Here is a 55,169-nt window from a genome sequence, read left to right on the forward strand (position 1 = left end):
GACGTCCCAGCCCCAGCCGCCGACGTCCCAGCCGCCGCCGACGACGCCCCAACCGCCGACACCGACACCGACACCGACGCCGCCAACGCCGACAGCGCCGACGCGAAGGCCGACGACGGGGCAGTCACGGTCGCGGCGGGCGCCACCGCCACCGACCTGACGGCGACCAAGGTGGACGGTGTCGCAGTGGTGCCGCCGCCGGAGCGCGGCCGCCGGCGGCGGGTGCCGTTCGCGCACGCCGTACGGGTGCCACCGCCACGTCAGGCCGCGGTGACCGCCGCCCGGGCGACCCGCGCCTGGGCCCGCCGGCCCAGCGGTCGACTCACGGTCCCGGGGGTCTTCCTGCTGGTCCTGGTGGCCGCGACCGCCGCGGCGGGGGCGTTGCTCGTCCCGGCCACGATCCGTGGGTCCCGACCGGTGGCGGTCGACGTCACTGCCGCGCCGACCGTGGCCGTGCCGCCGGCGGTGCCGCTCGACCCGCGGCCCACCGGCCCTCTGCCCACCGGGCCGATGCCGACCGCGCCGCTGCCCACCGGAGCGTTCCCGAGCGGCGGCATGCCGACCGGGCCGGCCGTCGGTCCGACGACCGGCGGCCGTCCGTCGGACTCCCTGGCCGCCTGGGCGCAGCAGGTCGGGGCCAAGGTCAACATTCCCGCGACCGCGATGCAGGCGTACGGGTACGCCGAGCTGATGCTCGCCCAGACCAACCGCAGCTGCGCGTTGAGCTGGACGACGTTGGCCGCGATCGGCCAGGTCGAGTCCGGCCACGGCTCGGCCAACGGCGCGCGGTTGGGGACGGACGGCAAGGCGCTGCCCCAGATCATCGGGCTGCCGCTGGACGGGAACGGCGGCCGGATGCGGATCATCGACACCGACCGTGGGTTGCTCGACAAGGACAGCACCTACGACCGGGCGATCGGGCCGATGCAGTTCATCCCGACCACGTGGCAGGAGATCGGCGCGGACGCCGACGCCGACGGCGTGAAGGACCCTCACGACCTGGACGACGCCGCCCTGGCGGCCGGCAACTACCTGTGCAAGGGCGGCCGCAACCTGAGCATCCCGGGCGACTGGTGGAACGCGATCCTGTCGTACAACGACGTGCGGCGGTACGCCCAGGCCGTCTATAACACCGCTGACCGGTACGGACGGGCCAGCCGTACGTGATGTGATCGTCCGCGTACATTGGAGGACTGGACACTTCCCCCGAGCAGCCGTTAGCGGCAAGCTAGACGGGTGATGGTGCGCGAGTGGGACCCCAGGACCGCGTCGTCCGCCGAGATCGCGTCGCTGCTGACAACGCTGAACGCGGTGCTGGCGGCCGATCTGCCGCAGGACCCGCCGTGGCGGGAGACCTCCCTGCGGGAGTATCTCGGCGAGGTGATGCCCGGTGAGCGACGGATCTCCTGGCTCGCCCAGGCCGAACCGAGCGCTCCCGGCGAGACCGGCGCCGTCCTCGGGCAGGTCCACGTGCTGCTCCTCGGCGACATCGGGGTGCTCGAGGTGCTGGTGCATCCCTCCGTACGACGCAACGGCCTCGGCCGTGAGCTGGTGCTACGCGCCGCCCGCCGCGTCTACCAGGAGGGTTTCCAGTCGATCGGGGTCGAGGTGGTCGGCGACACGCCGGCGGTGGGCTTCTACGAGTCGCTCGGCTTCACCCGGGAGTACGTGGAGACGCGCAGCGTGCTCGACCTGACCTCGGTGGACTGGGCCGAGCTGGCCGAGATGGCCATCGGGATCGGCGCGGGCTACCACCTGGAGTTCTACCCCGGTGGGCCACCGGACGACCTGATCGAGTCGTACGCGCGGGCCAAGGCCGAGGTGCGCGACGTCGACGACGGCGAGTTGCGTCCCAGCTCGTATGACCCGGAGCGGCTGCGGGACAGCCTGGACACCCTGCACCGGCGGGGCATGAAGCCGTACATCGTCCTGGCCCAGCACGAGCAGAGTGGCGAGGTGGCCGGCCTGACCGAGGTCGTGGTGCCGGCGCAGCACCCGACCCGCGCCGATCAGTACGACACGATCGTCGCGCAGGACCACCGGGGTTACGGCATCGACCGGGCGATCAAGGCGCGGATGCTGCTGGAGCTGCGCTCCGCCGAGCCGGAGCTGGCCGAGGTGCAGACCTGGAACGCCCAGGCCAACGAGGCGATGCTCAAGGTCAACGCGGAGCTGGGCTACCGGCCCGACCGGGACTGGTGCGAATACAGCGTCGACGTCGCCGAGCTGGTGCACCGCCTCGACCAGCCGCGCTGAGGAATTCACGAAACTGTCCGGTGGGGGATGGACGATGGACGGTTACGCACCTTAACGTGCGTTGACCCCCATCCACCCATCGTGGAGGCCCTATGCGCCCGCGCCGCACGACAGCCGCGCTCGCGATCGCCACCGCCGCAGTGACCGTCACGGCCCTCGGCGTCACACCCACCGCGGCCAGCGCCGCGCCTACCGACCTGTTCATCTCGGAGTACGTCGAAGGCTCGTCGAACAACAAGGCGATCGAGCTGTTCAACGGCACCGGCACCGCCGTGGACCTCACCGCGGGCGGCTACCAGCTCCAGCTCTACTTCAACGGCTCCACCACCCCGACCACCATCGCGCTGGCCGGGAACGTCGCTGCCGGGGACGTGTTCGTGTTCGCCAGCGCCTCGGCCGGGGCGGCCATCCTCGCCCAGGCCGACCAGACCACCGGGGCGAGCCTGTTCAACGGCGACGACGCGATAGTGCTGCGCCGGGGCACCACGGTGCTCGACTCGATCGGCCAGGTGGGCGTCGACCCGGGCACCGAGTGGGGCGCCGGCGCGACCAGCACGGCGGACAACACACTGCGCCGGCTGCCCACGGTGACGGCGGGCGACACCGACCCGTCGGACGCGTTCGACCCCGCCGCACAGTGGACCGGTCTGCCGGTCGACACCTTCGACGGGCTCGGCTCGCACACCGTGGACGGCGGTGGTCCGGTCGACGCGCCGGCCACGCTGACCTGTGGTGGGCCGCTGGTCACCGCCGCCGGAACGGCCGCGAGCCGCGAGGTGACCGCCGCCGACCCCGACGACACGATCGTCGACCTGGCGGTGACCTCGGTCAGCCCGAGCCCGACCTCCGGCTCGATCACCCGTACCGCGTTCACCCCGGCCGACGGGGTGGGCGGCACCGCCCGCGCCACGATCAGCGCGAGCGCCGACCTCACCGCCGGGGCGTACACCGTCACCGTGACCACGACCGACGCGGGCGGTGGCACCGCCACCTGCGCGCTGGCCGTGCAGGTCACCCGGGAGCTGACCGTCGGCGAGGTGCAGGGTCCGACCACCGACACCGAGTCCGGCCCCGCCGACCGGTCACCGCTCGCACCGGCGAGCGGCAACGGCACGAGCAGCACGATGTACGACGTCCGTGGCGTGATCACCCAGTTGACGCTTGCCCGTACGGCGGCCGGCGCGGAGCAGAACGGGTTCTTCCTGCAGAGCCGCAGCGGTGACACCGACGGTGACCCGACCAGCTCCGACGGCATCTTCGTGTTCATGGGCACGTTCACCTCGCTGATCGGCGGCTACGTGCCGACGGTCGGCGACGAGGTGGTGCTCCGGGCCCGGGTGTCGGAGTACTACAACCTCACCCAGCTCTCCGGCGCGTCGCTGGTCCGCCGGATCGCCACCGGCCTGGACGTGGACACGGCGGTCACGGTGACCGACGCGGTGCCGCCGGTCGAGCTGACCGACGCGCAGCGCTGGTGGGAGCGGCACGAGGGCGCCCGGCTGCGCGTACGCGCGGGCAGCGGCGCGGTGAGCGGTCGCGACGTCTTCTCCTCCACGGCGGACGCGGAGCTGTGGGTCGTCGACCGGGACGACCCGCTGCTCGACCGCGCCGACCCGTACGCCCGGCGGGTCTTCAGGGACTCCCACCCGCTGGACAATGACCCGAGCCGGCGCTTCGACGACGGCAACGGTCAGCGCGTGCTGCTCGGCAGCATGGGTGTGAAGGGCACCGCCGGGGACAGCACGGCGCTGCTCCCGCCGGCGCACACCTTCGACACGCTGCGCGCGGACGCGGTGGGCGGCGTCTACTACTCGTTCGAGAAGTACGGCGTGCAGGTCGAGCGGGCCGAGTTCGACGCCGGGGCCGACCCGTCGAAGAACAACCCGCCGAAGCCGGCCGACCGTTCCCAGGAGGTCGCGGTCGCCACGTACAACGTGGAGAACCTGTACGACTACCGCGACGACCCGTTCGACGGCTGCGACTTCGCCGGTAACGCCGGCTGCCCGGGCGTCGCCCCGCCGTTCGACTACGTGCCGAGCAGCGAGGCGGACTACCGGGAGCATCTGACGTCGCTCGCCGACCAGATCGTCAAGGACCTGCACGCGCCCGATCTGATCCTGGTGCAGGAGGCCGAGGACCAGGACATCTGCACGGTCTCCGGGGCGGCGCTGGCCTGCGGCGACACCAACAACGCCGACGGCGCTCCGGACAGCATCCAGGAGTTGGCGCTCGCGGTGGCGGCGGCCGGCGGGCCGGCGTACGCCGCCACCTATGACCGGACCGGCGCGGACGCCCGCGGTATCACCGCCGCGTTCCTGTACCGCACCGACCGGCTGTCGTTGGCGGCCGCGACGGCGAACGACCCGCTGCTCGGCTCGGCGCCGACCGTCCAGTACCGGGCCCCCGGACTGCCCGGCAACGCCGACGTGCAGAACCCGAAGGCCCTCAACGCGGTGCTGCCGGCCGATGTGGACACGTCGACCGGGAAGGACGGCAACAACGTCTTCACCCGGGCACCCCAGCTGGGCAAGTTCACGGTGGCCGCGGCACCCGGCGCGGCCGAGCGGTTCACCCTGTACGCGCTGAGCAACCACTACTCCTCCGGCCCCGACAGCCGGATCGGGCAGCGGCGGGAGCAGGCGGCGTACGGCGCGGCGATCGTCACCGCGATCGAGGCGGCTGATCAGAGCGCCCGGGTGGTCTACGGCGGGGACCTGAACGTCTTCCCCCGCCCGGACGACCCCATCGCCACCGGCGCTCAGCCGACGCCGTCGGACCAACTCGCCCCGCTCTACGAGGCCGGCCTGCACAACCTGTGGGACACCCTCGTCGCGCAGGTGCCGGCATCGGCCTACTCGTACAGCTTCGAGGGGCAGGCGCAAACGCTGGACCACCTGTTCGTCAACGACGCGCTCTACGGTGACCTGGTGCAGGTGCGGGCGGCGCACGTCAACGCCGACTGGCCGGCGGAGTTCACGGGTGACGGGTCGCGGGGCTCCAGCGACCACGACCCGCAGGTGGCCCGTTTCCGGTCCCGGGCGTCGTTGACCGTCACCGACACGTCTGTGGTCGAGGGCGACCAGGGCACCCGTCAGCTCACCTTCACGGCGACCGTGTCCCGTCCGTTGTCCCAGCCGGTGCTGCTCTGCGCCGCGACCGTCGGCCTCACGGCGCAGGCCGGTTCGGACTTCGAGCCGTACGCCGGCTGCAAGGTGCTGGCCGCCGGTGACACCTCGGTGGCTTTCCCGGTCACCGTGCGGGGTGACCGGCGGCGCGAGTCGGACGAGAAGTTGACCCTGCTGGTGGCCGGGGTGCCCGGCCTGCGGCTGGCCGACCCCCTGGCGACCGGAACGATCACCAACGACGACTGAACGACGGCGCTGACGGCCCACCGTCCGGTTTCCCCGGAGGGTGGGCCGTTCGCGGTGTCAGTAGTATTCGTCGATGATCGGGGGCGGTGGCAGGTGCCGATACTGCGCGACCCGCACCTCCCACTGGCTGCGTCGGCGCCGCGCCTCGCGGTCCGCCGAGCTGCGGTGGTAGGTCTCCGGCGGCCGTGCCAGGCCGTAGATGTCCCCCCACCACTCCCCCGGCTCAGGATCGAGGATCGTATCGAGGTGGGCGGGGTAGCGGCGTCCGGCGCCGTCGTGAACGTCGTCGCGGTCGGCCATCGGTCGAATCACCCGGCCCTCCTGGTCCACCACCACCAGATAGAGCCCGGCCGCGCCGAGTAGGCGCTCCAGCACCGCCAGACTCGGTGTCAGACTGCCGGCCTCGACCTTGCCCACGGTCGACGGTGAGACCTTGGCGAAGCGGGCCATCTGGCGTTGACCCAAACCCTTCATCCGACGGGCCCGCCGGACCAGGCCGGTGATGGGAAACCGCCCGACGGTCGGGCCGGGTGGCGGAGGAGGAACGAGTGCGGAAGCCATCCGACAACCATTCTCGGCCGAGACCCGCCTCTCAACCCCTGTGGATAACCCTGTGGAAAGCTGGCCGGCTCAGGGACTCGCCGCACCCCCCACGCATCCTTTGCTCTGCTTCAACGGAGGCGACAGTGTGAGGCTCTTAGTGTTGCCTCCGCTGAAGCAGAGCAAAGGACGTCAAGGTGGCCCTTGGGCCTTGGGCCTTGGGCCCATGCCGGTGAGCTGCTCGCCGCCGTCGCCCGGATAACCGTGGTTGACCAGCCGGGGCACCTGCCCTGATCGTCAGGGCGCGCGGGCGACGATCAGCGGACCGCGGACCGGTCGAGGTCACAGCTCGCAGAGGCGGCGACCGGAGCCGATGTCGTCCAGTGCCGCGTGCAGGTCGCGGATGCGCCGCTCGGCCTCGGCGGTCAGCCGATCGTGCAGACTCTGCCAGTCGGCCAGCTGGGGGTCGGGTGGCAGGGCCGCGAGCAGGTCACGGATCTCGTTGACGGTCAGGCCGACGCGCTGGGCCACCCGCGCCACCCTGATCCGGCAGGCCGCGTCGGCGTCGAAGCGCCGCTGGTTGCCGCCGGTACGGGCAGCCGTGATCAGGCCCTGCCGCTCGTAGAACCGCACCGCGGAGCCGCTGACCCCGCTCTCCCGGGCCACCTCGCCGACCGTCAACGTGCCCATCGCCACTGCCCCGCCGCCATTGACTTCACCATTAGTTCAAGTCCTAGCGTCCGAGGCATGACTACGCAAGAGGACACCGCACCGCCGACCGTCGCCGTGCTCGTCGGGAGCGTCCGGCAACCTCGGGTGGGCCGCTCGATCGCCGACTGGTTCGTCGCCCACGGGAGCCGCCGCCGGGACCTCGACCTGGACCTCGTCGACCTCGCCGAGGTGGCGCTGCCATTCGCCGACACCCCTCCCGGGGGCAATTCGGCCAGCCCGATCAGTGCCCGGTTGGCCGCCGCCGACGCGTTCGTGGTGGTGACACCCGAGTACAACCACAGCTTCCCGGCCGCCCTGAAGAACGCCATCGACTGGCACTACCGGGAGTGGGCCCGCAAGCCGGTGGCCTTCGTGTCGTACGGCGCCGGTTCCGGCGGCATCCGCGCGGTCGAGCAGCTCCGGCTGGTCTTCGCCGAGGTGCAGGCCGCCACGACCCGCTCCGGGGTGGTGCTCCGGGCTCCCTGGGAGCGACTCGACGTCGCCGGTCGGCTGGTCGACGACGAGCCGCTGCGGCAGGCCGCCGACGCCACGCTGAGCGAGCTGGCCTGGTGGGCCGAGGCGCTGCGCACCGCCCGCCGGGTCCGGCCCTGAGCCGACGACATGGACGCCTCCGCGCGACGGCTCGGCTGGTACCTGACCCTGGGTGGTCTGCTCGCGGTGATCGACACCACGGTCACCGTGGTGGCCCTGCCGAGGCTGGTCGACGACCTCGACACCAACCTCACCACGATCGGCTGGGTCACCAGCGGCTATGCGCTCGCCCTGGTCGCGGTGATGCCCACCGCCGCCTGGGCGATCGGCCGCTTCGGCGCCCGCCGCACCTACCTGACCGCGCTGCTGCTGTTCACGGTCGGCTCCGTGTTGGCCGGGGCCGCCTGGGGCGTCGGGTCGCTGATCGCGTTCCGGGTGCTCCAGGGGCTCGGTTGGCGCTCGCCTGGCTGACCAGCCGGCGACTTCCGGCCGCCGTCGCGGGTGCCGACGAGGTGGCCACCCCCGGCGGGACCCATGGAGTCGGTCAGTAGCGCTGGCGGAGCAGACCGGCGGCTTCGACCGCCCAGTAGGTGAGGATGATCTGCGCGCCGGCCCGCTTGATCGAGGTGAGCGTCTCCAGCATGACCCGCTCCCGGTCGATCCAACCGTTCGCGGCAGCCGCCTCGACCATCGCGTACTCCCCGGAGACCTGGTAGGCGGCGACCGGGACGTCCACCGCGGCCCGCACCGCCGACACCACGTCGAGGTAGGGCAGTGCCGGCTTGACCATCACCAGGTCGGCGCCCTCGGCGACGTCGAGCGCCACCTCGCGCAGCGACTCGCGCAGATTGGCCGGATCCTGCTGGTAGGCACGTCGGTCGCCCTCCAGCGCCGACTCCACCGCCTCCCGGAACGGGCCGAAGAACGCCGAGGCGTACTTCACCGCGTACGCCAGCACCGCCACATCCTGGTGGCCGGCGGCGTCGAGCGCCCGGCGGACAACGCCGACCTGGCCGTCCATCATCCCGGACGGCCCGACCATGTGGACCCCGGCTTCGGCCTGGGCGACCGCCATCTCGGCGTACGCGGCCAGGGTGGCGTCGTTGTCCACCGCACCGTCCGCGGTGAGCACGCCGCAGTGCCCGTGTGAGGTGAACTCGTCCAGGCACAGGTCGCTCATCACGACCGTGCTGTCACCCACCTCGGACACCACGTCGCGGATGGCGACGTTCAGGATGCCGTTCGGGTCGATGCCGCCGGACCCGGTCGGGTCACGCCGCTCGGGCACCCCGAAGAGCATGATCCCGCCGACGCCGGCCTGGACCGCCTCGGTGGCCGCCTTGCGCAGGGAGTCCCGGGAGTGCTGGAGCACCCCCGGGAGCGACCCGATGGCCCGGGGCTCGGTCAGCCCTTCCTTGACGAACATCGGCACGACCAGCTCGGCCGGGTCGACCCGGGTCTCGGACACCAGCCGACGGATCGCCGGGGAGCGGCGCAGGCGGCGGGGCCGGATCTCGGGGTACGACATGGGAGGGCCCTCCTGAAGACGACTACCGGAAGCGGAGGGCGGTCGGCCCCTGCACCTTCGAGCCACGGCGCTGCTTGGCCGGCATGGCGGCCAGCTTCTCGCGCAGCTCGACGGCGTAGGCGGCGAGCGCCTCCACCAGGTCGGGCACCGAGGCGTGCGGTGGCTGGACGTCGACCCGAAGGCCGAACTCCGTCGCGGTCTCCGCCGTCTTGGGCCCAATCACGGCAACAACGGTCCGCGCGTGCGGCTTCCCGGCGATGCCGACCAGGTTCCGCACAGTGGAAGAAGACGTGAAGAGGACCGCGTCGAACCCGCCCGACTTGATCGCGTCCCGGATCTCGGCGGGCGGCGGCGCGGCCCGCACCGTCCGGTACGCGGTCACGTCGTCGACCTCCCAGCCGCGCTCGGTGAGCCCGGCGGCGAGCGTCTCGGTGGCGATGTCGGCGCGCGGCAGCAGCACCCGGCCGACCGGGTCGAGGATCTCGTCGTGCGGCGAGAACTCGGCCAGCAGCCCCTCGGAGGACTGCTCCCCGGCGGGGATCAGCTCCGGCTGGATGCCGAACGCGCGGACCGCGTCCGCGGTCGCCTCGCCGATGCAGGCGATCTTGACGCCGCCGAAGTGCCGGGCGTCCAGACCGTGCTCGGCGAACTTCTCCCAGACCGCGCGGACCGCATTCACCGAAGTGAAGATCACCCAGGCGTACCGGCCGTCGACCAGGCCCTTGACGGCCCGCTCCATCTGCGCCGGGGTGCGCGGCGGCTCGACCGCGATGGTCGGCACCTCGCACGGGATCGCCCCGTACGCCCGCAGCCGGGCGCTCATCGCGCCGGCCTGCTCCTTGGTGCGGGGCACCAGCACCTTCCAGCCGTACAGCGGGCGGTTCTCCCACCAGCTCATCTTGTCGCGCTGGCCCACACCCGCGCCGACGGTGAGCACCACCCGGCCGGTGAAGCCGAGCGCGGCGGCCACGAAGCTGTCCACGGTCGACGTGGTCGTGTACTGGGTCTCGCCGGTGCCGTCGCCGGTCACCCCGACACCGGTGGTGCCGTCGACCCCGGCGGCCAGCAGGCCGTCCCGGACGGCGGCGAGGTCGCCGGCGTCCACCGCGAGCGCGAGCGAACCCCGGCCGACGGCCGCGGCCAGCGCCTCGAAGTCCAGCGTACTGACGTCCTCGACGTCGGCGGCGGTACGCACACCCGGCAGCGGGACCCCCGCGTAGGTGGCGACGCCCTCGGCCTGGCCGACGCCCGGCACCACCTCGAAGTGGGCGGCGGTGCGGGCCACCGCCTGCACCTCCTTGACCACCGAGTCGTGGCCGAACGGGTCACCGGCAACCAGGTGCACCGCGTTCAGCCCGGACCGGGCCGCGGAGATCAGCACCTTCGCCACGTCCCCCGGCGCGCCTTCGGCCGGGGTGAACTCGGCGTCGTCTCTGGCCTCGGCGCGGACGACGGCGAGCAGCGACTCGGGGACTCCCCGGTCGTAGATCACCTGGTCGGCGTCGACCAGGGCGTCGTGCGCCCGACGGGTCAGCAGGCCCGGGTCACCGGGGCCAGCCCCGACGAACGCGATACGGCCGACGGGCTTACGGGTGCGGGTCATTCTGTGCTCCCAAATTGCTGGGTCCCCGGGCCGGTGTGTCCTTCGTGGCCGAGGATCGAGTCGGCGCCGAGTTCGAGGAGTTCGGCGGCGAGTGCCTTACCGATCTCCGCCGCGTCGGCGGGCGTTCCGGTGCGGGACAGCCGGAGGTCACGAGTGCCGTCCGGGCTGATCACCGCCCCGCGCAGGTAGATCTCATCGCCGGTCTCGCCTTCGGCGAGTTCGGCATAGGCGGCGACGGGTGCGCTGCACCCGGCCTCCAGGGTTGCCAGCAACGCGCGCTCCGCGGTGACCGCGGCGCGCGACGGTGCGTGGTCGAGCGTCCCGAGCAGCTCGACCAACTCCTGGTCGTCGACCCGGCACTCCACGGCCAGCGCGCCCTGGGCGGGCGCGGGCAGCATGAGCATCGGGTCGAGCGTCTCGGTGATCGCGTCGGTCCGGCCGATCCGGGCCAGTCCGGCCCGGGCCAGCACGACCGCGTCGAGGTCGGCCTCGGGGCCGAGCACCCGCGCCAGGCGGGTGTCGATGTTGCCGCGGATCGGGGTGACCTCCAGTTGCAGCCCGAGAGCGTGCAGCTGGGCGATGCGGCGCAGCGCGCCGGTGCCCACGGTGGCGCCGGGCGGCAGCTCGGCGAGCGTCCGCCCGCCCTGGGCGATCAGCGCGTCGCGCGGGTCCTGTCGGGCCGGCACGGCCGCGATGTGCAGCCCGGCGGCACCGGCCGTGGGCAGATCCTTGTAGGAGTGCACGGCGAAGTCGATCGTCCGGGCGGTCAGCGCGTCACGCAGCGCCGAGACGAACACCCCGACGCCGAGCCGGTGCACCGGCGCGCTGGAGCGGTCGCCGGCGGTGACCACCTCGACCAGCTCGACCGGGCGGCCGGTGGCGACGGTCAACGCCTCGGCGACCTGGCCGGACTGGGCCAGCGCCAGAGCGCTGCCCCGGGTGCCGAGGCGCAGGGGGGCGGTCATCGCGCACCTCCGGTGGGCGGGATCTGCTCGGTGGCGTCGGCGCCGGTCACCGGGTAGTTGGCGGGAGTCAGCACGTCGGGGACGGTGTCCACCGGCGAGGTCTGCGGCACCTGGAGGTCGAACAGCTCGCGCAGCAGCGCCGCGTACTGGTCGCCACCGGGCTCGGCCGCCAGTTGGCGGACCTTGACGGTGGGCTGGTGCAGCAGTCGCTGCACCACGCGGTGCACCGTACGGGCCACCTCGGCCCGCAGGTCGTCGCCGAGGTCGGGGCGGCGCTGGGCCAGACGACGCAGCTCGGCGGTGACGACGTCGTCGGCGCGACCGCGCAGCGCCGCCACGGTGGGCGCCACGTCGGCGCCGCGCAGCCAGGTGAGGAAGCTCTCCACCTCGCCGAGCACGATCCGCTCGACGGCGGCGGCGTCCGCCGCGGCCGGGCCGTCGGCGAGCAGCGCCGCCATCCGGTCGATGTCGATCACCTCGACGCCGGGCAGGTCGGCGACGCCCTCCTCGACGTCGCGGGGGACGGCCAGGTCGAGCAGGACCAGCGGACCCCGCGCGGGGCCCCGCTCGGCGAGCGCGGCGCTGACCACCGCCCGGGTGAGGACCGGTTCAGTCGACGCGGTGGCGGCCACTACGATGTCCACTGTGGAGAGCGTGGCGGCCAGCTCGGTCATCGGCGCGGCGTCCGCCCCGTACGACTCGGCGAGCCGGACGGCCCGGTCGGCGCCCCGGTTGGTGACCGTGAGCGGCCCGGCGCCCTGCCGGGACAGCGTGGCCACCCCGAGCGACCCCATCGCGCCGGCCCCGATCACCAGGGCCGGATGGCCGGCGAGGCTGCCGTCGAGGTGCCCGGCGGCCAGCTCCAGAGCAGCGGTGACCACGCTCTGGCCGGCCCGGTCGATGCCGGTCTCGGCGTGCGCCCGCTTGCCGACGCGCAGCGCCTGCTGCATCAGCTCGTGCAGCAGGCGGCCGGCCGAGTCGGCGCCGGTGGCCCAGTGGTACGCGTCACGCAGCTGGCCGAGGATCTGCGCCTCGCCCACGACCATCGAGTCCAGCCCGGTGGCGACCCGGAAGACGTGGTCCACGGCGGCGGTGTCGTAGTGCACGTAGAGGTGGCTGGCGAGCGCCGCCGGCGAGCTGCCGGCCTGCTCGGCCAGGACGGCGCAGATGTCGCCGAGCCCGCCGTGGAATCCGGACACGGCGGCGTAGACCTCCACCCGGTTGCAGGTGGAGACGAGTACCGCCTCGCTCACGTACGGCTGGGCGACCAGGCGGTCCAGGGTGCGGGTGAGGTCGGCGGGGGGCACGGCCAGCTGCTCCAGCGTGGCGACCGGGGCGGTCCGGTAGGACGCGCCGACGACGAGCAGTTTCACGTGCCGATCGCCTCCTGGGTGTCGGTGGCCGCGAGCCCGCCGGGCAGGGCCGTGAGAGCGGACCCGCCGGTGGCGGGCAGCGCGGTCAGCGACGCCTTGCGGTGCTCGTGGAAGGACAGAATCTGCAGCTCGATGGCGAGGTCGACCTTGCGCACGTCGACCCCCTCCGGAACAGAGAGTACGCACGGCGCGAAGTTGAGGATGCTCGTCACGCCGACCGCGACCAGCTGATCGGCGACCCGCTGGGCCGCGGCGGCCGGGGTGGCGATCACGCCGATCGCGATGGATTCCTCCGTGGCGACCGCCGGCAGCTCGTCGACATGCCGGACAACCAGGCCGTTGATCTCCTCGCCGACCCGGGAGGGATCGGCGTCGAGCAGTGCGGCGATCCGGAAGCCCCGGCTGGCGAAGCCGTCGTAGCCGGCCAGAGCGTGACCGAGATTACCCACGCCGACCAGGGCGACCGCGCGACGCTGAGTGAGCCCGAGCACGTACTCGATCTGCTCGATCAGCAACGCGACGTCGTAGCCGACGCCCCGGGTGCCGTACGAGCCGAGGTGGGAGAGGTCCTTGCGGAGCTTGGCGGAGTTGACCCCGGCGGCGGCCGAGAGGCCCTCGCTGGAGATCGTCTCGTGCCCGGCGTCGGCGAGGTTGTGCAGCGCGCGCAGGTATTCCGGGAGCCGAGCGACGGTCGCCTCGGGAAGGTCCGGGAGCGCCGGTACGGCACCGGCGCGGCCGGGCGCACCTGGGTGACGGTGCTGACTCATGAGACTCCGTGCGGTGCGATCCTCGGCCAACTCCGCTGGTCGGCCGCTTATGGACTCCCGCTGGCGACCGAGGTTGCCGGCTGTGCTAGCAGGGCGCGTCGGAACTAGAGAGTAGGCGCTTGTGAAGACGTGCACAAATCGCGATCTTGTCGCTCCGGGACGCGACCCCACCAGCACCTCCATTCCACAAGATCGATTGACCGGCCCTGCGCGCCCGCCACCTGGGCGATTATTGCTCAATCCCGACTTCTCTGACCAATCCCGCGTCGGCCGGTCCCGACGGCGGTAGGGCCCCTGGTCACGGGCGACGGTAGGGACAGCACTACGAGGGAGAGGCGGGGCTTCGGGATGGGGACACCGAGCCCAGGTGCCTAGCCTTTGGGCTATGACCGCCGTTGCCGCCAGCGACCATCCGACGCTGGCACCGAGCATCCCCCGCCAGCTCTTCGTCGACTCCGGGTACGTGCTGCTCGGCCTCCCGCTGGCGGTGGCCAGCTTCGTCGTCCTCCTCGCGGGCCTCGTGGCCGGCGTCGGCCTGGTGGTCACCGTGATCGGCCTGCCGATCCTCAGCGGCACCCTGTACGCGGCCCGAGGGCTGGCCGACATCGAGCGGCTGCGGCTGCCCGCCGTGCTGCGGCAACCCCGGATCCGCCCGCACTACCGACTGCCCGAGGCGGGCGCGAACGCCTGGCGGCGGATCTTCCTGCCGATGCGCGACGCCCAGTCCTGGCTCGATCTGGCGCACGGCATCCTGCGGGTGATCGTGGCGCTGGTCACCTTCGTGCTGACGCTTGCCTGGTGGATCGCCGCGGCTGCCGGCTCCCTCTACTGGGTGTACGACTGGGCGCTGCCGCGCGGCGAGGGCGACGGCGACCTGGCCCAGCTGCTCGGCCTGGGCGAGTCGACCACGGCCCGGATCGGGGTGACCACCGCGATCGGGGTGTTCTTCCTGATCACGCTGCCGATCGTGGTCCGGGGCTGCGCGCTGCTCCAGGCCAGCTTCGCCAAGGCCCTGCTGACCGGGGTGGCCGAGATGCGGGACCGGATCACCGTGCTGGAGGAGCAGAAGCGGGCCGCCGTGTCCGCCGAGGCGTCCGCGCTGCGCCGGCTCGAACGCGACATCCACGACGGCCCCCAGCAGCGCCTGGTCCGGCTCGCGATGGACCTCAGCCGGGCCCGGATGCAGCTCGCCTCCGACCCGGAGGCCGCCGGCCGGACCATCGACGAGGCGGTGACCCAGACCCGGGAGACGCTGGCCGAGCTGCGGGCGCTGTCCCGGGGCATCGCCCCGCCGATCCTGGTCGACCGGGGTCTGCCCAGCGCCCTGGCCGCGCTCGCCGGCCGCGGGCTCATCCCCATCGAGCTCCAGGTGGACCGGCAGCTCGGCACGCCGGGCGGCCGGCTCGATCCGGCGGTGGAGAACACCGCGTACTTCGTGGTGGCCGAGGCGTTGACCAACATCGCCAAGCACAGTCGGGCCACCGAGGCCGTGGTCGCCGTGGCCCGCCAGGAAGCCCAGCTCCAGGTGCGGGTGGGCGACGACGGGCAGGGCGGCGCCCACCTCGCCAAGGGCCACGGGCTGGCCGGCATCGCCGACCGGGTCCGGGCGGCCGGCGGGGAGCTGGCCGTGGTGAGCCCGAGCGGCGGGCCCACCGAGATCCGTGCGGAACTTCCGCTGTGAACCAACGAGAGCCGGGCCGGACGTGGTAGACACCACAGCCATGCGCATCGTGATCGCGGACGACGCCGTCCTGCTCCGGGAGGGGCTGGTGCGGCTGCTGACCGAGAGCGGGCACCAGGTGGTGGCCGCCGTCGGGGACGGTGACGCGCTGGTCGAGGCGGTGGTGGAGCACCGGCCGGACGTGTCGATCGTCGACGTCCGGATGCCGCCGTCGCACACCGACGAGGGGCTGCGGGCCGCGGTGGAGGCGCGTCGGCTGGTGCCGCGTACGCCGATCCTGGTGCTCTCCCAGTACGTCGAGGTCTCGTACGCCGATGATCTGCTGGCCACCACCGGCGGCGCCGGCGGTGGCATCGGCTACCTGCTCAAGGACCGGGTGGCCGCGATCGACGAGTTCCTGGACGCGCTGCGTCGGGTGGCCGGCGGCGGCACGGTGCTCGACCCGGACGTGGTCGGCCAGCTCTTCGCCCGACGCCGCCGCGACGACCCGCTGCGCGAGTTGACCCCGCGCGAGCGGGAGGTGCTCGCCCTGATGGCCGAGGGCCGGTCGAACACGGCCATCGCCCGCGCCCTGGTGGTCAGCGACGGCGCGGTGGAGAAGCACGTGCGCAACATCTTCACCAAGCTCACGCTCCCGCCGGACACCGAGCAGCACCGGCGGGTGCTGGCCGTCCTCACCTACCTGCGGAACTGACCTCCCGGGCGGCCAGGGCCACCGCGTCGGTGAGGGTGTCGGCGACCGGGTGGCCGGAGGCGCGCAGCCGGGCCGGGTCGGTGAAGCCGCCGGTGTAGAGCACCGCCCGGCCGCCCACCGCGAGGGCCGCGTCCGCGTCGTCGATGGAGTCGCCGATCAGCACCACCGCGCTGCCGTCCACGCCCAGCTCGGCCAGGTGCCGCCGGAGCGACTCGGCCTTGCGGTCGCCGCCGACCGTGGCCCGCAGGCCGTCGACGCGGGTGAAGTGGCCGGTCAGCCCGTAGGTGTGCACGGTGGGCACCAGCTCCTCGTGGAACCACATGGACAGCAGGCTCTGGCTGCCCTCCCAGGCGGCCATCGCGGACTGCGCGTCGGCAGCCAGCTCGCAGGTCGTCAGGCCGCTGCGGTACGCGTCGTGGAAGATCCGGTCGAGGCGGCCGAACGCGTCGTCGTCGACGGCCTGACCGAGCACCTCGGCGTAGTAGTCGGCGATCGGCCGGCGGAACCGCGTCCGGTGCTCGTCGAGGGTGACCGTCGGCCCGCCCACGCTGGCGAACGCGGCGTTGGTGGCGGCCACCACCAGGCTGAGGTCGTTGAGCAGGGTGCCGTTCCAGTCCCAGACCAGGTGGGGTTGCGCAGGGGTCATCAGAGCACCATAGGCACCGCTCAGAGCTGCGGGGTGGTCAGGTCCCGCAGCAGCCGCTCCTCCTCCACCCGCCAGTAGCCGTGCTCCTTGCCGTCGAGCAGCACCACCGGCAGGCGGTCGCCGTACTCCCGTTCCAGCTCCTCGTCGCCGGTGACGTCCCACTCGACCCACTTGTCGCCGGTCACCGCGACCACCCGGTCGAGCGCCACCTTGGCGTCGTCGCACAGGTGGCAGCCGGGTCGGGTGATCAGCGCGAGTCGGGCGTCAGTGGCCATCGGTTACCTCCGTGCGGTCGGTCGGCGTCGCCGACCGGAGCTGGGTCTTGCGTACCTTGCCGATCGCCGAGTGCGGCAGGGCGTCGACGAACTCGACAGCGGTGGGGCACTTGAACCGGGCCAGGTTGCGTGCGCAGTGGGCGAGCAGCTCCTCGCTGGTCACCGGGCGGCCCTGCACCGGCACCACGTACGCCCGCACAGTCTCGCCGGTCCGCGGGTGCGGCACACCCAGTACCGCCGACTCGACCACCCCGGGGTGCCCGGCGAGCACCAGCTCGACCTCGTGGGGATACACGTTGAACCCGTTGACCAGGATCAACTCCCCGAGCCGGTCGACCAGGAAGAGGTCACCGTCCTCGTCGGCGTACGCGATGTCACCGGTGCCCCACCAGCCGTCGTCGTCCGGGCCGTCGCGCCCGTCGGGCCAGTAGCCGCCGAAGAGGTTGCGCCCGCGAACGACGATCTGCCCCGGGTCGGTGCCCGGGGCGACATCGGAGATGTCCAGCTCGTCCGGGTCGTCGTCGGGGACCGCCTGGCCGTCGCGCCACAGGTCCTCCCCGGTCGGGCCGACCAGGCGCAGCTCCACGCCGGGCAGCGGCCGGCCGATCGAGCCGGGCTTGACCACCGGACCGACCAGGGTGGAGGTGAGCACCGGCGCGGTCTCGGTGAGGCCGTACCCGACGTGCACCTGATGACCGGTGGCCTCGGTGAAGCGCGCCGCGACCGCGGGATCCAGCGGCGCCGCGCCGCACACCGCCACGCGCACCGACACGGTCGCCGCGCGGACCGCGTCGGCGTCGGCCCAGGCCAGGAACATCGACGGTACGCCGACCAGCACGCTGACCCGGTGCCGGGCGATCTCGGCGAGCCCTGCAGTGGGCCCCGGCTCGTCGAGCAGCACGCCGGTGGCCCCGTGGTGGACGACGGCGCCGAGCACCGAGTTGAGCCCGTACGCGTGGAACAGCGGCAACGCCAGGAGAACGGTGTCCGTCGGCCCGACGACCGGCGGCTCGATCTCCGCGACCTGTTCGTGGTTGGCCAGCAGCGCACGGTGCGAGAGCATCGCGCCCTTCGGACGGCCCTCGGTGCCGGACGTGTAGAGCAGTACGGCCAGGTCGTCGCCGCCTCGGCGCGGACGGGGGCGCGGATCGGGCGCGTCGGCGGTCGGCGGTGTGTCGTGCACGGCGGTGAGCGCGGGCAGGTCGGCGGCCACCTCGGCGACCAGGCGGCGGACCCGCTCGGTGCCGATGAGCACGGACGCGCCGGAGTCGGCCAGTACGTGCCGCAGCTCCGGGGCGGTGAAGCCGGGGTTGACCGGGACCGCGACCAGGCCGGCTCGCAGTGCGCCGAGCCAGCCGATCACGAAGTCGGGGGTGTTGTGCAGCCCGATCGCGACCCGCGGCGGCGGGCCACCCGGGTCGGTGGGTGGCACGGCGGCGGCCAGGCCGTGCGCGGCGGCGGTCACGGCGGCGTCCAGTTCGGACCAGGTGACGCGCCCCTCCCGCCAGTACAGCGCGGGCCGGTCACCGTGGTCGAGAGCCGCCCGATGGACCCGGTCGGCGAGGTTCGGCGCGGGGTCTGCCGAGAAGTCCTGCACGGTGGTCGAGTCTGGCACAGCGGCGGTCGACAGGCCACGCCCGACGGTCGGGCCGCCAGGGCTGCCCGGCGTCCCGTCAATGGGACAGTCGCGGTGTCGTCGACACTCCGATCGAGTCCGGCCGATGGGACGGGTGGTGGGCCGGCCGACGCTTCGGCCCGGCCCACGCGGCGGCCGGCCGGGACGGCGCGGCCGATCGGCCAAACTGCCCCCGACCTGGGGATCCATCCAGGACCACCGGCCCGGGTCAAAGTCAAACGCACACGACGGACAACCGGTCCGCCACCGGTGCGACACAGCGGGAAATACTTCCGCCCTGTGTAACGGACTTGCCACGCGCGGGTGACGTTGGCCCTATTATCACTCGGGTCGGCTCACCCCATTTGCCGTGAGTCGACACCCCTCAGCCCGAGGAGGCCCCCGTGCCTGTGAGCGCATTGGACCAGCACCTCAAGGGGAACTGCCGCCCGTCGGCACACCCCGGAACCGTCCTGCCCGACCGGTTGCCCGGTCGGTCCGCACCGACGACCCGTAAACCAGCCCGGCCGGCCACCAACGGGACGGGGGCCGCGCGGTGACCACCTTCGGATACGCGGAACGCCCGGTCGGCCTGACTGGCCAGACGACCCGCTCCCCGGTCAACGAACGACCGGCGGCCCGCGCGCCGCTGGGCGACCCGCACGCCGCGATGCGTGGCGACAACGCCGCCCAGCGGACCCGCAACCGCCCACACACCAACGAGCCACCACCGAGACCGGCGGTCCCGGGTGGCAACGCGATGCCGACCGGTGGCCGTGTCGCCGCACCGGCCCGACCGACCATGCCCTCCCAGGGCCGTCGGGTCGGCGACGCGCCGACGGCGGCCACCGATCCGACGGCGGGCGAGACGGCGGTGATCCCGGCGGTCCCGGCCGCCACTCCGACCACCCCGACCACCCCGACCGGCTTCCCCAGCCGCCCGGACCCGTCCGACCCGGCCACGGAGGTCTGGACGCTTGTCGAGCGGGCGCAGGCTGGCGAGTCCGAGGCGTTCGGCCTCATCTACGACCGGTACGTCGACACCGTCTTCCGGTTCGTCTACTTCCGGGTCGGCAACCGCCAGCTCGCCGAGGACCTCACCTCGGACACGTTCCTGCGCGCTCTCAAGCGGATCGGCAGCTTCACCTGGCAGGGCCGCGACCTCGGCGCCTGGCTGGTGACGATCGCCCGCAACCTGGTCGCGGACCACTTCAAGTCCGGCCGGTACCGGCTGGAGGTCACCACCGGCGACGTGCTCGACGCCGACCGCGAGGACCGGGGCCCGGAGGGCAGCCCGGAAGCCGCGGTGGTCGAACACATCACCAACGTCGCCCTGCTCACCGCCGTCAAGCAGCTCAACCCGGAGCAGCAGGAGTGCATCGTGCTCCGGTTCCTCCAGGGCTTCTCGGTCGCCGAGACAGCCCGCGCGATGGGCAAGAACGAGGGTGCCATCAAGGCCCTGCAGTACCGGGCCGTTCGCGCCCTGGCACGGCTTCTGCCCGACGGCTTCCAGCCGTGATTCTCGGCGGCGGGGCCGACGAGCGTCGATCAATGTCTCGGCAGCTCAGGCCCGGTCGCACCCGGTGACGGCGATCACTTTCTGTGATTTCCGCCCCGCCAGGCCCGTAACCCGTGCCCGGTCCGCCGCGTTTCTCCGGGTGCGACCGGTGGTTGTCCCGGCAGGCCCGGGGCACCGAGGTCCGACCGGCACGCCGGACGGCACCTCACCTCCGTGGTGTCACACCGCCGCCCGGTCGCTGGCAACTATGGCGGCCGACCGGCCGTGACCAGCGAGAGGAGGTGCCTGCGGTGGACGACATCCTCTTCTCCCGCCGGCGCGCCGAGCGCTTCGCGCAGCTTCTCGACGAGGCCAACGGCGGCCGGCGGCACCACGTGCGGTCCCGGGTGGACAGCCAACTGGCCCCGCTCGTCGCAGTGGGTCAGCGGCTCAGCGTCGATCCCCCCACGGCCGAGGTGGACCCCGAGTTCCGCACCGGCCTGCGAGCGATGCTGCTCGCCACCGCCGAGCGCGAGGGAATGGGCACCCCACCGGCGACGGCCGAGCCGGCTGCCCCGCGGGCCGCGGCCACGAGCCGCGGCTCTCTGCTACCCGCGGTCACCGCCCGGCGGGCCCGCGCCCGGGGCGCGATCCTGGTCGGCATCGCCGCCGGCGCCATCGCCGTCTCCGGGATCTCCGCCGCCAGCGAGAACGCCGTTCCCGGCGACGCGCTGTACGGCATGAAGCGTTCCACCGAGCGGGCCCAGCTCGCCCTGGCCAGCTCGGACGTCAGCCGCGGCCAGCTGTTCCTGGACTTCGCCCGGACCAGGCTCGGCGAAGCAGCCGAACTGCGCGGCGACCGCATCGGCTACAGCGCCGTCCTCGACGACATGGACGCCGACACCCGGCAGGGTATCCGCCTGCTCACCGCCGCCGCCGTGCAGCGGGCCGAGCCGGCCAGCCTGGACACCGTCAACACGTTCGTCGCCAGCCAGCGCCGGGCGGTGACCAACCTGCTCGACGGCGCCAGCCGGGCCGACCGCGAACGGACCCGGAGGTCGCTGGCCCTGCTGGACAGCATCCGTGAGCGCTCGGACTCGGTACGCGCGGCGATCGCCTGCGGCCTGCCGGCACCGACCGGCAGCGACGCGCTCGGACCCACTCCGACCACCTGCCCCGGCGAGCGCTGACCCGCCAGCCCCGGGACCGCCATACCGCACGTCTGACCGGCCGGGCCACAGTTCCCTGTGGTCCGGCCGGTCGACCGTGCGCTCCGGCTACCCTCGCTGGAGGCATCCGTCGTACCTGGTCAGGAGAGGAGTCGCGTGGCGCGCAGCCGCAAGGTGACGGTCAGCACCGACGCTCACGGTCACACCGCCGGGTGGGCGGAGACCGCGCTGGCGCCGGTGACCCCACCCGCACCGGACCCGGCCGCCGCGGCGTTCTTCGACGTCGACAACACGATGATGCAGGGCGCGTCGATCTACTGGTTCGCCCGCGGGCTCGCCGCCCGGAACTACTTCACGACCGCCGACCTGGCCCGCTTCGCCTGGCAGCAGCTCCGGTTCCGGCTGCTCGCCCGCGAGCACGCCGGGGACATGTCCCAGGCGAAGGACGCCGCGCTCGCCTTCGTCGAGGGGTGGCGGGTGGACGACGTCGAACGCCTCTCGGAGGAGATCTTCGACGAGCTGATGGCCCCTCGGATCTGGGCCGGCACCCGGCAGCTCGCCCAGCGCCACCTGGACGCCGGTCAGCGCGTGTGGCTGGTCAGCGCCGCCCCGGTGGAGATCGGCCGGGTGATCGCCACCCGACTTGGCCTGACCGGCGCGATCGGCACGGTGGCCGAGGTGCGGGCCGGGGCGTACACCGGGCGGTTGGTGGGCGACCTCATGCACGGGCCGGCGAAGGCCGAGGCGGTCACCCAGCTCGCCGCCGTGGAAGGGCTGGACCTGAGCCGCTGCGCGGCCTACAGCGACTCGGCCAACGACCTGCCGCTGCTCCGCTCGGTGGGCCGGGCGGTGGCGGTCAACCCGGACGGCACCCTGCTGCGGCAGGCCCGGCAGCACGGCTGGGAGGTGCGGGACTTCCGCAACGGCCGTCGGGCGGTCAAGATCGCCGTACCGTCGACGGCGGCGGCCGGTCTGGTCGCCGGCGCGGTCACCGCCGGCCTGGCGTTGCAGCGCCGCCGCCGCGCCGGCTGACCGCCGGGCCTACGGCCCGAAGGGGTCGGGTCGCCGTTCCAGCAGCGAGTGCAGGGTCTGCTGGATGGTCTCCCGCACCTGGTCGGCGAGGTTGAAGACCACCAGCGGGTCGTCCGCCGAGTCGGTCAGGTGCGCGGTGGGGATCGGCGGGCAGAACTCGATCAGCCATTTGCTGGGCAACGGCACCATGCCCAGCGGCCCGAGCCAGGGGAAGGTCGGCGTGACCGGGAAATACGGCAGCTTGAGCAGCCGAGCCACGGGCTTGATGTCGGCGAGCATGGGGTAGATCTCCTCGCCGCCGACGATGGCGACCGGAACGATCGGCGTGCCGGTGCGCAGCGCCGCCGAGACGAAGCCGCCCCGACCGAACCGTTGCAGCTTGTACCGGTCGGCGTAGAGCTTGCCGACGCCCTTGAACCCCTCCGGGAACACACCGACCAGGTCACCACCGCCGAGCAGCCGCTCGGCGTCCGGGTTGCAGGCCACCGTGCCACCGGTCTTGCGGGCGATCTCCGACACCACCGGCATCCGGAAGACCAGGTCGGCGCCGAGCAGGCGCAGGTAGCGGTGAGCGGGGTGCTTGTCGTGCAACGCCGCCGAGAGGATCAGCGCGTCCAGGGCGACGGTGCCGGAGTGGTTGCCGACCACCAGCGCGGGCCCGTCGACGGGGACGTGCTCGACCCCGCTGACCTCGGTACGGAACCAGTCCCGATAGAGCAGCCGCAGCAGCGGGTGGAAGACCGCGTCGGTCAGGTCCGGGTCGAACCCGAACTCGTCGACCTCGTAGTCACCGGCCAGCCGTCGGCGCAGGAACGCCAGCCCGTTCGCGACCCGGCGGTCCCACTGGTCGCCGGGCCGATCCGGCACCGCCGGACCGGTGCCGCCCGCCCCGCCCGCGGTGGGCGGGACGCCCCCGCCCGCCGGCTCGTCGGTCGTCGTGTCGACCTCGTCGGCGGCCGGGTCGCCGCCCGCCACCGCCGGCTCGTCGGTCGCGGTGTCGACCTCGTCGCGCGGCGTCCCGGCCGGCGTGAGCCGGCTCGCCGGCCGGTGGCCGTTGCGCCGCGCCGGCTCCGCGTCCGGCACGGGTGGCCCCGGCGGTACGTCGAACGGCCCCATGCCCGCCGGCTCGCGCCCCTGCGTCGGCCCGGTCATGACGCCACCTCGGTTCGCGACCGCGGGGCTCGCCCAACCGGCGCACGCCGCGCGCTCATGACGACCGCTCCCGCACCGCGGCACGGACCTGCCGGATGCCGTCCAGGACCAACTGCTCGGCGGCGGCCAACTGACCCCGGCTGAGCACCACCCCACCGTTGTGGGCGCGGATGAAGTCGTCGAACGCGGCGGCGGTGGAGCGGGGTGTGAAGCCGTACTCCTGTTCAAGGCGCGTGGTGTCGACGACCCGCCCGTGCACGAAAAGATCGACCTGGTCCAGGCCGTAGCGGCCGAACCCCATGGTGCGGGCCAGCGCAGCGGCGCCCGAGAGACCCGGCTCCAGCACCGGCACGGCCACCCGACCGGCCCGCCGGATCGCCTGGGACAGCGACAGCACCCCCGGACCGGCGACGTTGTAGGTGCCGGGGTGATCCTCCACGATCGACCGGTGCAGCACCTCCAACGCGTCGTCGAAGTGCAGGAACTGCAACCGGGGATCGCGGCCGAAGACCGTCGGCACGAACGGCTGCGCGAAGTAGCGCGTCAACGTCGTGTCGGCGGTCGAACCGATGAACGGAGCGAAACGCAGCACCGTGGCGGTCACGTCGGCCCGGCGGCGGCGGAAGCCGCGAACGTACCCCTCGACGTCGAGGATGTCGCGGCCGAAACCGCCGCGCGGCACCTCGCGCGGCTCGGTCTCCTCGGTGAACACCGCCGGATCGCGGAACGACACCCCGTACGCGGCGGTCGACGAGCGGACCACGAGCTTGCGCAGACGGGGCGCCCGTTGGCAGGCGGCGAGCAGTTGCATGGTGCCGATGACGTTCTGGTCCTTCATGGCCGACCGGCCGCCGTGCTGCTGGTCGGGGGCGCTGACCAACGCGAGGTGCACCACCGCGTCGACCTCCAGGTCGGCGAGGAGCCCGACGAGCGACCCCGGGTCGACGCGAATCCGCTCGACCCGGTCCAGCAGATCGGTGAACTCGGCGCCCGGCTCCGGCGCGTCCACGCCGATGACCCGCTCGATGCGGGGGTCGGCGGCCAGCCGGGCAGCCACGTGCGCGCCCAGGTACCGACCGACCCCGGTGACGACGACGACCCCCGGAGCACCTGAGGTGCTTCCGGGGGTCATCTGACGCACCTACGCCGACAGGAGGGATCGAGCCGGGACGACCACGGCCTGATCACCTGAGCCTCCGGGGGTCGACAGTTTGGCAAGTGAGGCCTTATGCCGGGCGCTGTGCCCGGCGACGATCACTTGCCGAGACGGCGACGCTGGACGCGGGTCTTGCGCAGCAGCTTGCGGTGCTTCTTCTTAGCCATGCGCTTACGGCGCTTCTTGACCACCGAGCCCATACGACAGCCTTTCGATACAACGTGCGGGGCGGACCGGATGACACCACGCAGGTGGCGACGGCGACCGCATGCGGACAACGGACCGGACCGGTCTGGGCGGCAGGGCGCACCGGTGGGGTCTCGGTCGGGCTCCAGGGTAGCCGGAGAGCGTCAGCAGGACCAACGCGCCCCCGTCCATGCCGCCTACGTGGCACTCGATCGGCGGACCGGTGGCTCAGGCGGTTTCCTGAAACGCGCCCCGCAGGTATTCGTGCACCGCGTGCTCGGGCACCCGGAACGACCGCCCCACCCGGACGGCGGTGAGCTCACCGCTGTGCACGAGGCGATAGACCGTCATCTTTGACACCCGCATGACCGTCGCCACCTCCGCGACGGTCAGGAACTTGACCTCCGACAGCCGTCCATCGGACTGCGACCCGGCCATGGCTCACCGACCCATCCCATGCCCGGCGCGTGCCAACCCGACGGATGCTCCGGGCCGGGCGGCGACGCGCGTGTTACCAGTACGGTAGCGGGGCGGCTGTGACCGGCGCGATCCCTTCGTACAACTGATCATGCCCAGATCGTCGGTTCACCCGATCCGCGCTCCCGCTATCCCCCCGCCTGCGCCGGTCGTCCGATTGGCCCGGCCCGATCTCACTCGGCGCGCAGCGCCACCACCGGGTCGAGTCGGCCGGCGCGCTGCGCGGGAACCACCCCGAAGACGATCCCCACCGCCGCCGACACACCGAAGGCCAGCGCCAACGACCACCAGGTGATCGCCGCCGGGATGGGTGACAACGCGTCCACCAGCAGGGCGGTGCCCACGCCCAGCGCCATCCCGGTCAACCCGCCGATCGTGGTGAGCAGCACCGCCTCCAGCAGGAACTGCACGCCGATGTCGCGGGGCCGGGCGCCGACGGCCTTGCGCAGCCCGATCTCCCGGGTCCGTTCCCGGACGCTGACCAGCATGATGTTGGAGACGCCGACGCCGCCGACGAGCAGCGAGATGCCGGCGATGGCGGCGAGCACGCCGGTGAGGACACCGAGGATGTCGCCGAGCACACCGAGGATCTGCTGCTGCGTGACCGCGCTGAACTCGGTGTCGGGGTGGCGGCGGTTCAGCTCGGCGACGATGCGCTCGCCCAGCTCGTCGATGCGCTCCCGATCGGGCGCCTTCACCGCGATGCCGTCCACCCGCTGGGTGCCCCACAGTCGCTGCGCCGCGGTGACCGGCACGTGCACCTCGTCGTCCCGGTCGACGCCGAGGCTCTGCCCGAGGGGCGCGAAGACGCCGATGACCCGGAACCGCACCCCGGCGAGGGTCACCTGCTGACCCAGGGGATCTCGGTCGGGGAACAACGCGCGGGCCACCGAGTCACCGAGGACCGCGACCCGCCGGCTGGTGTCGACGTCCGTGCCGGTGAGGTAGCGGCCCCGGGCCAGCGACCGGGTGAACACCGTCGGGGTGGTCTCCAGCACGCCCTGGACGGTGGTGAAGTCGGAGCGGGCGCCGGCCCGTGCGGTCGCCCCGGAGGCGACGGTGACCGCGACCCGGTCGGGATCGCCGACGACCCGGGAGACCGCGTCCACGTCCTTGAGCGTCAACGGCGACACGACCGGCGCGGTGCCCACCTCGATCTTGCCGGGGACGACCAGCAGCAGGTTGGAGCCGAGCCCTTCGACCTGCTGCTCCACCTTCTGCTTGGTGCCGGTGCCGATGGCGACCAGCAGCACCACCGAGGCCACCCCGATGATCACGCCGAGCATGGTGAGCGAGCTGCGCAGCCGGTTGGCCCGGAGCGCGTCCAGCGCGACCCGCCACGCCTCGGCGACCCTCACGCCGCACCGTCCTCGGGCTCGCGCGGAAGGCGCCCGGTGGCTCCGGCGGCGCCACCAGAGCCACCGGACGGGTGCCCCGGGCCGCTTCCGGACACGGACCGGGGCTCCGCGCTGGGAGCGGGGACCAGTGTCTCAGGTCGACCGTGATCGACGGACAGCGGTCGATCATGAGGTGCGGTGGCGCTGTCCGCCACCACCACACCGTCGCGCATGGTGATCCGGCGGGCGGCCCGCGCCGCCACCTCCTGGTCGTGGGTGACCATCACCAGCGCCACCCCGGATTCCGCGTTCAACCGCTCCAGCAGCTCCAGGACCGCCGCGCCGGTGACGCTGTCGAGGTTGCCCGTCGGCTCGTCGGCCAGCAGCACCGTCGGCTCGGTGACCAGGGCGCGGGCGATGGCGACGCGCTGCTGCTCGCCACCGGACATCTGGTTGGGCCGGTGGTCCAGCCGGTGCCCGAGACCGACCCGGCCCAGCATCGCCGCCGCCCGCTCCCGGCGCTGCCGGGCCGACACACCCCGGTAGACCAGGGGCAACGCCACGTTCTCCACCGCCGACGTACGCGGCAGCAGGTGGAACGCCTGGAAGACGAACCCGATCGTCTCGTTGCGCAGGGCGGCCATCTCCGGCGGGGAGAGGGCGTTGACGTCCCGCCCGCCGATCACCAACCGGCCACCGGTCGGTCGGTCGAGCCCGCCCAACAGGTGCATGAGCGTGGACTTGCCCGAGCCGGACGGCCCCACCAGCGCCACGTAGTCACCGGGCTGCACGGTCAGCGACACCCCGCGCAGCGCCTCCACCGACACCCCGTCGAGGTGGTACGTCCGCGACACGTCCACCGCCTCGATGGCCGGCGGGGTGTCGGTCACCGGACCTCCTGGCCGTCGCGCACCTGGTCGGTGCCGCGCACCACGACCCGGTCGCCGGCCTGGACCCCGTTGAGGATCTGCACCAGGTCGGCCCCCTGGACGCCCACGGTCACCGGCGCCCGGTCGGCCTTGCCGTCGCGGACCACCCAGACCGCGTCCCGGCCGTCGGCGGAGAACACCGCCGAGGCGGGGACGGTCACCGCGTCGGCGGCCTCGCGTACGCGCAGGTGCACGATCGCGTTCATGCCGGGGCGGGGCGTCGGGGCCGGCGCGTCCTCGGCCAGCTTCCCGGGACCCAGCGTGAGGCGTACCCGATAGGTGACGCCGCCCTGCGCGGAGCTGGTGGGGAGCACGTCGACCGAGCGGACCGTGGCGTCGTAGCTGGCGCCGGTGACGGCGTCCAACTCGACTGTGGCGCCGACCCCGGCCTTGACCAGCAGCACGTCGGTCTCGTCCACCTCGGCGAGCAGCCCCAACTGCCCGGTGTCCACCACGGTCAGCACGGGCGTGCCGGCGGTGACCTGACCGCCGACCGCGACGGCGTCGTCGACCCCGGCGGGCGGCCCGCCCTGGGCGGGGGCCAGCGCGGACGGGTCGAGCCCGGCCCCACCGGCCTGCTCCAACAGCCCGGCCAGTCCGCCGTTGGCGCCGCTGCCGGCCCGGGTGCCGCCGGGCTGCACCACCCCGGCGACCGGGGCGCGCAGGGTCAGCGCGTCGACTGTCGCCTTCGCCAGGTCGTACGCCTGCTGGGCCTGGAGCCGCTGCGCCGCGGAGAGCGAGCCGACGGCGGAGTTCAGCCCGCTGATCCCCGCTGCACCGCGCGGACCGCCGCGTCGGCGCTGCGCGCGGCGGCGGCGTACTGCCGCTGGGCGGACGTCACCTGGGTCAGCAGCGCGTCGCGCAGTTGCGGGTCGGCGATCTTCTCGGCGGCCTCGCGGGCGGCGTCGAACGCCTCCTCCGCCGCCTTGTCCGTGCCCCGCAGGCTGCTGCTCAGGTTGCCGGTGGAGACACCCCGGCCGGCGCGCTTGGCGGCGTCCAGCGCCTCCTTCGCCTGGCGCAGCCGGGCCTGAGCCGACGGGGATGCGACCACGGCGAGCACCTGGCCACGCTTCACCCGCTGTCCGGGTTGGACGCGCAGGCTGGCCAGGGTGCCGTCGGCGGGCGCGGTGAGGGTGGCGGCGGCGCGGGCCGTCACCGTCGCCGGGGCGTCGATCACCTCGCTGACCGGGTTGCGGGCGGCCGAGGCGAGCGCGACCGGCGGCTGGTCGTCGCCGCACGAGGCGGCGGTGGTGGCGGTGAGGACGGCGACGGCGGTCAGGGCGATGAGCAGGCGGGGCCGCGTGGCGCTTGCGGGCCGCGGCAACTGGGGGCGGCGCACCCATCGATCGTACGGCGCACCGTCGCGCCGACCGTCAGGCGGAGGTCGCGCGGACGTACGCCACGCACTCGTCGTGCAACGTCGACCACTGCTCGCCGAACGCCTGCTCGGCGGCGGCGTCGGGGGTCTTGCGCTCGTGCACCACGGCCTTGAAGAAGGTCAGCAGCCGCTCCGGCCCGAACCGGTCGACGAGGTGCCGGACGGCGAGGTAGCCGACGCCGTAGCTGCCGCCGACCCGCTCGGCGGGGGCGTCGTCGGCGGGCGTGACGCCCTCCAGCCGGCCGTCCCAACCGCCCCGGACCAGCTTGCGCACCTCCGCGAGCCCCTCGTACCGGTCGACCGGCTGACCGCCCGAGCCGGCGAACTCGGCAAGCCCTTCGACGAGCCACCAGGTCGTCTTGCCCGGGTAGCCGCGCTCCGGCAGCGAGGCGGCGTGGGTCAGCTCGTGCCGGAGCAGGTCGTCGGTGCTGCTGCTGGACAGCCCGTCGGCGTTGAGCACCACCTCGTGGTGGCCGCCGCCCACGGTCACCGCGTAGCCGCCGGTCCACTGTGGGCGTCCGCCGCCGTACCAGCGCTGCCACTCCGTCCGACCGGCGTAGAAGATCCGGTAGCGGTCCGGCGGCGAGCCGGTCACGGCGTACGTGTCGGCGACGGCGGCGGCCGCCTCCGCCTGGGTCAGCAGGCCGGGCAGCTTGCCGCGCAGCGCCGGCGTGGTGGCGACGATGGTCCGCGCGCCGACCGCCACGGTCAGCTCGCTGATCTCCCACGGTCGGGTGCCGGTCTCGGCGGACTTGGACTCCTCCAGGGCGACCAGTCGCGGCTGGTCGCCGTTCTCCCGCCAGCGGGTGCCGATCAGCACCGGGCTCGGTCGGCAGCCGGGCGCCACGAAGCAGTACTGGAAGCGCACCAGCAGCCGCCACTCGCCCGGCCTGCCGACGACCGGTACGGGCAGGCCGCTCGGCTCGGCCCGCCACACCGTCACCTTCAGGGCGCGCAGCGCAGCGAAACGACGGCGCAGGTCGGGATGCGCGGCGGGGTCGGCGACGGCGAGGAAGGCGGGCCGGTCGCCACCGAGCAGTGCCGTGGACTGCCGCTGGAGCTGCGCGGTCATCCGGTCGGACAGCGCGCGGGCGACGGCGGTGGCCGGGTCGTCGGTCGCGGTGGCGCCGGCCCGGCTGACCGTGGCCCGGCCGCCGGCCTCGCGTACCGCACCGACGACCAACGCCGCCGGAAGGCCGCAGCCCAGCAGCAGGACCACCACGACGAGCACGGTCCACAGCGGCCAGAGCCGCCGCGGTGCTGGCTGCTGCACCCCGTCAGTCACCCGCCGAAGGGTACGACCAAAGACCGGATCGGGCGAGGCCGACCCGGCCGATCGGACCGGGTCAGGCTCCGCGAGCCGGCCAGGAGCGGAATGCCACGTCCAGGCCGGCGACCAACTGGTGGTACGAGCGGTCGACCTCGCGCGGCAGGCCGAAGCCACCGGCGGCCTCCAGGGCGACGAACCCGTGCAGGGCGCTGCGCAACGCCCGGGTCGCGTCCACCGCGTCGTCGCCGGTGAGTCCGTAGCCGCGCAGCACCGCGAAGATGGCGCCGACCGCGCGTTCGCCCGCCTCGACGTGTTCCGGGTCGGACGGGTCGGGCACCCGCTGGGTGGCGGGGTAGCGCCCGGGGTGCCGGTGGGCGTAGGCGCGGTAGGCGTCCGCCATCGCCCGCAGCGCGTCCCCACCCGAGCGGCCGGCGGCCGACGTGGTCAGCTCTGTGGCCAGCTCGACGGTGGCCAGCGCGGCGAGCTTCTGACTCAGCGCGTCCGCCCCTCGGATGTGCTTGTAGAGGCTGGGCAGCGCGACTCCGAGCCGGCTGGCGAGCGCGGCGAGGGTGAGCTGCTGGTAGCCGACCTCGTCGGCCAGCCGGGCGGCCTCCCGCACCACGGTCTGCTGGTTGAGCCCGGCCCTAGGCACCGGCACACACCGCCAGGAAACCCACCAGCTCGTCGGCGGTGGCCCGCGGCCGGTCGGCGTGCGGGTAGTGCCCGGCCTCCTCGATCATCCGGGCCTCGGCGACGCGGAAGAGCCGGCGGGCCGCCCGCGCCTCGGCGCCCGGGTCGGGGAAGTCCGGGTCCTTGGCGCCCATCAGCACCAGCACCGGTTGGCGCACCTGCGGCGCGCGGGCGGTCCAGTGCGGCTCGACCGGCGCGATCACACCGCGGGTCGCGGCCATCCGGCCGGGCTCGCGCAGGTTGGCCACCATCGACCGGCGGTACGCCGCGTCGTCGGCCGGCCGGTGCACGGGAAAGAGCGTGTTGTGGAACATCCCGAACAGTCGGGGACTGCGCAGCACGGCCGCCATCGCCGCCCGCAGCAGCGGGTTGAGTTTCGGCTGACCGACGAACGCGCCGATCTGCACGATGCCGGAGACCAGCTCGGGCGCGTCGGTCGCGGCGAAGACCACCGCCGCGGCGGCGGACGAGCTGCCGACCAGCACGGCCGGCCCCGAGTCGAGGTCACGGACGACGGCCAGCAGGTCGGCGCCGACCTCCGCCGGGGCGTACGTGGGCCAGCCGACGCTGGACTCCCCGTGCCCGCGTACGTCGACCGAGGCGACCCGGTAACCGGCGGCCACGAGCAGCGGCACCAGGTGTCGGAAGCTCGCCCTGTTCTCGCCCATGCCGTGCGCGAGGACGACCAGTGGGCCGTCGCCGTGCACCTCGTACGCGATGTGTCCGCCGTCCCGCCGCACCTGGCTAACTGTCATAGCTTTAAGCTAACCCAATTAGCCAAGCGCGTCAAGCGGCGACTACTTCTTGGAGATCAGGGCGCGGCCGAAGAAGACCAGGTTCGCCGGGCGCTCGGCGAGCCGACGCATCAGGTAGCCGTACCACTCGTCGCCGTACGGGACGTAGGTGCGCACCGTGTAGCCCTCGCCGGCCAGCCGGGCCTGCTCCTCGGGGCGGATGCCGTAGAGCATCTGGAACTCGAAGCGCTCCGGCCCCCGGTCGAACCAGCGGGCCCGGTCCTCGCCGATCGCGATCATCCGCGGATCGTGGGTCGCCAGCATCGGGTAACCGTCACCGGACATCAGGATGTTCATGCAGCGGACGTAGGACTTGTCCACCTCGCGGGCCGACTGGTACGCCACCGACTCCGGCTCCCGGTACGCGCCCTTGCACAGACGCACCCGCGACCCGGCGGAGGACAGCTCCCGGCAGTCCGACTCGGTGCGCCGCAGGTACGCCTGGAGCACCGCGCCGGTCGACGGAAAGTCCTTGCGCAGCTTGGCCAGCACCTCCAGCGTCGAGTCGGTGGTGGTGTGGTCCTCCATGTCCAGGGTGACCGTGGTGCCCGCGGCGTCGGCGGCCGCGCAGATCGCCCGCACGTTGTCGTACGCCAACTGCTCGTCGAACATCTGGCCGAGCGCGGAGAGCTTCACGCTCACCTCGGCGGCCGGGGTGAGCCCGGCCCCGGAGAGCATCGACAGCAGCTTCAGGTACTCGTCCCGGGTGGCCGTGGCCTGCTCGGGGGTGACGGTGTCCTCGCCCAGGTGGTCGAGGGTGACGGCCAGACCGTCGTCGACGAGCCCGCGGGTCGCGCGCAACGCGTCGTCGGTGGTGGCGCCGGCGACGAACCGGCGAACGACGTCCCGGGTGTACGGGGCGGTCGCGACGAGCCGCTCGACCTGGGATGACCGGGAGGCGGCGAGGATGACGGAACGGAGCATGAGCCGAGCGTATCGCCCCTGCCAGGACCCCCGCCGAGGGGCGGCCGGGGCTGCGGTGCTGGCGTCGATCGACTACAACGATGCCGTGGACCAACGCCCCCGCCGCCGGCTCCGGTCGGCCTCCGTGCAGCTCGGCGCGCTCACCGCTCTCGCGCTCGCCCTCTCCGGCTGCAACATGACCTCGGACGACGACGATGACGACTGCGCCCTCGGGCCGGTCGGCGGCGGTGACACGGTCGCGCTGGCGATGCGGGTCCCCGCGCCTGTCGCGGGGCGGACCGCCGGGGAGCCGACCACCGCCGCCCTGCCCGAGCGCGGCGGGTTCGGCACCCACCTCGCCTCCTGCGGCGGCTGACGTGCGCCGTGAGTCCGTGCCGCCCCGGCCCGACTGGGACGCCACCATCCGCGCGCAGGGGCTGGTCTACGTCGACACCGAACTGCCCGACGGCGGGATCATGTCGTACTGGGACGAGACCGCCGCGTACGCCTTCGACCTCGACGAGGTGCTGCGGCTGGAGGAGGCCACGGAGGAGCTGCACCGGATGTCGGTGGCCGCCGCCGAGCACGTGGTGGCGCAGCGCCGGTACGCCGAGTTCGGCATCCCCGCCTGGGCGGCCGACGCGGTGGCCCGGTCGCTGCGCGAGGCGCCACCCACCCTCTACGGGCGCTTCGACCTGGCGTACGACGGCACCTGGCCGCCGAAGATGCTGGAGTACAACGCGGACACGCCGACGGCGCTGGTCGAGGCGAGCATCATCCAGTGGTACTGGCTGGAGCAGACCCGCCCCGAGCTGGACCAGTGGAACAGCCTGCACGAGCGGCTGGTCGGCGCCTGGGCCAAGATCGGCGCGGGGCTGCACGACCCCCGGGTGCACGTGCTCTGGTCGAACGAGGAGGAGTCGGGCGAGGACCACATGACCGCCGGCTACCTCGCCGAGACCGCCCGACAGGCCGGCCTCGACGTCGAGCTGCAACCCATCCAGGAGATCGGCTGGGACGGCCGGCGCTTCGTCGACGCCGCCGACCGCCCGGTGACCACCTGCTTCAAGCTCTACCCGTGGGAGTGGATGCTGGCCGAGCCGTACGGGCCGCCCGCGCTGGCCCCGGGCACCCCGACCACCTGGATCGAACCGGCGTGGAAGCTGCTGCTGTCCAACAAGGCGCTGCTCGCGATCCTCTGGGAGCTCTACCCCGACCACGAGTACCTGCTCCCGGCGTACCTCGACTCGCCGCGCGGCATGCCCGAGTACGTGGCCAAGCCGCTGCTCGGCCGGGAGGGCGGCTCGGTACGCATCGTGACCGCCGAGCAGGAGATCACCAACCCGGGGATCTACGGCGACGAGGGCTGGTGCTACCAGGAGTTCCGGGCGCTGCCGCAGTTCGCCGGCAACCGGGTGGTGCTGGGCAGCTGGATCGTCGACGGCGAGTCGGCCGGGGTGGGGGTTCGGGAGAGCGCGAGTCTGATCACCGACGGCTACGCGCGGTTCCTGCCGCACTACATCGACGCGCCGCGCACCCCGTGAGTCGTCTACCGTTGGGGGCGTGAACTTCGACGCGTACGCCCGGACCGGCGTTGACCTGGTCAACGCCCGCCTGGACGACCTCGACGACCTGCGGGCCCTCTTCCCCGACGACAACGCCTGGATGCGCGACGAGGTCGCCGATCGCGACGTCGCGATTTTCCGGCGGGCGCAGAAGCGGCTCCGCGACGTCTTCGAGTACGGCACCTCGGGGCGCGACGCCCAGGCGGTGACCGAGCTGAACGCGCTGCTCGAGGCGTTCCCGGTCCAGCCGCGCATCTCCGGGCACGACTCCAGCGACTGGCACATGCACGTGACCAGCCGGGGCGCGTCGGTCAGCGCCGAATACCTGGCCGGCGCGGTCTGGGGGCTGTCGGTCTGGCTCTGCGAGTACGGCAGCGCCCGCTTCGGGGTCTGCGCCGACGAGCGGTGCGGCAACGTCTACCTGGACACGTCGTCCAACTGCTGCCGGCGGTTCTGCTCCGAGCGCTGCGCCACCCGCTCGCACGTGGCGGCACACCGGGCCCGCAAGCGGGCCGCCATCGGGGAGCAGCTGCCGGTCGCCCCGCAGCCGACCTCGACCACCGAATCACTGACCCCGGTCAGCTGACGCCGGGCCCCGCCGGGGTCAGACGTCGACCGGTGACTGGGCGGGCAGGTGCTGGCGGGCGAACTCCAGCGCGGCGCGCAGGTCCGCCTCGCGCACCGCGCGACTCTTCGCGCCCCGGGTCGCCACCTCGACGGCCACCGCGCCGGTGAAGCCCCGCGCCGCCAGCGAGGAGAGCAGCTCCCCGCAGGGCTGGGTGCCGCGCCCGGGCACCAGATGCTCGTCGCGACCCTCGCCGGTGCCGTCGCCGAGGTGCACGTGGGCCAGGCCCGCGCCCATCCGGTCGGCCATTTCGAGGGGGTCGCTGTGCGAGGCCGCGCAGTGCGACAGATCCAGGGTGTACGACGGGTAGCCGCTGTCGGTGGGATCCCACCCGGGGACGTACGGGACGAACTGCCGGCCCGCCATCCGCACCGGATACATGTTCTCCACCGCGAAGCGCAGCCCGTTGAACCGGTCCGCGACCGTGGCCAAGCCCTCGGCGAAGTTGCGCGCGTAGTCCCGCTGCCAGGAGAACGGCGGGTGCACCACGACCGTCGGCGCACCCAGCGTCTCGGCCAACTCGGCGGCCCTGCGCAGCCGCTCCCACGGGTCGGGGCTCCACACCCGCTGCGTGACCAGCAGGCAGGGCGCGTGCACCGACAGCACCGGCACGCCGTAGTGCGCCGACAGGCCGCGCAGCGCGCCCGCGTCCTGGCTGACCACGTCGGTCCAGACCATCACCTCGACGCCGTCGTAGCCGAGCGCCGCAGCCAGTTGGAACGCCGCCGCGGTCGGCTCGGGAAAGACCGACGAGCTGGACAGGAGCACCGGAACGCGGGAAGTCACATCAGCCAGCGTAGCTTGGCTGTCGTGGGGCCATCAGGACGAGCACTGGCAAACCACTCGTAACCCGGCACCCTGGTCAGATCGGCTCGAGTTGATCGAGTCGGCGGAGGATGACCCCCTCCCGCAGGGCCCACGGGCAGATGTCCAGCGTGTCCAGGTCGAGCCTGCGCATCACCGCCTCGGCGACCACCGCGCCCGCCAGCAACTGGTGGGCCCGGCCCGCGCTGACCCCCTCCAGCTCCACCAACTGGCTGGGCGGAATGTGCCGGATGAAGCCGATGACCTGCCGCAGACCTTCACGGGTCAGGCTGCGCCGCGCCCAGAGACCGGCCCCGGACGGCGCCGCGCCGGCCAGTCGCGCCAGGGTGCGGAACGTCTTCGAGGTGGCCACCGCCCGACCCCAGCCCACCTCGGTCAACTGGTCGACCACCTTGTTTAGCCGGCCGTCCACGTACTCCCGCAGTTTGTCGACGGCCTCGGCGGACGGCGGCGTCGCGCTGTCCGGGTCGACCCGCAGCCGCTCCCGGCTCAGGCGGCCGGCGCCGAGCGGCAGCGAGATCGCGACGTCCGGGTCCTCGTCGATCCCGGCGGCGATCTCCAGGGAGCCGCCACCGATGTCGAGCACCAGCAGGCGCCCCGCCGACCAGCCGAACCAGCGCCGCACCGCCAGGAAGGTCATCCGCGCCTCGTCCGCGCCGGAGAGCACCTCCAGGCGTACGCCGGTCTCGTCGCGGACCCGGGCGAGCACGTCGGCCGCGTTGGTGGCGTCGCGGACGGCGGACGTGGCGAACGCGATCAGGTCGTCGGCCTCCAGCCCGGTGGCCGCCGCCTTGGCCATGCCGACCGCCTTGACCAGGCTGTCCGAGCCGGCCTCGGTCAACGCGCCGTCCGGGCCGATCTGCTCGGCGAGACGCAGGACGACCTTCTCCGAGTGCGCCGGCCAGGGGTGCGCGCCATGGTGCGCGTCGACCACCAGCAGGTGCACCGTGTTGGATCCGACGTCGAGGACACCCAGTCGCATGGTGAAGACACTAGGTGCAACACGTTCGTGCGGCTCGTCGGCCCGGGGACGTCACCGCGCGTACGCTGGTCCGAGTGACGATGGAGCTCCGCGTGCTGGTGGACGATCCGGGCGACCCGCGCAGCCGCGAGGTGCCGCTGGACTTTCCCCGGGAGTGGATCGAGTTCGCCGACCCGGCGGACGAGACCCACCTGATCCGGGCCGACCTGACCTGGCTGCTGTCCCGCTGGACCTGCATCTTCGGCCGGGGTTGCCACGGCATCATCGCCGGCCGGTCCGCCGACGGCTGCTGCTCGCACGGGGCGTTCTTCACCGACTCGGACGACGAGAAGCGTGTCCGCAAGGCCGTCAAGCTGCTCACTCCGTCGACCTGGCAGCACTTCCGGCGCGGTTTCAAGAACTGGACCGACGAGGACACGATCGACGGCAAGAACCCCGCACGCCGCACCGCCACCCAGGACCCCGACGGGCCGTGCGTCTTCCTCAATGACGCCGACTTCGCTGGCGGGGGAGGCTGCGCGCTGCACGCCCAGGCGCTGCGCGACGGGGTGCACCCGCTGGAATACAAGCCGGACGTCTGCTGGCAGCTGCCGATCCGGCGGGACCAGGACTGGGTCAAGCGACCCGACAACACCAAGGTGCTGGTCTCCACGCTGTCCGAGTTCGACCGGCGCGGCTGGGGCGCCGGCGGGCACGATCTGGACTGGTGGTGCACCTCCTCGACGGACGCCCACGTGGGCGCCGAGCCGATGTACCTGTCGTACGGGCCGGAGCTGACCGCGCTGATCGGCGCCGCCGCGTACGAGCGACTTGCCGAGCTGTGCGCGGCCCGGGTGAAGCAGGGCCTGGTCGCCCCGCACCCCGCCGACGATCTCTAGCTGATCTTGGTAGCAAACTTGCTACCATTTCCCCATGGCAATGACGCTCCGCCTCGATGACGAACGTGAACGGCAACTCCGCCTCGTCGCGGACGAGGAGGCGCGGTCGATGCACGCCGTCGTCGTCACCGCGATCGATGACTACCTGGCACGGCGAAACGCCAAGGAGTTCGGCGACCTGGCCGACGAGATCATTGAACGCCACGCCACCCTGCTCGCCCGCCTGGCGGAGTGATGACGGACATCCGCTATCCCACGCTCGCCGACGTGGCCGCCATCGCCCGCAAGCTCGGTGTCGGGATCAGGGACGCCGGCCTGGTGGAGTCGGCGGTGGCTCGACCGAAGACGAGTGTGTTCGGAGAGGATGCCTACCCGGACCTCTGGACCAAGGCGGCGGCACTGCTGCACTCGCTGGTCAACAACCACCCGTTCGTGGACGGCAACAAGCGGATCGGCTGGATCGTGACGATCGCCTTCCTGCTCCAGAACCGCGCCTTCACCGTCGCCCAACTTGACGAGACCGACCAGGACATCGCGTACGACCTGGTCATCAGCGTGGCGGAGAGCCGTCTGACCGAGGTGGCCGACATCGCGGTGGCGCTGCGCAAGCTGTTCTGAGCTGCGCGCCCCGTCAGCGCAACGCCGCATCGACGAGCGTGCGGGCGCTGCGCCGGGCCGCGTCGGCGATCACCGGGTCGCCGTCCAGCACGCCGCTGGCGAGCCCGCCGTCGAGCAGCAGGGTGAGCTGCCGGGCGAGCAGCTCCGGGTCGGCCGCGCCGGCCTGCCGGGCCAGCTCCGTCACCCAGGCCCGGACCACGGTCTTGTGCTCGACCGTCCGGGCGTGCACCGGGCCGCCGGCCGGTGACTCGGCGGCCGTGTTGATGAACGCGCAACCGTGGTAGCCGTCCCGCCGGCAGGCGCCGGCGAGCGCGTCGAACATCCCGACCAACTGGTCGCGCGGCTCGTCGCCGGCATCCCGGGCGGCGGCGCGCAACGCACCGAACCACGCCTGGTCGACCCGGTCGAGGTACGCCAGCACCAGGTCGTCCTTACGCGGGAAGTGCTTGTAGAGCGTCGCCTTGGCCACGCCCGACTCGGCGATGACCGTGTCCACCCCCACGCCGCGCGGTCCGTGGGCGTAGAAGAGCCGGAACGCGGTCTCCAGGATCCGGTCCCGGGCCGAGCCGGCCGGCGTGCGGTGGGCAGGCATCGACACTCCCTCGACGTGCTGGTGGCGGGCCGATTCTACAGACAGCTCCGTCTGCGGCCGCGAGCCGTCGTCTGCGCAGCTCGGGCGGACGATGCCCCATCTCCGGGGCAGCTCGACAGGACGCGGTAGGCAAACCGCTGCCCACGGCCCGCACTCCCTGAGGGACAGCAGTAGACAGACCTGTCTGTTAGCCTGCGGGCAATCGGCGCAAGGCCACCGCGCCCGAGTGGAGGATCGATCGACATGCGCATCGCAGTTCTCGGCACCGGCTCGGTCGGCAGGACCATCAGCGCCCGCGCGGCGGAGCTGGGCCACCAGGTCACCATCGGCACCCGGGACGTCGCGACCACCCTGGCCGGCGATTACGCCGCCTGGACCGCGGAGCACCCCGAGGTGGGCCTGGCAACCCAGGCGGACGCTGCCGCGGACGCCGAGCTGGTGGTCAACGCCACCAGTGGCAGCGGCTCCCTGCCGGCGCTCACCGCGGCCGGCGCGGCGAACCTGGCCGGCAAGGTCCTGCTCGACATCGCCAACCCACTCGACTTCAGCGCAGGCTTCCCACCCACCCTGACGGTGCAGGACACCGACTCTCTCGCCGAGCAGATCCAGCGGGAGTTCCCGCAGGCCAGGGTGGTCAAGTCACTCAACACGCTGACCGCCGAGCTGATGGTGCGTCCGCGCCAGCTCGCCGACGGCGCGCACAGCGTGTTCGTCTCCGGCGACGACGCGGAGGCCAAGCGGATTGTCACCGGGCTGCTCGTCAGCTTCGGCCACACCGACGTGATCGACCTCGGTGACCTCTCCACCGCCCGGGGCACCGAGATGCTGATGCCGCTCTGGTTGCGGCTCTACGGCCGGCTCGACACCGCCAACTTCAACCTCAAGGTCGTCCGCTGACCGGACCCGGACAGCCCGAAGGGGGCCCACGCCGAGCGTGGACCCCCTTCGGGTCGGCCGATCACGGCTCGAACTTGTATCCCAGGCCCCGCACCGTGACGATGAAGCGGGGTGCCGACGGCTCCGGCTCGATTTTGGAGCGCAGCCGCTTGACGTGCACGTCAAGCGTCTTGGTGTCGCCGACGTAGTCGGCGCCCCAGACCCGGTCGATGAGCTGACCGCGGGTCAGCACCCGGCCCGCGTTGCGCAGCAGCAGCTCCAGCAGCTCGAACTCCTTGAGCGGCAGCTGCACGGCCCCACCCTCGACGGTCACCACGTGCCGCTCGATGTCCATCCGGACCGGGCCGGCGGCCAGCGTCGGGGCACCCGCCTCGGCCACCTCCGGGCTCTGCCGGCGTAGCACCGCGCGGATCCGCGCGACCAGCTCCCGGGGAGAGTACGGCTTGGTGACGTAGTCGTCGGCGCCGATCTCCAGGCCGACCACCTTGTCGATCTCGCTGTCCCGCGCGGTGACCATGATGATCGGCACGGCCGAGCGCTGCCGGAGCTGCCGGCACACCTCGGTTCCCGACATCTCGGGCAACATCAGGTCGAGCAGCACGATGTCGGCGCCGGTTCGGTCGAACTCGGTGAGGGCGTCGGTGCCGGTCGCGGCGACCGAGACCTCGAAGCCCTCCTTACGGAGCATGTACGACAGGGCGTCGGAGAACGACTCCTCGTCCTCGACCACCAGAACGCGGCTCAACGGGGATTTCCTTTCCATTGCTGTCAGACCTGCCGAAGCTCGGCCGGACCGGCCTCGATCCCAACCGGCGGCAGTGTCGCCAGCAGGTCGTCCGGTGGGCTGGCGGGCAACCGTAGGGTGAACGTCGATCCACCCCCAAGAGTGCTCGACACCTCCACCCGACCGCCATGGTTGCTCGCGATGTGTTTCACGATGGCCAGACCGAGCCCGGTGCCACCGGTGGAGCGCGAGCGGGCCTGGTCGGCCCGGTAGAACCGCTCGAAGATCCGGTCCACGTCCGTCGGGGCGATGCCGATGCCCTGGTCAGCGACCGCGACCTCGACATGTTCGCCGTCACCGCGGAGGGTGACCCGCACCGTGGTGTCCTCACCCGAGTAGTTGATGGCGTTCTCCACCAGGTTCGCCACCGCCGTGGCGAGCTGACTGTCGCTGCCGTACGCGGTGAGACCCCGCTCGCCGTCGACCGTCACCTCGACCCCCCGGGCGGCGGCCGTGGTGCGCGTGCGGTCGACCACCTCGGCGATCACCCAGTCGAGCGCGACGGGCTCCGGTGGCGGCTGCGGCTCGGCGCCCTGGAGCCGGGTCAGCTCCAGCAACTCCTGCACCAGCCGGCCCAGCCGGGTCGACTCGTGCTGGATCCGTTCGGCGAACCGGCGGGAGGCGACCAGGTCCTCGGAGAGGTCGGGTACCGCGGCGTCGGCCGGCTCGGTGGCGTCCAGCAGCGCCTCGGCGAGCAGTTGGAGCGCGCCGATCGGTGTCTTGAGCTCATGGCTCACGTTCGCCACGAAGTCACGTCGCACCCGGGTCAGGCGGTGCGACTCGGTCACGTCGACCGCCTCCACGGCGATGAAGCCGTTCCCGAGGCCCATGGCCCGCAGGTGCACGCCCAGCGGGTTCTCACCTGCGCTGTCGCGACCCCGCGGCAGGTCCAGCTCGATCTCGCGCCGCACGCCGGTGCGCCGCACCTGCCCCGCGAGAGTACGGATCAACGGGTGCGCGGCGATCGAGCCCGGGGTGCTGCCGGTACGCAGCAGACCCATCGCACGGGCGGCCGGGTTGATCAGCACGGGCACGTCGTCGTTGTCCAGTACCACGACACCGGCCCGGAGCGAATCGATCGTCCGGCGGCCGAGCCCGGCCTGCTGCTCGTCGGCTATCGCGGGCCTCCCCCTGCTCCAGCGGGAGCTCGCGCTGCCCGTCGACGTGGAGCGGCCGCGCGCCGGCAGGAACCGGGGCAGCAGAAGGCCGACGACCAGTCCGGCCGCCAACGCCACGGCCACCACGACCGCCACCGCCCACTCCACCCGGCGATCGTAGGGTCATTGTTAACCTGGCTACCACACAGAACGGGACGAACCACCCGCACTTCCGGAAGTGTTCACCCCCACGTCTGGCGTCGTTCACCGTGGTTCATCCGGGATCCGTTCACGCGCCCTACCGTTGGCGTCGCACCTGCTCAACCCCTGCGCCGGCACCCGTCGGCGGCGACCGACCACAGGACGTGATGATGCGCGACGAGTTCCGGGCCGACCTCCAGATCGTCAGCCAACTGCTGGTGGACATGGCGGAGGGCGTCCGCGCTGCCATGCGCCAGGCCACCCGGGCCCTGCTCACCGCCGACCGGCAGGCCGCCGAGACGGTCATCGAGCGGGACGCCGAGATCGACGACCTCTACCGGCACGTCGAGGAGCGGGTGTGTGACCTGCTCGCCCGGCAGGCGCCGGTCGCCTCCGACCTGCGTGCCATGATCACCGCGCTGCACGTCGCGGCCGACCTGGAGCGGATGGGCGACCTGGCCGACCACGTGGCGAAGACGGCGCTGCGGCGGCACCCCTCGCCCGCCGTACCGGCCGAGCTGCGGACGATCTTCACCGAGATGGCCGACATCGCCGACCGGATGGCGGCGAAGATCGGTTCGGTGCTGGCGAAGCCCGACGTCGACCTGGCCGGCGAGTTGGACCGGGACGACGACGCCATGGACGAGCTGCACAAGAGCCTGTTCTCGGTGCTGCTCGGCGACGACTGGCCGTACGGGGTGGAGACCGCCATCGACGCCACCCTGCTGGGCCGCTTCTACGAGCGCTTCGCCGACCACGCGGTCAACGCCGGCGAGCACGTGATCTACCTGATCACCGGTGAGAGCACGCCCACCGGCAACTGACACCCGTCAGAAAGGGGCCCCCGCGTCGCGGGGGCCCCTTTCGCTGCTCTCAGCGGCCCTGGTTGGCGACCGCGGCGGCGGCTGCCTTCGCCGCTGTCGGGTCGAGGTAGGTGCCGCCCAGGGTGAGCGGGCGCAGCTGCGGATCGAGGTCGTAGCGCAGCGGGATCCCGGTCGGGATGTTCAGCTTGGCGATCGCCTCGTCGGAGATCTGGTCGAGGTGCTTCACCAGGGCGCGCAGCGAATTGCCGTGCGCGGCCACCAGCACCGTCCGGCCGGCCAGGATGTCCGGCACGATCGAGTCGTACCAGTAGGGCAGCATCCGCTCGACGACGTCCTTGAGGCACTCGGTACGCGGCATCAGCTCGGTCGGCAGCAGCGCGTAGCGCGGGTCGCCCACCTGCGACCACTCGTCGTCGTCAGCGATCGGCGGCGGCGGCGTGTCGTACGACCGGCGCCAGAGCATGAACTGCTCCTCGCCGTACTCGTCGAGGGTCTGCTTCTTGTTCTTGCCCTGTAGGGCGCCGTAGTGCCGCTCGTTGAGCCGCCACGACCGGCGCACCGCGATCCAGTGCCGGTCGGCGGCGTTCAGTGCCAACTCGGCGGTGCGGATCGCCCGGCGCATCACGCTGGTGTGGACGACGTCCGGCAGCAGGCTGTGCTCGCGCAGCAGCTCACCGCCGCGCCGCGCCTCGCCCTCGCCCTTCTCGGTCAGGTCGACGTCCACCCAGCCGGTGAAGAGGTTCTTGGCGTTCCAGTCACTCTCGCCGTGCCGCAGCAGGACCAGCGTCCCGACGGTGGGCCCCTCGCTCGCAGTCATGCGGATCATCCTGCCTCAACCCCGTACCGGACACGCGGGCACCCGTCGTGACGACCACCACGTGATAAAGCGGATGACCTGTGAATCCGACCGCCACTAGGGTTGTAAGGCGCTGCAGTCACATCGGTCATTACTTGCAAGCGGGGGCACCACGTGCGGACGATGCGGAGCTGGTTCCGGGACACCACCGGCGGCCTGCCGGCCACCTTCTGGTACCTGTGGTCGGGGACTCTGATCAACCGGCTCGGCTCGTTCGTCCTCGTCTTCCTCGCCATCTACCTGACCCAGGAACGCGGCTTCTCCCCCTCCCAGGCCGGCCTGGTGCTCGGCCTGTGGGGTGTCGGCGGCGCCGTCGGCACCACCGCCGGCGGCACCCTGGCCGACCGGTGGGGCCGCCGACCTACGCTGCTCACCGCGCATGTCGGCGCGGCGGCCATGATGCTCGCCCTCGGCCTGGCCCGTGACCTCTGGGCGGTGGCGCTGGGTGCGCTGCTGCTCGGCATGTTCGCCGAGGCGGCCCGGCCGGCGTTCGGGGCCATGATGATCGACGTGGTGCCGGCCAAGGACCGGCTGCGCGCGTTCTCGCTCAACTACTGGGCGATCAACCTGGGCTTCGCCTGCGCCGCCATCCTCGCCGGTCTCGCCGCGCAGGCCGACTACCTGCTGCTGTTCGTGGTCGACGCGGGCACGATGCTGATCACCGCGTTGATCATCTTCGCCCGGGTGCCGGAGACCCGGCACGGCGGATTCACCGTCGCGGCGACCACGGCCCCGCGCGGCGCCCTGCGCACCATCCTCAGCGACCGGGTCTACCTCGGCTTCGTGGCTCTGAACCTGTTCGCCGCGATGGTCTTCCTCCAGCACATCTCGATGCTGCCGATCGCCATGGGCGACTCCGGCCTGAGCCCGGCCACCTACGGCTCGGTGATCGCGCTCAACGGCTTGCTCATCGTCGTCGGCCAACTCTTCGTGCCCCGACTGATCCGGGGTCGGAACCGCTCGCAGGTGCTCGCCCTCGCCGCCGTGGTGATGGGTGTCGGGTTCGGGCTGACCGCGTTTGCCGGCAGCGCCTGGTTCTACGGGCTGACGGTGCTGATCTGGACGGTCGGCGAGATGCTGAACTCGCCGTCCAACTCCACGCTGATCGCCGAGCTCTCCCCGGCCGAGCTGCGCGGTCGCTACCAGGGCGTGTTCGGGCTCTCCTGGCAGATCGCCGGGGCGAGCGCGCCGATTCTCGGCGGCCTGGTGCGGGAGCACGTCGGCAACGCGGCGCTCTGGTTCGGCTGCGCCGTGATCGGCGTACTGACGGCGGTGGCCCACCTCGCGTCCGGTCCGGCCCGGGAGCGGCGTGCCGTCGCGCTGCGCCACGCCGCCGACGCGTCCGCACCGGTCAGCACCCGCGCTGCGGCGTCGCAGCCCGCCGAGGCGGCAGCCTGAGCCCGGTGTGACCGCTGAGACGAACGGCTCATGATCAGGAACCCGACTGGCGCAACCCGGCCCGACTTCCTACCGTCCAGGAGAAACGGTTAAGAAACCGAACTGTCGGGAGGTCGGATGCACGCCCTGCGGCGCTGGTGGCAGGACAGCGCGGGCGGGCTACCCGCCACCTTCTGGTACCTCTGGGCGGGTTTGCTGATCAACCGCGCTGGCGCGTTCGCCATGCTCTTCCTGTCGCTCTACCTGACCGACGCCCGGGGCGCCAGCGAATCGGTGGCCGGCACCGTGGTCGGGGCGTACGGGGCCGGCGGGGCGGCCGGCGCGCTGCTCGGCGGGGTGATGGCCGACCGGTGGGGTCGCCGGGCCACCCTGCTCGCCGCCCACCTGGCCACCGCCGCCCTGATGGTGGCACTGGCCTTCAGCCGGCCCCTGCTGCTGATCGCGGCGCTCTCCGCACTGGTCGGCGTGGTGCACTCGATGCCCAGCCCCGCCTTCGTGGCGGCAATCGTCGACGTGGTGCCGGCGCAGCGGCGCTCACGCGCGTTCAACCTCCAGTTCTGGGCGTTCAACCTGGGCATGGCCGTCGCGTCGCTGCTCGCCGGCGTGCTGGCCGAGGCGAGCTTCACCGCACTGTTCCTGGTCGACGCCGGCGCCACGCTGACCGCCGCCGCCGTCATCGCCTGGAAGGTGCCGGAGACGCTGCGACGGGCCGGCCCGGCCGCGCCCCTCCCGCCCGCCGGCCAGCAGGGGGCCGGCCGCTCCCGTCGACAGGGGCTGCACACCGCGCTCACCGACCGGACCTTCCTGATCTTCGTCGGGCTCACCTTCGTGCTGGCCGTCCTCACCCTGCAGACCTCGACGATCATGCCGCTGGCGATGCGCGCCGACGGTCTGGGACCGTCGGCGTACGGGGCGGTGGTGGCACTCGGGGGCGCGCTGATCGTGCTGGGGCAACTGTTCGTGCCCCGGCTGATCGACCGGCACCGCAAGGACGTCGTGCTGGCCATCTCCACGGCCCTGCTGGCGGTCGGCTTCGGCGTGCTCGCCGTCGCCGACCACCTGGGCGTCTACCTCGGTGCGGCGGTGGTCTGGACGGTCGGCTCGATGCTCGCCGCGCCGCCCAACGCGCAGATCAACGCGGATCTGGCGCCGCCGCAACTGCGCGCCCGGTACCAGTCGGTCTTCTACCTGACGTTCCCGGCCGCGGCGTTCGTCGCACCCACCCTGGGCGGGGTGAGCCTGCAGCACCTCGGTGACCGGCACTGGCTGATCGTGGGCGGGCTGGGCCTGCTGGCCGCGCTCGGGCACCTGCTGGCCGGGCCGCCCCGTGACCGGCACGTCGCCGCGATGCGCCGGATGGTCGACCGGGAGCCGGCGCCGCGCGGGGACCGCGTCCAGACGGGCTGACCGTACGACGGCAAAGCGCCCACCATGTCCCGAAGGTCATGGTGGGCGCTCGCCGGTGGGGCCGGCGGCGGCGGGCAACACTCACCCCCGTAAGCATCGCCCGCTCGCGCCGCCGGTCCAAACAGGTGGGCACCGTCCCCCAACGGTTGATCCACCCGTCCCCTCGCACCTCGCCTGGTGCGCGGATCTGATCGATCCGCCGCTCCCCCGAACGTTTCCAAGCGTGGCGCGGTGCAATAAAGCTAGTTCGGCCGGATTCTGGATTCAACCCAGATGGGTGTCTCGCCGGTCACAACTGACGAGTATCCCCAGCTCGGGCCTCGGTCTGTGGCAACAGCCGGGTACCCGTCGGGCATTCCCTCAAACACCTCAGCCGTCCTCACGATCGGGTGACTCGGTCCGGAAGAAGTTGCTCTGCCGGCCGTCACGCATCTGCTCCTGATAGATCAGGTTGAGCCGGCGCAGATCAAACGTGTGAAACCACTCATCCCAGGGGATCTCACGAATCCGGCTGCTTTCCCGGTATCCGGGGATGTTGAAGGTCAACACTCCGGCCCGACCGTCCCGCTCGGTGCCCGCGATGGTCGCCGGCTTCGCGCCACGCTCCCGCGCCCAACGCTGGATCACCTCGTGATTCGCGGTGATCAGGCTCCGTCCCGGCCGCTCCGGCCGGTCCGCCGTCGACGAGATCACCTGCGAGCTGCGGACCGACCGTCCGCTGCCCCGTCCGGTCCGGATCCCACCGGCCGTCGTGCCACCAGCCGCCGGCCGGCTCGCCGTGGCCCGCTTAGCCGGCGTCGCCCGCTTCGCCGTGGCCCGCTTGGCGGGAGCCGCCCGCTTCGCCGGCGCCGCCTTCGCCGTGGCCCGCGTGGCAGCCGGTCGCGACGGCGCCTTCTTCGCGGGCGCCTTTCGCGCTGGCGCGGCACGCGCGGTCGTCGACGTCCTGCGAGCGGCGGTCGACCTGGCCGCTGTCGTCTTCTTCGCCGCGGCCGTCTTACGGGCCGCCGTCGACGTCCGTGCGGCGGTCGTCCGCTTCGCCGCGGTCGACCTGCTCGCAGCGGTGGTCCGCTTCGCGGCAGTGGTCGTCTTCTTCGCGGCAGCCCGCTTCGCGGGAGCGCTCTTGTTCCCGGGCGCCGCCTTTGCGCGACTCGGTGCCGCCCTCGACGCCGACTTCTTCGTCGCGGCGGCCCGACCGGCCGACGCCCTGGTGCCGGCGGCCCGACCAGCCGGTCCGGTACTGCGCCGGCCCGCCCCACCGGCGTCCGAACGCATCGAACGCACCAACTGTTTCACCAGGTCAGGCTTGCGCATCGCGGAGATCCCAGAGACCCCGCGTTTGCGCAACTGCCCGCGGATGTCGTCCACCCGCATCCGGGAGATCTCCGACTCGGAGATCCCGGGTGTCGCCGGGCTCTGGTTGCCGGCCTGCCGTTTGGTCCTGGTCGCAGTCCCGCCGCGACCTGAGCTGTTCCGCTGAGCCATGGGATGCTCCGCTCCTCGACACTCCGTCCTCGGCGCGCGGGGGTCCCTCTGCCGCACCGCGCGGTGCGGCATACCCAGCAAGGGCAGTCCGAACCCTCCGTGCGTCGCCGCCCGCTGTGACGGTAGGGATTGAGCCGGGCGCACCCGTACCCCACACATCCTTTGCTCTGCTTACACCCAGGCAACGCTCGGAGCCCGTAAGTGTTGCGTCGGTTGAAGCAGAGCAAAGGAGGCGTCCCACCACCTCGGCCCGGAAGCCCGCCTGATAAACCCCGCAGTCGGGGCGCAGGCCCCCGCGCGTGGAGCCGCCGAGAACGCCAGTTGTCAGGCGGGGCCGGGGCCGGACGGCTCGAAGAGGTGGGCGAAGGCGGCCAGGTTCGCCGTCGACTCGCCGCGCTTGACCCGCCACTCGTACTCGCGCCGAATCGAGCTGCCGAAGCCGATCTCCAGCATGGTGTCGAAGGACTCGTCGGAGTAGGTAAGCACCGAACCGAGCAGCCGGTCCAGCTCGTCGGCGTCCACACCGGCCGGGTTGACCCGCCCGGTCAGGTACACGTCACCGACCGCGTCGGTGGAGAAGGAGACCCCGTACATCCGGGCGTTGCGCTGCAGCAGCCAGGCCCACAGCTCCTCGCGCCGCTCGTCGGGCTGGCGCATGACGAACGCCTCGATCCGCAGCGCGTGCTCACCGACGATCAGGTTGCAGATCGTCTTGAGCTTGTGGGTGCCCGGCAGGGTGATCGCGTACGAGCCGGGGCCGGTCGACTCCCAGGCCAGGTCACGTTCGGCACAGACCGACTCGATCAGGGTCGCAAGATCGCTCTTCGGGCTCACCGGACCCACTCTACGACCGCCCCGGCCCACGCACCGGATGACGACCGGCCCGCGGTCACCCACCAGCACGATCGGCGCGCGGTCAGCACCGGCACGATCGGCGCGGGGTCACCACCGGCACGACCTGTCCCCGGTCACCAGGAGCAGGAGAGGGCGGGGCCTCCGGCCAGGTCGGCGGCGAGGCGGGCCCGGCGCGCGGCGATCGCCTCGCCGTAGACGTCGAGCAGGCCCGTGACGGTGCGGTCCCAGGAGAAGTGTCGGGCGTGCTGCGCGGCGCCGCGGGACAGCCTGGCCCGCAGGGCCCGGTCCGGCAGCAGGCGGCCCAGGGCGCGGGCCCAGTCCACCGGGTCGTGCCCGTCGATGAGCACCCCACTGGCCTGGTCCCGAACGGCGGTGACCAGACCACCGACGGCGGCGGCCAGCACCGGCGTACCGCAGGCCTGCGCCTCCAGGGCGACGAGCCCGAAGGATTCGTTGTGCGACGGCACCGCGACCAGATCGGCGGCCCGGTACAGGGCCGGCAGGTCGTCGCCGGTACGCGGCGGCAGGAAACGGACCCGGTCGGCGACGCCGAGCGTCGCGGCCAGCTCGATCAGGGCGGTCGGCCGGTCCAGTCCGCTGCCGCTGGGCCCGCCGCAGATCACCACGGTCACCTCGTCGGCCAGGGCCGGATCACGCTCGCGCAGGGCGGCGATCGCGCGGATGAGCACGTCCGGCGCCTTGAGTGGTTGGATCCGACCGACGAAGGCCACCACGTACCCGTCGACCGGCAGCCCCAGCCTGCGGCGGGCGGCGCGGGCGGCCACGAACCGGTCGCCCGGCGCGGGCCGGAACCGGGCCAGGTCGACGCCCGGCTGCACGACGGAGACCTGGTCGGGGGCGGCGTCGTACCGCTCGACGAGGTCGCGGGCCTCCACCCGGGTGTTGGCGACCAGCTGGTCGGCCTCGGCGACGACCTGCTCCTCGCCGATCACCCGAGCCTTCGGTTCCGGCCGGTCGTCGGCGGCGAGTTGGGCGTTCTTGACCTTCGCCAGGGTGTGCGCGGTGTGCACCAGCGGCACTCCCCAGCGCTCCTTGGCCAGCCAGCCGACCTGCCCCGACAGCCAGTAGTGGGAGTGGATCAGGTCGTAGTGCCCGGGTGGGCGGGACGCCTCGGCGCGCAGCACCCCGGCGGTGAAGGCGCAGAGCTGGCCGGGCAACTCCTCCTTGGTCAGCCCTTCGAGCGGACCGGAGGTGATGTGCCGGACCTGCACGCCGGGGGCCATCTCGACCACCGGGGGGAGGTCACCCGAGGTGGCCCGGGTGAAGATCTCCACCTCGACGTCGGCCTCGGCGAGCCGCCGGGCGACCTCCAGGATGTAGACGTTCATCCCGCCGGCGTCGCCGGTGCCCGGCTGGTGCAGCGGGGAGGTGTGCACCGACAGGGTGGCGATGCGGCGGGGCCGGGGCCACGGTCGGGCACCTCGCTGACGACCGACACCGGTGTGCAGTTCCGCCACGTCCGCTCCTTCAGTCACGGTTAATGCCGTCTCGCACGACCGGCGCTTCTCGGTCAACCTGTACGCCGGATGTCATCTTCCCCATCGGGCTACGGAAATGCGTCGGCGCGGCCGGCCGGGGTGACGGACCTCATCAACCGTCGGCCCGCACGGCGAAGCCCCGCGCCCGATCGCAAGGCCTCGGACGACCGGGGCGACAATGACCGGATGACCTCTGTCGCCATCGTCACCGGAGCGTCCAGCGGGATCGGAGCGGCCACCGCCCGCCGGCTCGCCGCCGAGGGTTTCCACGTGCTCGCCGCCGCCCGCCGCGCCGAACGGCTCGCCGACCTGGTCGCCGAGATCACCGCCGCCGGCGGGCAGGCCACCGCGGTGACCTGCGACGTCACCTCGGACGAGTCGGTGGCCCGGTTGGCCGAGGCCGCCGCCCAGGCGCCCGGGCCGGTCACCCTCCTGGTGAACAACGCCGGCGGAGCACGCGGGCTGGACCCGGTGGAGTCCGGCTCGGTCGCCGACTGGCAGTGGATGTACGACGTGAACGTGCTCGGCACCCTGCGGGTCACCCAGGCGCTGCTGCCGGCGCTGGAGGCGTCGGGTTCCGGCACCATCGTGGTGGTCTCCTCCACCGCCGGCCTGACCGTGTACGAGGGTGGCGGCGGCTACACCGCGGCGAAGCACGCGCAGACCGCCATCGCCGGCACGCTCCGCCTGGAGCTGTGTGGCCGGCCGCTGCGGGTCATCGAGATCGACCCCGGAATGGTGAAGACCGACGAGTTCGGGCTGGTCCGCTTCGAGGGCGACGCCGAGCGGGCGGCCGCCGTCTACGCCGGGGTGCCGGGGCCGCTGGTCGCCGAGGACGTCGCCGACTGCATCGCCTGGTGCGCCACCCGCCCGGAGCACGTCAACATCGACCGGCTGGTGGTCCGGCCACGGGCGCAGGCGGCGCAGCACAAGGTGCACCGGGTCTCCTGAGTCGGGGACAGGACCGATGAGCGGGGCTCCACGACGCCGACCGCTCGGCGTGGTCACCCGGGGCACCACCAACCCGAACCGGCTGCGCCGGGTGGACAACTGGATCGTCGCGACCTGCGCCGACCGGCTGCGGGCGGCGGTCGATCCGCTGGTGGTGGACCTCGGGTACGGCGCCACCCCGGTGACCGCCGTGGAGTTGCGGGCCCGGCTTGCCGCCGGGGTCCGTTGGGACGTACGCCTGGTCGGGCTGGAGATCGACCCGGCGCGGGTGGCCGCCGCGACGCCGGCCGCCGACCCGCCCGGCCTGACCTTCGCCCGGGGTGGCTTCGAGTTGGCCGGGCTCCGGCCGGTGCTGGTCCGCGCGTTCAACGTCCTGCGCCAGTACGACGAGCGCGAGGTGCCCGACGCCTGGCGCACGATGACCGCCGCGCTCGCTCCGGGTGGGGCGCTCGTCGAGGGCACCTGCGACGAGCTGGGCCGGCTGGCGAGCTGGCTGCTGGTCGACGCGGACGGCCCGCGCACGCTGACCCTGGCCGCGAAGCTCACCACGCTGGGCAGTCCCGCCGAGTTGGCCGAGCGGCTGCCCAAGGCGCTGATCCACCGCAACGTCCCGGGTGAGGCGGTGCACGACCTGATCCGGGCCCTGGACGACGCCTGGCAGGCCGCGGCCCCCTACGCCACCTTCGGTCCACGGCAGCGCTGGCTGAGGGCCGTGGGCAGGCTGCGGGACGACGGCTGGCCCGTGCGTGACGGCCCGCACCGCTGGCGGCACGGCGAGCTGACCCTCTCCTGGCCCCTCCCCTGAACGGGGTGGGGTCAGAGGGCGCAGTTGATCAGGACCGGCTCGGGGTGCAGGGTCACGCCGAGGCGGGCGTGCACGGTGTCACGGATGGTGCCGGCGAGGGTGAGCAGGTCGCCGGTGCTGGCCGTGCCGCTGCGATTGGTGAGGGCGAGGGTGTGCTTGCTGGAGATGGCCACGCCGTCCGGGCCGGGGTGGCCCTTGGTGAAGCCGGCCTTGTCGATCAGCCAGGCCGCGCTCACCTTGACCAGGCCGTCCGCCCCGGGCCAGGACGGGGGCTCGCCCAGGTCGGCGGCACGCTCCCGGAGCAGCTCGTACGTCGCCCGGTCGAGCACCGGGTTGGTGAAGAAGGAGCCGACCGAGCGGGTGTCGGGATCGGCGGCGTCGAGCACCATGCCCTTGCCGGCGCGCAGCCGCAGCACCGTCGCCCGCGCGTCGGCCAGCGGCACCCGCTCGCCCACCTCGACCCCGAGCGCCCGGGCCAGCTCGGCGTAGCGCACCGGGCCGGACAGCGGCGAGCGGGTGAGCCGGAAGTCGACCGAGAGCACCATCCAGCGGTCCTGGTACTTGAAGATGCTGCCCCGGTACGCGAACCCGCACTCTGCCGCGGGGATGATCCGACGGGCGCCGTCGAGCCGGTCGTACACCTCGACGCCGGTGATCGTCTCGGCGACCTCCTGGCCGTACGCGCCGACGTTCTGGATCGGGGTGGCGCCGGTCGAGCCGGGAATGCCGGAGAGGCATTCCAGGCCGGCCCAGTCGTTGCCGATCGTCGCGGCGACCAGGTCGTCCCACGGCTCGCCGGCTTCGACGCGTACGGTGACCGACTCGGCGTCCTCGGTGAGGACCCGCAGGCCACGGGAGCGCACCAGCACGACCGTGCCGGGGAAGCCGGCGTCGCCGATCACCACGTTGCTGCCGCCGGCCAGGACCAGGATCGGCTCGTCCGTGGCCTGGACCGCCCGGATGATCTCGTCGGCGCTGGTCGCGGCCACGATCCGCCTGGCCGGCCCGCCCATCCGTAGCGTGGTGTAACCGGCCAGTGGACCCGGGATGGCACGATCGGCTTCGGTTGTCGGCTGGGCGTAGGCGTCTGACACGTCTTTCACCTTAGGCTGATGGGCAGCCGTGGCACCTACTGGTGGCCCGGCACCCCCGGGAGGATGGCGATGAGCAGACTGCAGGGCAGCAAGGACTTCTGGATTGGGGCGCTGCGGGCCGAGGGCCCGGCGTTCGCCGCGGCGGTCGCCGAGGCGCCGCCGGAGACACCCGTGCTGTCCTGTCCGGGCTGGACAGTCAATGATCTCACCCTGCACCTCGCGGGCATCTACCACTGGGTTTATTCGTTCGCCGGGTCGGGGCAGACGGAGGTGCCGGCCCGCCGGGACGCGTCCGTGGCACCCTCGGGCCTGAGCGCGCTCCAGCTCTGGCAGCAGGGGTACGACCAGCTGATGACCCTCTTCGACGGGCTCGACCCGGAGGCGCCGGCGTGGAACTGGGCGCCGCAGCCGAAGAAGGCCGGCTTCTGGCCGCGCCGGATGGCACACGAGACGGCGGTGCACCGCTGGGACGCCCAGCTCGCCATCGCCGCCGGTGAACCGGTCGAGGCCAAGCTCGCCGCCGACGGGGTGAGCGAGGTGCTGGACACCTGGTTGCCGGCCGGCCGGCGGCAGGTCAAGGGCGACTGGCACGGGGTGGTGCAGCTCGCGGCGACGGACGCGGATCAGGAGTGGTATCTGCGGCTGCGCGGCGAGGGGGTGGCGCTGCTCGACACGGCGACCATCTTCGACCACGACGATCACCACGCCCGCGCGCAGGTCAGCGGCACCGCGAGCGATCTGCTGCTGGCGCTCTGGGGGCGGGTGAGCTTCGAGACCCTCGACGTCACGGGCGACCGCGCGCTGCTCGACGGCCTGCGTACCGGCTGATCTGACACCGGGCGCGGCCCGGCCGACGTGACGAGGGCGTCACCCCGACGGGGGTGACGCCCTCGTCGTGCGTCCGGTGCTGCCCGCGCAGATTCGAGAGAGCGCTCTCTTGACACTGCCCGGGGAAGCCACCACCCTGACGTGAGAGCGCTCTCTTGGCCTCCTGCCACCACCTGACCACCTTGAGAGAGGTCCATATCCGATGGCTGTCTTTCCGCGCCGCCGCCTCGCCGCGGTGGCCCTCGCCGCCACGACCGCCCTGCTCGTCACCGCCGGCTGCGGCGGCGGTGACGACGCCGAGGCGGACGGGCCGATCACGCTGACCGTCGACGTCTTCGGTCAGTTCGGCTACGACCAGCTCTACCAGGAGTACATGGCCGCACACCCCGGCGTGAAGATCGTCGAGCGGGGCACCGGCAGCAACCTCGACGAGTACTCGCCGAAGCTGACCCAGTGGCTCGCCGCCGGCCGGGGCGCCGGCGACATCGTGGCCATCGAGGAGGGCCTGCTGGTCGAGTACAAGGCCAACCCCGGCAACTTCGTCAACCTGCTGGACCACGGCGCCGCCGACCTCAAGGGCAACTTCCTGGAGTGGAAGTGGAACGCCGGCCTGACCCCCGACGGCAAGCAGCTCATCGGCCTCGGCACCGACGTCGGCGGCATCGCCATGTGCTACCGCAAGGACCTCTTCGAAAAGGCGGGCCTGCCCACCGAACGGGACGCCGTGTCGAAGCTCTGGCCGACCTGGCAGGACTACATCGCCACCGGTGAGAAGTTCGTCGCGGCCAAGACCGGGGCGTCCTTCCTCGACGCGGCCACCAACACGTTCAACACGATCCTGCTGCAGACCGCCGGCAACACCACCGGCTACAGCTACTACGACACCAACGGCAACGTCGTGGCCGACAGCAACCCCGCGGTACGGCAGGCCTGGGACACCACCATGGACATCATCGACTCGGGCCTCTCCGGCAAGTACGGCTCCTGGTCCGAGGAGTGGGTGTCGGCCTTCAAGCAGTCGAAGTTCGCCACCATCGCCTGCCCCGCCTGGATGACCGGTGTCATCGAGCAGAACTCCGGCCCGGCTGCCAAGGGCAAGTGGGACATCGCCCGGGTGCCCGGCAACGGCGGAAACTGGGGCGGGTCGCACCTCGCCGTGCCGAAGCAGAGCAAGCACCAGGCCGAGGCCATCGAGCTGGCGAAGTTCCTGACCAGCGCCAAGGGCCAGATCGGCGCCTTCAAGGCCAAGGGTCCGCTGCCCTCCTCGCCGCAGGCGCTCGACGACCCGGCGATCGCCGGCTCGACCAACGCGTACTTCTCCGGGGCGCCCGTCGGAGCGATCTTCGGCACCGGCGCGAAGAGCCTGAAGCCGGTCTACATGGGCCCCAAGAACCAGGCCGTCCGCACCGAGGTGGAGAACGCCGTACGGACCGTGGAGCTGGGCCAGCGCAGCCCCACGCAGGGCTGGACGGACGCGGTGACCAACGCGAAGAAGGCCGCCGCCAAGTAGCCCGAGCCAGCGTGCGGGCGGGGCGCCCGCCCCCCGGGCCCCCCCCCCCCGCGCCAACTAGACGACCGCCTCTTCACTGACGACCCCCTCCCCCCCCCCCCCGCCCGC

At 72.8% G+C, this 55,169-nt stretch carries 55 protein-coding genes and 1 pseudogene (1 of these 56 cut by a window edge); 25 read left to right on the top strand and 31 right to left on the bottom strand.

Features of this window, described 5'->3' with window-relative positions:
• From ABZU46_RS02525 to ABZU46_RS02535, 3 genes are all read left to right on the top strand, one after another.
• A protein-coding gene (locus ABZU46_RS02525) for a lytic murein transglycosylase (protein ID WP_354854479.1) crosses the window boundary here: on the top strand, window positions 1-1,167 show its 3' portion. Its footprint begins 348 nt before the window's first position; only the last 1,167 of its 1,515 coding nucleotides appear in the window; its start codon lies beyond the left edge, outside the window; the stop codon is at window positions 1,165-1,167.
• A 72-nt stretch (window positions 1,168-1,239) separates the two neighbouring features.
• Entirely contained in the window at window positions 1,240-2,256 is a 1,017-nt protein-coding gene (locus tag ABZU46_RS02530) for a GNAT family N-acetyltransferase (RefSeq protein ID WP_354854567.1), read from the top strand.
• A 92-nt stretch (window positions 2,257-2,348) separates the two neighbouring features.
• Window positions 2,349-5,627, top strand: coding sequence for a lamin tail domain-containing protein (locus ABZU46_RS02535; RefSeq protein ID WP_354854481.1), 3,279 nt, complete (start codon window positions 2,349-2,351; stop codon window positions 5,625-5,627).
• 57 nt (window positions 5,628-5,684) lie between these two features.
• Here the strand turns inward: ABZU46_RS02535 and ABZU46_RS02540 are convergent, their stop codons facing one another.
• Entirely contained in the window at window positions 5,685-6,188 is a 504-nt protein-coding gene (locus tag ABZU46_RS02540; RefSeq protein ID WP_354854483.1) for a helix-turn-helix transcriptional regulator, read from the bottom strand.
• 321 nt (window positions 6,189-6,509) lie between these two features.
• Window positions 6,510-6,857, bottom strand: coding sequence for a MerR family transcriptional regulator (locus ABZU46_RS02545; RefSeq protein ID WP_354854485.1), 348 nt, complete (start codon window positions 6,855-6,857; stop codon window positions 6,510-6,512).
• A 57-nt stretch (window positions 6,858-6,914) separates the two neighbouring features.
• Here ABZU46_RS02545 and ABZU46_RS02550 point away from each other — a divergent pair, with 57 nt between their 5' ends.
• Entirely contained in the window at window positions 6,915-7,490 is a 576-nt protein-coding gene (locus ABZU46_RS02550; protein WP_354854487.1) for an NAD(P)H-dependent oxidoreductase, read from the top strand.
• 9 nt (window positions 7,491-7,499) lie between these two features.
• Window positions 7,500-7,841 (top strand): MFS transporter, encoded by a 342-nt coding sequence (locus ABZU46_RS02555; RefSeq protein ID WP_354854489.1) that lies wholly within the window; start codon window positions 7,500-7,502, stop codon window positions 7,839-7,841.
• A 73-nt stretch (window positions 7,842-7,914) separates the two neighbouring features.
• Here ABZU46_RS02555 and hemB read toward each other — a convergent pair whose 3' ends face one another.
• Genes hemB through ABZU46_RS02580 form a run of 5 tightly spaced genes read right to left on the bottom strand, consistent with a single transcriptional unit; the run spans window position 7,915 to window position 13,606 of the window.
• Entirely contained in the window at window positions 7,915-8,898 is a 984-nt protein-coding gene (gene hemB / locus ABZU46_RS02560) for a porphobilinogen synthase (RefSeq protein ID WP_354854490.1), read from the bottom strand.
• Window positions 8,899-8,920: 22 nt separating this feature from the next.
• Window positions 8,921-10,501: a uroporphyrinogen-III synthase gene (locus ABZU46_RS02565; protein WP_354854492.1), complete on the bottom strand. Its 1,581-nt coding sequence runs from the start codon at window positions 10,499-10,501 to the stop codon at window positions 8,921-8,923.
• The gene (gene hemC / locus ABZU46_RS02570) at window positions 10,498-11,466 is read right to left on the bottom strand and encodes a hydroxymethylbilane synthase (protein WP_354854494.1); all 969 of its coding nucleotides are present in this window, start codon (window positions 11,464-11,466) and stop codon (window positions 10,498-10,500) included. Before hemC ends, ABZU46_RS02565 begins: the two co-directional genes overlap by 4 nt.
• Window positions 11,463-12,839, bottom strand: a complete 1,377-nt coding sequence (locus tag ABZU46_RS02575) for a glutamyl-tRNA reductase (protein WP_354854496.1) — start codon at window positions 12,837-12,839, stop codon at window positions 11,463-11,465. The genes hemC and ABZU46_RS02575 overlap by 4 nt, the downstream gene beginning before the upstream one ends.
• Window positions 12,836-13,606, bottom strand: coding sequence for a redox-sensing transcriptional repressor Rex (locus ABZU46_RS02580; protein ID WP_234582375.1), 771 nt, complete (start codon window positions 13,604-13,606; stop codon window positions 12,836-12,838). The genes ABZU46_RS02575 and ABZU46_RS02580 overlap by 4 nt, the downstream gene beginning before the upstream one ends.
• Window positions 13,607-13,991: 385 nt before the next feature.
• Between ABZU46_RS02580 and ABZU46_RS02585 the strand changes: the two genes are divergently transcribed.
• Both ABZU46_RS02585 and ABZU46_RS02590 read left to right on the top strand, forming a co-directional pair.
• Entirely contained in the window at window positions 13,992-15,287 is a 1,296-nt protein-coding gene (locus ABZU46_RS02585) for a sensor histidine kinase (RefSeq protein WP_354854498.1), read from the top strand.
• A 40-nt stretch (window positions 15,288-15,327) separates the two neighbouring features.
• Window positions 15,328-15,981: a response regulator transcription factor gene (locus tag ABZU46_RS02590; RefSeq protein WP_354854500.1), complete on the top strand. Its 654-nt coding sequence runs from the start codon at window positions 15,328-15,330 to the stop codon at window positions 15,979-15,981.
• On the opposite strand, the gene ABZU46_RS02595 is transcribed toward ABZU46_RS02590, so the two are convergent.
• From ABZU46_RS02595 to ABZU46_RS02605, 3 genes are read right to left on the bottom strand one after another with little or no spacing between them, the layout of a single operon-like run.
• The gene (locus ABZU46_RS02595; protein WP_354854501.1) at window positions 15,962-16,627 is read right to left on the bottom strand and encodes an HAD hydrolase-like protein; all 666 of its coding nucleotides are present in this window, start codon (window positions 16,625-16,627) and stop codon (window positions 15,962-15,964) included. The genes ABZU46_RS02590 and ABZU46_RS02595 overlap by 20 nt on opposite strands.
• Before the next feature lie 20 nt (window positions 16,628-16,647).
• On the bottom strand, window positions 16,648-16,902 hold the full coding sequence (locus ABZU46_RS02600) for a glutaredoxin family protein (RefSeq protein ID WP_354854503.1): 255 nt from the start codon (window positions 16,900-16,902) through the stop codon (window positions 16,648-16,650).
• Window positions 16,892-18,517 carry an AMP-binding protein gene (locus ABZU46_RS02605; protein ID WP_354854504.1) on the bottom strand — a complete coding sequence of 542 codons (1,626 nt, stop codon included), beginning with the start codon at window positions 18,515-18,517 and terminating at the stop codon, window positions 16,892-16,894. The genes ABZU46_RS02600 and ABZU46_RS02605 overlap by 11 nt, the downstream gene beginning before the upstream one ends.
• A gap of 556 nt (window positions 18,518-19,073) precedes the next feature.
• Between ABZU46_RS02605 and ABZU46_RS02610 the strand changes: the two genes are divergently transcribed.
• From ABZU46_RS02610 to ABZU46_RS02620, 3 genes are all read left to right on the top strand, one after another.
• On the top strand, window positions 19,074-20,036 hold the full coding sequence (locus ABZU46_RS02610) for an ECF subfamily RNA polymerase sigma factor, BldN family (RefSeq protein ID WP_354854506.1): 963 nt from the start codon (window positions 19,074-19,076) through the stop codon (window positions 20,034-20,036).
• A gap of 281 nt (window positions 20,037-20,317) precedes the next feature.
• Entirely contained in the window at window positions 20,318-21,205 is an 888-nt protein-coding gene (locus ABZU46_RS02615) for a DUF5667 domain-containing protein (protein WP_354854508.1), read from the top strand.
• A 135-nt stretch (window positions 21,206-21,340) separates the two neighbouring features.
• Window positions 21,341-22,216, top strand: coding sequence for an HAD-IB family hydrolase (locus tag ABZU46_RS02620; protein WP_354854510.1), 876 nt, complete (start codon window positions 21,341-21,343; stop codon window positions 22,214-22,216).
• 9 nt (window positions 22,217-22,225) lie between these two features.
• On the opposite strand, the gene ABZU46_RS02625 is transcribed toward ABZU46_RS02620, so the two are convergent.
• From ABZU46_RS02625 to ABZU46_RS02675, 11 genes and pseudogenes are all read right to left on the bottom strand, one after another.
• Window positions 22,226-23,083, bottom strand: a complete 858-nt coding sequence (locus tag ABZU46_RS02625; RefSeq protein ID WP_354854568.1) for a lysophospholipid acyltransferase family protein — start codon at window positions 23,081-23,083, stop codon at window positions 22,226-22,228.
• A 340-nt stretch (window positions 23,084-23,423) separates the two neighbouring features.
• The gene (locus tag ABZU46_RS02630) at window positions 23,424-24,500 is read right to left on the bottom strand and encodes an NAD-dependent epimerase/dehydratase family protein (protein ID WP_354854512.1); all 1,077 of its coding nucleotides are present in this window, start codon (window positions 24,498-24,500) and stop codon (window positions 23,424-23,426) included.
• Between the two features lie 122 nt (window positions 24,501-24,622).
• A complete protein-coding gene (locus ABZU46_RS02635) occupies window positions 24,623-24,724 on the bottom strand; it encodes an AURKAIP1/COX24 domain-containing protein (protein WP_007465623.1) in 102 nt (33 codons plus the stop codon).
• Between the two features lie 214 nt (window positions 24,725-24,938).
• Entirely contained in the window at window positions 24,939-25,148 is a 210-nt protein-coding gene (locus ABZU46_RS02640; RefSeq protein WP_007465625.1) for a helix-turn-helix domain-containing protein, read from the bottom strand.
• A 212-nt stretch (window positions 25,149-25,360) separates the two neighbouring features.
• Window positions 25,361-26,545, bottom strand: a complete 1,185-nt coding sequence (locus ABZU46_RS02645; RefSeq protein WP_354854513.1) for an ABC transporter permease — start codon at window positions 26,543-26,545, stop codon at window positions 25,361-25,363.
• Complete coding sequence (locus ABZU46_RS02650; RefSeq protein ID WP_354854514.1) at window positions 26,542-27,414, bottom strand: ABC transporter ATP-binding protein; 873 nt, start codon at window positions 27,412-27,414, stop codon at window positions 26,542-26,544. Before ABZU46_RS02650 ends, ABZU46_RS02645 begins: the two co-directional genes overlap by 4 nt.
• Window positions 27,411-28,792: pseudogene (locus tag ABZU46_RS02655) on the bottom strand (efflux RND transporter periplasmic adaptor subunit). Before ABZU46_RS02655 ends, ABZU46_RS02650 begins: the two are co-directional and overlap by 4 nt.
• A 34-nt stretch (window positions 28,793-28,826) precedes the next feature.
• The gene (locus tag ABZU46_RS02660) at window positions 28,827-30,116 is read right to left on the bottom strand and encodes a hypothetical protein (protein WP_354854516.1); all 1,290 of its coding nucleotides are present in this window, start codon (window positions 30,114-30,116) and stop codon (window positions 28,827-28,829) included.
• 61 nt (window positions 30,117-30,177) lie between these two features.
• Window positions 30,178-30,753, bottom strand: a complete 576-nt coding sequence (locus tag ABZU46_RS02665) for a WHG domain-containing protein (RefSeq protein ID WP_354854518.1) — start codon at window positions 30,751-30,753, stop codon at window positions 30,178-30,180.
• Window positions 30,746-31,546: an alpha/beta hydrolase gene (locus ABZU46_RS02670; protein WP_354854520.1), complete on the bottom strand. Its 801-nt coding sequence runs from the start codon at window positions 31,544-31,546 to the stop codon at window positions 30,746-30,748. Before ABZU46_RS02670 ends, ABZU46_RS02665 begins: the two co-directional genes overlap by 8 nt.
• Window positions 31,547-31,588: 42 nt before the next feature.
• Window positions 31,589-32,509, bottom strand: coding sequence for a proline dehydrogenase family protein (locus tag ABZU46_RS02675; RefSeq protein WP_354854522.1), 921 nt, complete (start codon window positions 32,507-32,509; stop codon window positions 31,589-31,591).
• Here ABZU46_RS02675 and ABZU46_RS02680 point away from each other — a divergent pair.
• Genes ABZU46_RS02680 through ABZU46_RS02690 form a run of 3 tightly spaced genes read left to right on the top strand, consistent with a single transcriptional unit; the run spans window position 32,508 to window position 34,639 of the window.
• Window positions 32,508-32,864 carry a hypothetical protein gene (locus tag ABZU46_RS02680; RefSeq protein ID WP_354854523.1) on the top strand — a complete coding sequence of 119 codons (357 nt, stop codon included), beginning with the start codon at window positions 32,508-32,510 and terminating at the stop codon, window positions 32,862-32,864. The two genes, ABZU46_RS02675 and ABZU46_RS02680, sit on opposite strands and share 2 nt — an antisense overlap.
• A 1-nt stretch (window position 32,865) precedes the next feature.
• Entirely contained in the window at window positions 32,866-34,032 is a 1,167-nt protein-coding gene (locus ABZU46_RS02685; protein WP_354854525.1) for a glutathionylspermidine synthase family protein, read from the top strand.
• A 19-nt stretch (window positions 34,033-34,051) separates the two neighbouring features.
• On the top strand, window positions 34,052-34,639 hold the full coding sequence (locus tag ABZU46_RS02690; RefSeq protein ID WP_234582354.1) for a CGNR zinc finger domain-containing protein: 588 nt from the start codon (window positions 34,052-34,054) through the stop codon (window positions 34,637-34,639).
• 18 nt (window positions 34,640-34,657) lie between these two features.
• On the opposite strand, the gene ABZU46_RS02695 is transcribed toward ABZU46_RS02690, so the two are convergent.
• Complete coding sequence (locus ABZU46_RS02695; protein ID WP_354854527.1) at window positions 34,658-35,464, bottom strand: sugar phosphate isomerase/epimerase; 807 nt, start codon at window positions 35,462-35,464, stop codon at window positions 34,658-34,660.
• Between the two features lie 76 nt (window positions 35,465-35,540).
• A complete protein-coding gene (locus ABZU46_RS02700; RefSeq protein WP_354854529.1) occupies window positions 35,541-36,485 on the bottom strand; it encodes a Ppx/GppA phosphatase family protein in 945 nt (314 codons plus the stop codon).
• Window positions 36,486-36,565: 80 nt separating this feature from the next.
• On the opposite strand from ABZU46_RS02700, the gene ABZU46_RS02705 reads away from it, so the two are divergent.
• Genes ABZU46_RS02705 through ABZU46_RS02715 form a run of 3 tightly spaced genes read left to right on the top strand, consistent with a single transcriptional unit; the run spans window position 36,566 to window position 37,981 of the window.
• Window positions 36,566-37,363, top strand: coding sequence for a hypothetical protein (locus ABZU46_RS02705; RefSeq protein ID WP_354854569.1), 798 nt, complete (start codon window positions 36,566-36,568; stop codon window positions 37,361-37,363).
• A 34-nt stretch (window positions 37,364-37,397) separates the two neighbouring features.
• Window positions 37,398-37,598, top strand: coding sequence for a hypothetical protein (locus tag ABZU46_RS02710; protein WP_354854531.1), 201 nt, complete (start codon window positions 37,398-37,400; stop codon window positions 37,596-37,598).
• Window positions 37,598-37,981: a type II toxin-antitoxin system death-on-curing family toxin gene (locus tag ABZU46_RS02715; RefSeq protein WP_354854533.1), complete on the top strand. Its 384-nt coding sequence runs from the start codon at window positions 37,598-37,600 to the stop codon at window positions 37,979-37,981. The genes ABZU46_RS02710 and ABZU46_RS02715 overlap by 1 nt, the downstream gene beginning before the upstream one ends.
• Before the next feature lie 13 nt (window positions 37,982-37,994).
• Here ABZU46_RS02715 and ABZU46_RS02720 read toward each other — a convergent pair whose 3' ends face one another.
• Window positions 37,995-38,573, bottom strand: coding sequence for a TetR/AcrR family transcriptional regulator (locus ABZU46_RS02720; RefSeq protein WP_354854535.1), 579 nt, complete (start codon window positions 38,571-38,573; stop codon window positions 37,995-37,997).
• 243 nt (window positions 38,574-38,816) lie between these two features.
• On the opposite strand from ABZU46_RS02720, the gene ABZU46_RS02725 reads away from it, so the two are divergent.
• Window positions 38,817-39,470 carry an NAD(P)-binding domain-containing protein gene (locus ABZU46_RS02725; RefSeq protein ID WP_354854536.1) on the top strand — a complete coding sequence of 218 codons (654 nt, stop codon included), beginning with the start codon at window positions 38,817-38,819 and terminating at the stop codon, window positions 39,468-39,470.
• Between the two features lie 61 nt (window positions 39,471-39,531).
• Here the strand turns inward: ABZU46_RS02725 and ABZU46_RS02730 are convergent, their stop codons facing one another.
• Both ABZU46_RS02730 and ABZU46_RS02735 read right to left on the bottom strand, forming a co-directional pair.
• Window positions 39,532-40,215 carry a response regulator transcription factor gene (locus ABZU46_RS02730; RefSeq protein ID WP_039906992.1) on the bottom strand — a complete coding sequence of 228 codons (684 nt, stop codon included), beginning with the start codon at window positions 40,213-40,215 and terminating at the stop codon, window positions 39,532-39,534.
• 23 nt (window positions 40,216-40,238) lie between these two features.
• Window positions 40,239-41,519: an ATP-binding protein gene (locus ABZU46_RS02735; protein ID WP_354854538.1), complete on the bottom strand. Its 1,281-nt coding sequence runs from the start codon at window positions 41,517-41,519 to the stop codon at window positions 40,239-40,241.
• 203 nt (window positions 41,520-41,722) lie between these two features.
• Here ABZU46_RS02735 and phoU point away from each other — a divergent pair, with 203 nt between their 5' ends.
• Window positions 41,723-42,376, top strand: coding sequence for a phosphate signaling complex protein PhoU (gene phoU, locus ABZU46_RS02740; protein ID WP_354854540.1), 654 nt, complete (start codon window positions 41,723-41,725; stop codon window positions 42,374-42,376).
• A gap of 49 nt (window positions 42,377-42,425) precedes the next feature.
• Here phoU and ABZU46_RS02745 read toward each other — a convergent pair whose 3' ends face one another.
• Entirely contained in the window at window positions 42,426-43,193 is a 768-nt protein-coding gene (locus tag ABZU46_RS02745) for a phosphoglyceromutase (protein ID WP_354854542.1), read from the bottom strand.
• Window positions 43,194-43,355: 162 nt separating this feature from the next.
• On the opposite strand from ABZU46_RS02745, the gene ABZU46_RS02750 reads away from it, so the two are divergent.
• Both ABZU46_RS02750 and ABZU46_RS02755 read left to right on the top strand, forming a co-directional pair.
• A complete protein-coding gene (locus tag ABZU46_RS02750; RefSeq protein WP_354854544.1) occupies window positions 43,356-44,630 on the top strand; it encodes an MFS transporter in 1,275 nt (424 codons plus the stop codon).
• 117 nt (window positions 44,631-44,747) lie between these two features.
• The gene (locus tag ABZU46_RS02755; RefSeq protein ID WP_354854546.1) at window positions 44,748-46,037 is read left to right on the top strand and encodes an MFS transporter; all 1,290 of its coding nucleotides are present in this window, start codon (window positions 44,748-44,750) and stop codon (window positions 46,035-46,037) included.
• 369 nt (window positions 46,038-46,406) lie between these two features.
• On the opposite strand, the gene ABZU46_RS02760 is transcribed toward ABZU46_RS02755, so the two are convergent.
• Window positions 46,407-46,664: a hypothetical protein gene (locus ABZU46_RS02760; RefSeq protein WP_354854547.1), complete on the bottom strand. Its 258-nt coding sequence runs from the start codon at window positions 46,662-46,664 to the stop codon at window positions 46,407-46,409.
• Between the two features lie 13 nt (window positions 46,665-46,677).
• Here ABZU46_RS02760 and ABZU46_RS02765 point away from each other — a divergent pair, with 13 nt between their 5' ends.
• The gene (locus ABZU46_RS02765) at window positions 46,678-47,514 is read left to right on the top strand and encodes a hypothetical protein (RefSeq protein ID WP_354854548.1); all 837 of its coding nucleotides are present in this window, start codon (window positions 46,678-46,680) and stop codon (window positions 47,512-47,514) included.
• A 329-nt stretch (window positions 47,515-47,843) separates the two neighbouring features.
• Here ABZU46_RS02765 and ABZU46_RS02770 read toward each other — a convergent pair whose 3' ends face one another.
• Together ABZU46_RS02770 and mshA are read right to left on the bottom strand one after the other, a co-directional pair.
• Window positions 47,844-48,353, bottom strand: coding sequence for a YbjN domain-containing protein (locus ABZU46_RS02770; protein WP_354854549.1), 510 nt, complete (start codon window positions 48,351-48,353; stop codon window positions 47,844-47,846).
• 134 nt (window positions 48,354-48,487) lie between these two features.
• Window positions 48,488-49,852, bottom strand: coding sequence for a D-inositol-3-phosphate glycosyltransferase (gene mshA, locus ABZU46_RS02775; RefSeq protein WP_354854551.1), 1,365 nt, complete (start codon window positions 49,850-49,852; stop codon window positions 48,488-48,490).
• A 207-nt stretch (window positions 49,853-50,059) separates the two neighbouring features.
• On the opposite strand from mshA, the gene ABZU46_RS02780 reads away from it, so the two are divergent.
• Complete coding sequence (locus ABZU46_RS02780; RefSeq protein WP_354854553.1) at window positions 50,060-50,824, top strand: SDR family oxidoreductase; 765 nt, start codon at window positions 50,060-50,062, stop codon at window positions 50,822-50,824.
• Between the two features lie 16 nt (window positions 50,825-50,840).
• Window positions 50,841-51,629 carry a class I SAM-dependent methyltransferase gene (locus tag ABZU46_RS02785; protein WP_354854554.1) on the top strand — a complete coding sequence of 263 codons (789 nt, stop codon included), beginning with the start codon at window positions 50,841-50,843 and terminating at the stop codon, window positions 51,627-51,629.
• An 11-nt stretch (window positions 51,630-51,640) separates the two neighbouring features.
• On the opposite strand, the gene ABZU46_RS02790 is transcribed toward ABZU46_RS02785, so the two are convergent.
• Entirely contained in the window at window positions 51,641-52,723 is a 1,083-nt protein-coding gene (locus ABZU46_RS02790; protein WP_354854556.1) for a UDP-N-acetylmuramate dehydrogenase, read from the bottom strand.
• 69 nt (window positions 52,724-52,792) lie between these two features.
• Between ABZU46_RS02790 and ABZU46_RS02795 the strand changes: the two genes are divergently transcribed.
• On the top strand, window positions 52,793-53,551 hold the full coding sequence (locus tag ABZU46_RS02795) for a maleylpyruvate isomerase family mycothiol-dependent enzyme (RefSeq protein WP_354854558.1): 759 nt from the start codon (window positions 52,793-52,795) through the stop codon (window positions 53,549-53,551).
• 202 nt (window positions 53,552-53,753) lie between these two features.
• The gene (locus ABZU46_RS02800; protein ID WP_354854560.1) at window positions 53,754-55,061 is read left to right on the top strand and encodes an extracellular solute-binding protein; all 1,308 of its coding nucleotides are present in this window, start codon (window positions 53,754-53,756) and stop codon (window positions 55,059-55,061) included.
• The last annotated feature ends 108 nt before the right edge of the window (window positions 55,062-55,169 follow it).

Source organism: Micromonospora sp. NPDC005197 (assembly GCF_040608295.1).
Lineage (GTDB): Bacteria > Actinomycetota > Actinomycetes > Mycobacteriales > Micromonosporaceae > Micromonospora.

What these genes read in the sequence shown, in the direction of transcription:
- ABZU46_RS02595 (WP_354854501.1), bottom strand. Translation starts at nt 16,627, where the DNA reads ATGACCCCTGCGCAACCCCACCTGGTCTGGGACTGGAACGGCACCCTG.
- ABZU46_RS02565 (WP_354854492.1), bottom strand. Translation starts at nt 10,501, where the DNA reads ATGACCCGCACCCGTAAGCCCGTCGGCCGTATCGCGTTCGTCGGGGCT.
- ABZU46_RS02540 (WP_354854483.1), bottom strand. Translation starts at nt 6,188, where the DNA reads ATGGCTTCCGCACTCGTTCCTCCTCCGCCACCCGGCCCGACCGTCGGG.
- phoU (WP_354854540.1), top strand. Translation starts at nt 41,723, where the DNA reads ATGCGCGACGAGTTCCGGGCCGACCTCCAGATCGTCAGCCAACTGCTG.
- ABZU46_RS02555 (WP_354854489.1), top strand. Translation starts at nt 7,500, where the DNA reads ATGGACGCCTCCGCGCGACGGCTCGGCTGGTACCTGACCCTGGGTGGT.
- ABZU46_RS02800 (WP_354854560.1), top strand. Translation starts at nt 53,754, where the DNA reads ATGGCTGTCTTTCCGCGCCGCCGCCTCGCCGCGGTGGCCCTCGCCGCC.
- ABZU46_RS02530 (WP_354854567.1), top strand. Translation starts at nt 1,240, where the DNA reads ATGGTGCGCGAGTGGGACCCCAGGACCGCGTCGTCCGCCGAGATCGCG.
- ABZU46_RS02535 (WP_354854481.1), top strand. Translation starts at nt 2,349, where the DNA reads ATGCGCCCGCGCCGCACGACAGCCGCGCTCGCGATCGCCACCGCCGCA.
- ABZU46_RS02720 (WP_354854535.1), bottom strand. Translation starts at nt 38,573, where the DNA reads ATGCCTGCCCACCGCACGCCGGCCGGCTCGGCCCGGGACCGGATCCTG.
- ABZU46_RS02715 (WP_354854533.1), top strand. Translation starts at nt 37,598, where the DNA reads ATGACGGACATCCGCTATCCCACGCTCGCCGACGTGGCCGCCATCGCC.
- ABZU46_RS02750 (WP_354854544.1), top strand. Translation starts at nt 43,356, where the DNA reads ATGCGGAGCTGGTTCCGGGACACCACCGGCGGCCTGCCGGCCACCTTC.
- ABZU46_RS02680 (WP_354854523.1), top strand. Translation starts at nt 32,508, where the DNA reads ATGAGCCGAGCGTATCGCCCCTGCCAGGACCCCCGCCGAGGGGCGGCC.
- ABZU46_RS02635 (WP_007465623.1), bottom strand. Translation starts at nt 24,724, where the DNA reads ATGGGCTCGGTGGTCAAGAAGCGCCGTAAGCGCATGGCTAAGAAGAAG.
- ABZU46_RS02585 (WP_354854498.1), top strand. Translation starts at nt 13,992, where the DNA reads ATGACCGCCGTTGCCGCCAGCGACCATCCGACGCTGGCACCGAGCATC.
- ABZU46_RS02785 (WP_354854554.1), top strand. Translation starts at nt 50,841, where the DNA reads ATGAGCGGGGCTCCACGACGCCGACCGCTCGGCGTGGTCACCCGGGGC.
- ABZU46_RS02670 (WP_354854520.1), bottom strand. Translation starts at nt 31,546, where the DNA reads ATGACAGTTAGCCAGGTGCGGCGGGACGGCGGACACATCGCGTACGAG.
- ABZU46_RS02580 (WP_234582375.1), bottom strand. Translation starts at nt 13,606, where the DNA reads ATGAGTCAGCACCGTCACCCAGGTGCGCCCGGCCGCGCCGGTGCCGTA.
- ABZU46_RS02780 (WP_354854553.1), top strand. Translation starts at nt 50,060, where the DNA reads ATGACCTCTGTCGCCATCGTCACCGGAGCGTCCAGCGGGATCGGAGCG.
- ABZU46_RS02630 (WP_354854512.1), bottom strand. Translation starts at nt 24,500, where the DNA reads ATGACCCCCGGAAGCACCTCAGGTGCTCCGGGGGTCGTCGTCGTCACC.
- ABZU46_RS02675 (WP_354854522.1), bottom strand. Translation starts at nt 32,509, where the DNA reads ATGCTCCGTTCCGTCATCCTCGCCGCCTCCCGGTCATCCCAGGTCGAG.
- ABZU46_RS02600 (WP_354854503.1), bottom strand. Translation starts at nt 16,902, where the DNA reads ATGGCCACTGACGCCCGACTCGCGCTGATCACCCGACCCGGCTGCCAC.
- ABZU46_RS02725 (WP_354854536.1), top strand. Translation starts at nt 38,817, where the DNA reads ATGCGCATCGCAGTTCTCGGCACCGGCTCGGTCGGCAGGACCATCAGC.
- ABZU46_RS02710 (WP_354854531.1), top strand. Translation starts at nt 37,398, where the DNA reads ATGGCAATGACGCTCCGCCTCGATGACGAACGTGAACGGCAACTCCGC.
- ABZU46_RS02705 (WP_354854569.1), top strand. Translation starts at nt 36,566, where the DNA reads ATGGAGCTCCGCGTGCTGGTGGACGATCCGGGCGACCCGCGCAGCCGC.
- ABZU46_RS02795 (WP_354854558.1), top strand. Translation starts at nt 52,793, where the DNA reads ATGAGCAGACTGCAGGGCAGCAAGGACTTCTGGATTGGGGCGCTGCGG.
- ABZU46_RS02545 (WP_354854485.1), bottom strand. Translation starts at nt 6,857, where the DNA reads ATGGGCACGTTGACGGTCGGCGAGGTGGCCCGGGAGAGCGGGGTCAGC.
- ABZU46_RS02590 (WP_354854500.1), top strand. Translation starts at nt 15,328, where the DNA reads ATGCGCATCGTGATCGCGGACGACGCCGTCCTGCTCCGGGAGGGGCTG.
- ABZU46_RS02550 (WP_354854487.1), top strand. Translation starts at nt 6,915, where the DNA reads ATGACTACGCAAGAGGACACCGCACCGCCGACCGTCGCCGTGCTCGTC.
- ABZU46_RS02700 (WP_354854529.1), bottom strand. Translation starts at nt 36,485, where the DNA reads ATGCGACTGGGTGTCCTCGACGTCGGATCCAACACGGTGCACCTGCTG.
- ABZU46_RS02640 (WP_007465625.1), bottom strand. Translation starts at nt 25,148, where the DNA reads ATGGCCGGGTCGCAGTCCGATGGACGGCTGTCGGAGGTCAAGTTCCTG.
- ABZU46_RS02745 (WP_354854542.1), bottom strand. Translation starts at nt 43,193, where the DNA reads ATGACTGCGAGCGAGGGGCCCACCGTCGGGACGCTGGTCCTGCTGCGG.
- hemC (WP_354854494.1), bottom strand. Translation starts at nt 11,466, where the DNA reads ATGACCGCCCCCCTGCGCCTCGGCACCCGGGGCAGCGCTCTGGCGCTG.
- hemB (WP_354854490.1), bottom strand. Translation starts at nt 8,898, where the DNA reads ATGTCGTACCCCGAGATCCGGCCCCGCCGCCTGCGCCGCTCCCCGGCG.
- ABZU46_RS02755 (WP_354854546.1), top strand. Translation starts at nt 44,748, where the DNA reads ATGCACGCCCTGCGGCGCTGGTGGCAGGACAGCGCGGGCGGGCTACCC.